The organism is Oleidesulfovibrio alaskensis DSM 16109 (assembly GCF_000482745.1).
Taxonomy (GTDB): Bacteria; Desulfobacterota; Desulfovibrionia; order Desulfovibrionales; family Desulfovibrionaceae; genus Oleidesulfovibrio; species Oleidesulfovibrio alaskensis.
Window position 1 is genome coordinate 1 of record NZ_AXWQ01000018.1, and the last position, 41,473, is coordinate 41,473.

Here is a 41,473-nt window from a genome sequence, read left to right on the forward strand (position 1 = left end):
CTGCGTTGTTCGGCGCATGGCGTGCAGCCGGTACGCCGGTAAGTGCTCAGCTGACCGGAACATCATGTGCGCAACGGGGGATGCAAGGGGAATCATTCCCCTTGCCCGCCGGAGGCATGAAAAAGTCATCAGAACAGGGACTGCCGGAAGTAAACAAAAAGGGGCCTTGCGGCCCCTTTCGGTGTGTGTTGTGCAGTCTGGTTACTTTTTGCCGTCCATAAACGGCTTAAGCAGGTCAAAGGGAATGGGGATGACAGTAGATGTGCTGCCGGAAGCCATTTCCCGCATGGTCTGCAGGTAGCGCAACTGCAGCGCTGCGGGCGATTCCGCAAGAATTATGGCGGCTTCTTTCAGCTTCGTTGCGGCCTGCTGTTCACCTTCGGCGTTAATGACTTTGGCGCGGCGTTCGCGTTCAGCTTCGGCCTGTTTTGCCATGGCGCGCTGCATTTCTGCGGGCAGGTCTATGTGTTTCAGTTCCACTGCCTGCACCTTTATGCCCCACGGGTCTGTCTGTTCGTCGAGCAGTTGCTGAATTTTTTCATTTATTTCTTCACGCTGCGACAGCAGTTCATCAAGTTCCGCGCTGCCGCACACACTGCGCAGTGTGGTCTGGGCCAGCTGCGACGTGGCAAACAGATAATCTTCCACTTCAATGATGGCCTTTACCGGATCAACCACGCGAAAATAGACAACGGCGTTCACTTCGACGGAAACGTTGTCCATGGTGATGACATCCTGATTGGGTACATCGAGCGTAAGAACACGTTTGCTGACGCGCACCATACTGTCGATGATGGGTATGAGAATGAAAAGGCCCGGACCTTTGGCGCCGATGACCCTGCCCAGACGGAATACAACGGCCCGTTCGTATTCGTTGAGAATTTTGATTGAAACAATGAAAAACGCTATGACCGCTACGATAATAGGCAGATAGGCAAGCATGATGAAGTCTCCTGTCGGGCGGGTACCGGCTGTCCGGTACTTGCGGTTTTGGTTGCTATTCCTGCACAGCATCCTCCGGTGCCGGATGCGTCGACACATGGAGTGTCAGCCCCTTTGCACCGGTAACTGTGACTGTCTCGCCTTTGGCGATGGGTTGTTCTTCTCTGGTTACGGCATTCCACAGGGTGCCGTGCAGTTTTACGGTTCCTTTGCGGCCCTGCCAGCGCATGACCATGGCCTGTTGTCCTGCCAGCTGATCTGAAGCCATTGCGGATTTGCTGCGCTGCGCCTTGACCGCAAGCCATACCAGACCGCCCATGAAGGCGCTTATGCCCAGTACGGTGGGGCCGATGGTCATCATGGGCAGGCGCAGCCCTTCACTTTCGGGAAAGAGTATGAGCGAGCCGATGAACAGCGCGGCCACACCGGCCAGTGAAAGCAGGCCGAAACTGACCACTTTGATTTCCAGCAGAAAGAGGACAAGCCCCAGAAGAATAAGAAGCAGGCCCGCCGCCGCCGTGGGGAGTATGGTCATGGCATACAGCCCCAACAGCAGTGAGAGTGCTCCGAGCACTCCGGGCAGTATGGCTCCTGCATGGGTAAATTCGACAAAAAGCAGAGCCACACCGGCAAGCAGCAGCAGATACGCCACCTGCGGGTCGAGCAACCAGCCCAGAAAGCGGTAACGCAAACCGGGCTCGTAAGGGATAATGCGTATGTCGTCGGCGGTGAACCGCAATGTCCCCATGCCTGCCGGTACGCCCCTGCTGCCTGCCTGTACAAGAAAGTCTTCGGGGGTGGTGGCCATAAACTCCACAACGTTGTTCATTATTGCCTGTGAGGCAGGCAGGCTTTTGCCTTCCCGAACTGCCGAAACATACCAGTCCACATTGCGGTTGCGCCGTTCTGCCAGACCGGACACAAGGCTGGACAGGTCGTTTTTTACCTTTGTAGCCATATCCCCTTTGGTGTCGGCTCCGTCCGGTGTGACAGGGATGGCCGCTCCCATGGTTGTCTGCGGGGCCATGCCGCTGATGCTGGAAGCCGCCACAATAAACACCCCCGCACTGGCTGCATGTGCTCCGGAAGGACCGACCCATACTCCCACGGGTACATCCGCATTCAGAATGTCCTGCACCATTTCGCGCATGGAAGATACAAGGCCTCCGGGCGTGTCCAGCGTCACCAGTACCATGTCGCTGCCGCTTTCGGCCTGTTTGATGGCTCCGCGTAAAAGGTCAGCCGTGGCAGGACCGATGCCCGCCTTTATCGTTACATGCACCACAGAAACAGTGTGTTTCTGCACGGCATTTTCAGCTCCGGAAGCTGGCATGGCAGGGTGAAAGGCTGCGAAAAAGCATAACGTGGCGCAAATGGCCGTTATTTTGCGATACAGAGCATGAGACGTGTTCATCGTGTTCCTCCGTGGACAGGCGGGCATGAAAAAAGAGGATCCGGAGCCAGTGTACAGTAAAGCATATTCTGTGAACAGTTTTTTCGGAGATGCGGGGCGCGCAGGAGGTGGAACAATAATCAGGGCGGCAATTGCAACGGCGGGCTGACCTGACCGGAAATGATGTTGTGTTCTGAAATGAAGACAGTGCGTAATACGAACAGGTTGAAAGAAAAAGCCGGCCCCGTACATGACGGCGGGCCGGCTTCGGGATTCAGCGGGAAACTTTCTGCAGGGCGACCTTGAGACAGGAAATCACGGCTTCCACCGGTGCAGGCGACTCAAGCAGGTAGTCGATGTCGGGCATGGCATACAGCCTGAAGCCGTTATAGTGTACAAACTGATACGGACGCAGACCGCAATGGGGGGCAAATGACCGCAGAGCCCTGCTGCCGAAGGCGAACACCCTTCGCGGGCGTATTCTGTTTATGCCGGCCAGAAAAATTTCGGGATTGGCCTGCAGGGGGGCGGCATGTTCGTCGGGCGCGGGTGCGGCGGGCAGAGCCACGGGCCAGAAGGCACTGGTCCCGCGCGGCAGCCTTAGGCTTCCTATGATTTTACGCAGCAACGCGCCGCGTTCTGCATTGGCATTACCGCACAGGTCGTCGCCCAGCGACCAGTAAGTCCATACCACAGGTGCGGGACCGGGAATTTTGCTCCATGCGGCCTGCCATTGTGGCGGCCACTGTTCGGGGGGCATGCTGCTGGCCTGCGGGGGCGGCGGAGTGTCTTCCTGCATGGTGCAGGCTGCAGGAGCCTCGTGCGTTACAGGGCGCACAGGAGCAGAAGCCCGCCCGGACGGGCCGAAGGCTGAATGATTGTCTGAGGAAGCCTGCACCGGTGTTTTTTCTGCGCGCGGGGCTTGCCGCCGGATACTGCGTGCAGGCGTTTCCGGCGTTGTCTCCTCTGCGGCGGATAAGCCCGAAGAGTGCACCGGACGGCCCGCAGCAGGCGCCTGCGCAAGGGCAGAAGCCTGCGGGGCGGCTGTCTGCTGTTCCCGCCTGCCCTGCTCTATCCATGCGGTTACCGCATCATCCATAAAAAGATGCTGTACACCGGCCTGATACCACGGGCGCAGGTCTTCGCGGATGGCTACATTTGCAACAGCCAATCCAGAATCCTCCATGCCACTTCGGTTTTGGGCTGTACGGGCCATTCTTCGGTCCGGCCTGTTTTGTCAGCCACAAAAACTTTGTTGGTGGCCGATTGAAAACCGCTTTCCGGTGTGCCGACAATATTGCCGACTATCATGTCAGCGTTTTTGCGCCGCAGCTTGCCGACGGCGTTTTCATGCAGGTTGCCCGTTTCTGCGGCAAACCCGACAATGCGCTGGTTTTCGCGCTTGGCGGTGCCCAGCGTTTTCAGAATGTCGGTGTTGGGAGTGAACCGGATGGACAGCGTTTCCGTGCCGGATTTTTTGAATTTTTCAGCACCGAAAGGCTCCGGACTGAAGTCGGCGACTGCGGCGGTGAATATACCGGTGTCCATGCGGGGCCACAGGTCGGCTGCTGCCTGATACATCTGCGCCGCACCGGTTACATCGTGCCGTGTGATGTCTGCGGGCAGCCACGGTGTTGCCGGTCCGCAGACGGCATGCACCTGTGCGCCCCGCAGCCATGCGGCCACGGCAAAACAGGCTCCCATGACCCCCGAAGAGGGATTGGACCAGAAACGTACGCCGTCCCACTGTTCGCGGGTGGGGCCCAGAGTGACCATGACCTGCTGTCCGGTCATGTCCTGCGGTGTCATGGCCTGCAGCGTATACAGAAAAATGGTATCAAGGTCTGCCAGCCTGCCCTGCCCCACATCCATGCACGCCATGCGCCCGCAGCCGGGTTCCACGGCCACGTGGCCGCGCTGTTTCAGTCTGGCCCAGTTTTCCTGCGTTGCCGGATTGTTCCACATGCGCGGGTTCATGGCGGGGGCAATGACCAGCGGTCCTTCAAAGGCCAGTGCCTGGCACGAAAGCATGTCGTCTGCCAGACCGCAGGCCAGACGCGCCAGCGTGGCCGCCGTGGCGGGAGCGATGAGAAATGCGTGGCAGGCATCCCCGGGGGTGAGATGTCCGAAAACATCGTCACCCACGGGGTACATGCCGGTATATACGGGAGAAGCCCCCAGCGCTTCGAAGCTGAGCGGCGTGATGAACTGGCACGCGCTGTCCGTCAGGGTCACACCGGTATCCGCGCCGGTATCTTTAAACCGGCGCAGCAGATCAAGCGCCTTGTAGGCGGCTACGGAACCGCACACGCCCATGTGCAGGCGTCTGCCGAGATAGCCTGTAAAAGCCAGATGCGCATTGACGGATGCAGGGCTCACTAGTTGACCAGTCCTTCTTCTTTGATGGTGATGTCGCCGGGTACGGCCATGGAAGGCGTGTCCAGAATGGGTTTTTCGAGACCCACATTGTCACGGCGGGGGGCAACCCATACTTCCAGCTCGGTGTTGGTGGCACCATCGGTGATGTTGATGACGGCGAATTTGTCAGGCTTGGTAAAAAGCAGCAGCGTGCGGGGGCTGATGAACTGAAAACGCAGGCTCCAGCCGTCGCGCTGCATGTTCGAGATGGTGTTTGCAGTCAGCGACCGCGAATCGACCCATCCGGAAAAGCCGAGAAAACCTGTGCGCTCGGCGCCGGTGCCCAGCACAAAAGAATCTTTGAGCTTCATGTCACGGGGCACAACAATGTCGTTGAAGTCGTAGTACAGAAACTGCGAAGCTTCTTCTGTGCCGCCGGAAGTCTTGGAGCTGCCGGTGGTGCAGCCGGAAAGCGCCACCACACAGGCAAGAAGAAGTGCGGGAATGAGGGATTTCTTCATGGGGTCTCCTTGGGAGCAGATAATTCTGAGTTCTGCGGCAACATGGTTCTTATGATGCTGCGCCGCGCAGCGGCGGCGATGTCACTCGGTATGTGACATAGCGCATGTTGTCCTGTCACGCAACGAATCAGGCCCGCGGAGTGCAGCCTTTGCGCGTTGCGGCGGGCACCGGCGCCGTGCCGTGCTGTGGCAGCGGGCAGCGCCGGTGCCGAAAAAGACTTGCCTGCCGTGGCAAGTTCTGGTCTTTTGCGGCAATCCGCACCGGTGCGCCCGAAAGAACCGGAAAACGAATTAAGGACCATTGTTTTATGCATTCCAAGCATCCCACAGATACGGCCCGCCGCTGCGAGGCAGGCACTGACAGCAGCGATACCGCCGCAGACGACTACTCTCTTGCCGGATACCGTTTTGAACTGCCCGAAGAACAGATAGCGCAGCATCCGCCGGAACACCGCGGGGCTTCGCGGCTTTTTGTCATGGACAGGAAGTCCGGTGTTAACACACAGGCTTCTTTTAAGGATATAGGCAGCTTTTTGCCCGAGGGCGCCCTGCTGGTGGCCAACAACTCGCGTGTGCTGCCCGCGCGCATGCTGGGCAGACGCCCCACCGGCGGCAAGGTGGAATTTCTGCTGCTTACTCCGCTGCCGCTGGTACAGCCGCAGACCGGTACAGACGGCCGCAGCTGTGCAGAGGCAGAAGGTCTTCTGAGAGCTTCCAAACGGGTGCGGCCTGGTGATGTAATGCATTTTGACGGGCTGGACGTTGAGGTGCTGCACACTGCCGACTTCGGCCGCTGTGCGGTGCGCATGCACTGGAAAGGCGACCTTGCCGGACTGTTCCTGCGGCAGGGGCATCTGCCGCTGCCGCCGTACATCCGCAGGCCCGACGGAGAAGATGACCACAGCAGATACCAGACCGTGTACAGCAGGCAGGACAGACTGGGCTCGGTGGCGGCACCCACCGCGGGGCTGCATTTCACGCCGGAGCTTACGGCGTCGTTGCAGGAACAGGGATTCGGCTGGGCCGAGGTCACGCTGTATGTCGGCTACGGCACGTTCAGCCCCGTCCGCGCAGAGGATATCCGTACCCATACCATGCACCGCGAGTACATGGAAATAACGGAGCAGGCCGCACAGGCCATAAACGATGCAAAACGGCAGGGCCGGCCGGTGGTCACGGTGGGCACCACGTCCACAAGGGTGCTGGAAGGGGCATGGGCCGCATGCGGAGAAATTCGTCCTTTTACCGGCTGGACGGACATTTTTATCTATCCGGGGTACCGCTTTAACGTGGCCGACCACATCATCACCAATTTTCATCTGCCGGAATCGTCATTGCTTATGATGATATCGGCTTTTGCCGGGCGCGAAAAAACCCTGCAGGCCTACTGTCAGGCCGTGGCTGCAGGGTACCGCTTTTTCTCATACGGCGACGCCATGCTTATTCTGTAAGTTTTATGGCACAAACCGCCGTTGCACAATTTTGCAAATTGCCGGGACTTGCGGTATACCCACGGCACTTAGAATTACCAAAAAAACTCATGACACAGTGAGCTTTTCTTTTCTGAAAAAAGCTTGCGGAAAAAACAGAGGGTAGTGCGAATGGCACGGGTTACTTTTCTGGATGAACGGTGCAAGGGGTGCCTGCTGTGCACCACTGTCTGCCCCAAGGAAATCATCCGTCAGTCTTCCCGCTTTAACCGTAAAGGGTACAAAGTGGCCGAAGTGACTGAAGAGGACATGGAACAGTGTACGGGGTGCGCTTCGTGCGCGCTTATCTGCCCCGACTTAGCGATACGGGTATACCGGCCCGAAAAGCCCGCCAAAGGCGAAAAGGCAAAGGAGTAGGCGCATGTCGGCAAAGCCCTCAAGAATTTTCATCAAAGGGAACGAGGCCATAGCTCGCGGAGCGCTGGCTGCCGGGTGCACCTGTTACTTCGGGTATCCCATAACGCCGCAGAACGATATTCCCGAGTTCATGTCCACGGCCATCATCGAGGCCGGAGGCGAGTTTGTGCAGGCAGAGTCGGAAGTGGCCGCAGCCAACATGCTGCTGGGTGCCGCTGCGGCCGGCCATCGTGCGCTGACCACTTCGTCCAGCCCCGGTGTTTCGCTGATGCAGGAAGCCATTTCCTACATGGCGGGCAGCGAACTGCCCGGTGTCATCGTGAACATGAACCGCGGCGGCCCCGGTCTGGGTGACATCGGTTCGTCGCAGGGCGACTATTTCCAGTCCACCCGCGGCGGCGGACACGGCGACTACCGCACGCTGGTGCTTGCTCCGGGTACCTGTCAGGAAGGCTACGACATGATGATCGAAGCCTTTGATCTGTCATTCAAGTACCGCAACCCCGTGCTGATGCTGGGCGATGCCATTGTGGGCCAGATGAAGGAACCCGTCACGCCGTGGTCTCCTGAAAAAATTGAAAACTACGGTGCCGCGGACTGGTGCCTGAGCGGTGCCGCCGGACGCGGTCCGCGTCTGCTCAAGTCGCTGTTTCTTGATGACGGGGCACTGGCAGGACAGAACAGGCATCTGCAGCAGAAGTACGAGGCCATGAAGGTCGAAGCAAGAGCCGAAGTATACGAATGCGATGATGCCGAGCTCGTGGTGGTTGCCTATGGTTCCATCGGCCGCATAGTGAAAAGTTCGGTGCGCCGCCTGCGTGCAGAAGGCCGCAAAGTGGGCCTTGTGCGTCCGCTGACGCTCTACCCCTTCCCCGATGCTCCTTTGCGGGCACTGGCGGAAAAAGGCAAGCGGTTCCTTACCATTGAACAGAACTGCGGTCAGATGGTCGAAGACGTGCGTCTTTCGGTCCGGGGTCTGGCCGATTCGGATTTCCACGGTCATATGCCCGGCAACCTGCCCGGTTCAGACGACTTTGTGGAAGCCATAGTCGCAAGGCTGGGGAGGTAAGCCATGCAGAGCGCAAACAACAACGAAAAGCTGGTGTTCGATGTGCCCGAGGTGATGGCCGACCGTCCCACGCACTACTGCCCCGGTTGCCACCATGGTGTGGCGCACCGGCTTGTGGCCGAAGTGCTGACAGAAATGGGACTGGTGCAGGACACGCTGTGCATCGGGTCCATCGGCTGCTCCGTTTTTATATACAATTATCTCGACGTGGACGCGGTGGAAGCGCCGCACGGCCGTGCTCCGGCCGTTGCCACGGGCGCCAAACGCGCGCGCAAGGACAAGTTTGTCTTTACCTATCAGGGCGACGGCGACCTTGCTTCCATCGGACTGGCCGAAATAGTACACGCTGCAAACCGCGGCGAGCGTATTTCCGTGGTGTTTGTGAACAACACCGTATACGGCATGACCGGCGGTCAGATGGCCCCCACCACGCTGGTGGGACAGAAGACCACAACCTGCCCGGGCGGGCGTTGTGCCGAGCACGAAGGTCTGCCCATCAAGATGACGGAAATCATCGCCGGTCTGGGCGGAACCGCCTATGCGGCCCGTGTTTCGCTCGATTCCGTAAAGCATATCCGCGAAGCCAAGCGCGCACTGCGCAAGGCGTTTGAAATGCAGACCAACAACATTGGTTTCGGTTTTGTTGAAATGCTGTCGGCATGCCCCACCAACTGGCATATGGATGCGGTTTCCGCCAACAGGCGCATAGCGGAGGAGATGATCCCCTACTTCCCGCTGGGAGTATACAAAGACGTCACCGCCGAAGCGGATGGAAAGGAGTAAGCCAATGAGTCTGTATCAGGACGTCATCATTGCGGGCTTCGGCGGTCAGGGCGTGATGCTGATAGGCAACCTGCTGGCATACGCCGGTATGGAAAGCGGTCTGAACGTGACCTATATTCCCGTGTATGGTCCGGAAATGCGGGGCGGTACGGCAAACTGCACCGTGGTGGTATCTGACGAGGAAATCGGCTCGCCCATTATCCAGCGTCCCGCCAGCCTCATCATCATGAACCAGCCGTCCATGGACAAGTTCCAGCCCACGATGCAGGACGGCGGCGTGCTGCTTATCAACTCTTCGCTGGTGGATGTTTCGCAGGCCCAAAGCCGAGTGAAGTCCTACGGCGTGCCCGCAAATGAAATAGCGGATAAGCTGGGCAACACGCGTATGGCCAACATGGTGGCTTTGGGCGGCTATGTGCAGGCCACGGGAGTGCTTGATCTGGAAGTGGTTAAAAAGAGCCTTTCCAGCGTTATTTCAAGTCATTATGCACATCTTATCCCTAAAAACGCCGAGGCGCTGCAGGCCGGTGCCGATCATGTGGCTGCAATGATGTAGCCCGCTGCGGAAATTGACGTTTCACGTGAAACGCTGATGACTGTACAGCCGCCCGCATGGATTCATGCGGGCGGCTTTTTTTATGTACCGGGTGAATGTGCAGCGGCTGCGGGGCTGAACGACGCATAATGCGAAGCTGCCTGCGGCGGAAGTGCAATTTGCGGTATGGCACCAGCCCTGCGGCTGTTGCCGTGCTGCGGGGTGCCCGAGCGCAGGCCGGCACTTGCGGCAGGTGCCTACAGCAGGCTGCCCTGTTCCGGCCGGGGCGGCTGCCATACGCGGACAGAGCGTTCCATGCCGCAGGCCGCCGTGCAGCGGTCCACTATTCTGTTCAGCTGTGCGGCGGCAGGAGACATGCAGACATATCTGTCGCCGTAGCGGCGCCTGTACTGCCGCGCCATGCCGGGAAAAAGATGTTCCAGCCGGAGCAGGTAGTGTTCGCGGCAGGCATCGCGCAGCGTCATGCCCGGCCAGAAGAGCACATATGCCGCACCGGCGTCAGCCGCGCAGCGTACAAGGCGGGTGATGTCGCGGGGCGAGTCGGTGATGAAAGGCAGTACCGGCATGAGGGTGATGCCGGCGTATACACCGGCAGCGCGCAGCGCGGCCAGAGCCTTGAACCTCATGGACGGCGGCGGGGCGTGCGGCTCTATGGCGGCGGCCAGCCCGTCGTCCGGCGTGGTCACGGTTATGCTGACAGCCCCGAAGGTACGTTGTGCCTGCGCAAGCAGGTCTGCATCGCGGGTTACAAGGGTACCTTTAGTTATCACATGCACCCCGAATCCGTGCCGGATGAGCAGCTTCAGCGCAGAACGGGTGAGCTGCTCTTCTTTTTCCTGCGGCAGATACGGGTCGTGCATGGAGCCTGTGACCACGGTTCCCCGGGCACGTTTGGAAACTACTTCATGCCAGAGGATTTCCAGTGCATGACGTTTTGCTCGTATGTGCTCCAGCCTGCCGATGCCGTAGCAGTTGCTGCGGGTGTCGCAGTAGATGCAGCCGTGGGGACAGCCGCGGTACAGGTTCATGGTGTAATGTCCGCCGAAAAGCGCGTCCGGCGCGTTTTTCACGCGGGCAAGGATGGTGCGGGCCGCTATGTATTCCATACCGTCTGTATGCACCTGCGGCCGCAAAGGAGCAATGCGCGGCGGGGCAACGCATGACCGGACAATATGCGCGTGCGGTGTGAAGGGTGCTGTCAGCAGCACAGACACAGGGCGCTGCTGCGCAGCCTGCGGAACAGTTTGTCCGCCACGGAACCCATCATGAGATGTTCAAGAATGCCGGACCCCATGCCGCGCCTGCCGGAAACCACCAGCCCGAAGTCGCCTTCGAGCGAAAGCCGCAGGATTGCTTCTACCACATTGCCGTGGGTGACCACGTTGGTGGAGATGCGGTGCGCCGCAATGCCCTGCCCTTCCATGATCTGCCTGCACTGTTTGAACAGCATGCCGCTGTCTGTCAGGCCGCACGGCGTTGCACGGCAGACGCGCAGCAGCGTGAATTTGTGGGGGCTGTCACTGCCCAGCAGGCTGGCGATATGATGTACCGCGTTGAACGCCGAGGCGGAGCCGTCCACACAGATGAGCACTTCCTTTGAATCACGCGCCTGCGGCGGACAGAGCCACAGCGGCACCACGCACGACTGTTTGACCATTTCACTGGTGATGTCCGGAGTGCCTTCCAGCATGTTTTCCAGCCATGTGCGGCCGCGGTTGCCCAGCACAATGGCCGCATGGCCTCCTGTAGTGCCCTGATGCAGGATGTCCCAGTCCATGGAGACGGAATCAGGCACGGCGCACAGCCGGATGCGCTGTTCGTGTACTCCGGCCTGCAGCAGCATGGTTCTGGCCTGCTCCAGACTTTCATTGCCCAGGGCCAGATGGCGGTGGAACTCTTTTTCGTCCATGCCTGCCTCGCCCATGACAAGCCCGTAAGGGCCGATGCTTTTATAGCGTCTGGGCGGGGCCACATACAGCAGTGTAATGCCGATGGACGGCGAATCGTGCAGAAAGCGGGCAGCAAACTCCGCCGCATGCAGCTGGGCAGGCGTTTCGCTGACGGTCACCAGCACGTCTCGTCTGGGGACCGGTGGTATGGGCGGTATGGTGCGTCCGCCGGATGGCTGTGATACACGCATGATTCACACTCCGTAACAGGTACTGGCGTCATGTGCCGGTATCACGCTCCCCGAAGCAGGGGGCGTAACATGCCGGTATTTACGCGATATGTGACTATACGGATACTCAACGGAAAAGCAAACCCTGTCGCAGGCTGATTCATGGCAGGCAGCCCTGCGCCGTGTCAGCGTATCTCCGGAGGGTGCGGGCATATGTTATGCGCGGGACGGGTGACGGGGCGCAGCCGATAGGATACAGTGGAGCGTTATCGTATAAATGTTCCGGCATGGGCCGCTGGACGGGCCGTATGTGTCCGGCTGTGTCGTGCTGTCAGGCCGGTTTTCACAGGAGGTTTTCAGCATGCTTGATTTTGATTTCCACAACCCTACCCGCATTGTTTTCGGCAAAGACAGACTGGCGGAGCTTGATACGCTGGTTCCTGCCGGTGCCACTGTGCTTGTTCTGTACGGCGGGGGCAGTGTCCGCCGGTTCGGCACGCTGGACAAGGTGCGGGCTGCCCTTGAAAACGGCAGAACCGTTCACGAGTTCGGCGGCATTGAACCCAACCCGCGGTACGAAACACTGCTGAAGGCGGTGGAAAAGGTCCGCAGTGAAGGTGTGGATTTTCTGCTGGCTGTGGGGGGCGGTTCCGTAATGGACGGGACAAAGTTTGTGTCGCTGGCATCGGTGCATGACGGTGATCCTGAGTCGCTGCTGTACCACGGCTTTGCCGGTGTGCCCGCCGCAAAAGCTCTGCCGCTGGGATGCGTGGTAACGCTGCCCGCCACCGGTTCTGAAATGAACATGGGAGGAGTTATCAGCAAGGGTGACGGAAAGTTCCCCGTACTCTGCCCGCTTACCTTCCCGAAGTTTTCGATTCTTGATCCCACGCTTACCTACTCGCTGCCTGCCAGACAGGTGGCAAACGGAGTGGTGGACACCTTTGTCCATGTTATGGAGCAGTATCTCACCTTTCCCGTGGAAGGACGCTTTCAGGACAGAACCTCGGAAGGCATCCTGCTGACCCTTATTGAAATCGGACGTTACACCATTGATCACCCCGAAGATTATGATGCCCGTGCGAACCTTGTATGGTGCGCAACCATGGGGTTGAACGGCCTTATCGGTTCCGGCGTGCCGCAGGACTGGGCAACCCATATGATCGGGCACGAGATTACGTCTCTTTACGGGCTTGATCACGGCCAGACGCTGGCCATCATTCTGCCTGCCCTGATGGATGTGCGCCGCGATGCCAAACGCGAAAAGCTGCTGCAGTATGCCGAGCGCATCTGGAACATCACCGGAGGCACAGACGATGAGCGCATTGATGCCGCCATTGCCCGGACAAGAGCCTTCTTTGAGTCTCTGGGCGTTAAAACCAGACTTTCCGACCATAAGCTCGGCGTTGAGCATTTCGACGCTGTAATCAAGGGTCTGGAAGCAAAAGGCCTGACAGCTATGTCCGAGCGCGGCGACCAGACGCTGGAAGTAAGCCGGAACGTTCTGAAGGCTGCCCTGTAGCGTCCATCGGACAGGATGATTACGCATAGTAAACAGCCCGCCGGCCATGTGGCCGGCGGGCTGTTTTTTTGTCCTTATGGGGCTTTTTTCACAGCTATTGTTGTGTGCACAGTTGCTCGGTTGCACCTGTCGAATAGGAATAAAAAGGGTTGTCGGATGCTGCCCCTTTATTTGGCATTGAAAATAATTTTTGTTATCAACTCCAGAATAGAATCAAAGCTATTGCCAATGTGAGGGTGCGTTGAAAGTTGAGGAAATGGCCGCTCAGAGTGCATGTTGCGGGGCAAAAGATGGTTTGGGCGAAGATGGAACCAGCGTGTTTTATGTCGATAACTAAACAGCTTATGGTAAAGGTACAGAACATGTGCTGTTGCTGTTTCTGATACAAAAATCAATCTTTCACGGGAACTTCATATAATTATGTCAAATGTCCTGTTGGCTTTATTGTCATTTGTTGTTCCGGGGGCAGGTCAGATAGTTAAGGGAAAAGTGTCTAAGGCCCTGATTCTGGCATCAGGCAGCTCAGCCGGTTATTTTGTTTTGAACGCTGCCGTGGCACTAAGCAATGACCGGTACTTGGCGCTGGTCGTTTTTGTAGTGCTGCTGGATACTGCCATCCGCTTATACTCCGCTGTTGACGCAGCGCGTCTGAATAAAGCTGCAGATGCGAAAGGTAGTGCAGGGAAATGGTCAAGGCTGGCGCTTGTTGCGGGGCTTGCAGCGGCAACTCTCGGACCGGGCAGAGAATTTCCTGCGGGTAGATTACATGCATTTTCCATAGCCTCCGGCAGTACGATGTTGTCGCCAGAGCTTGAGGCAGGAACAGCGCTATTGGGCGTCCCGTATCAATACTGGGAGCAAGAGCCTGTCAAAGGTGATTTTGTGATAATTGAGCAAAAAACAACAGGCCCTTTTAGCAAGAGTCCTTTTATATTACAGGTTCATGGCGTTGCGGGCGAAAAATGCCCTGCGTCTGTCTGCACGCGCTCAGGAACGTTTGCTGACGCAGGCGATGGTTACCTGATACCCAAGGGGCACTATGTTGTCGGTGCCCGTAATCCGCAAAACTTTCAGACTCTCGTTTCTGAAAAGGAAATAACGGCAAAAGCCGGATACGTGTACTGGCCCCTGAACAAGATGCGCAAGCTGTGATCTGATGGCAGCTGGCTGCGCCGTATACAGGCTGCAGTATGCGGGCAACCTTCGCAGATATAAACTCCGGCAAGGCTGCCGGCATGCACAGGCATGATTGTCTTGATAGGTTTGTAAGGTTTCCGACTGATAAAAAAAAGGCTCCTTTTCAGGAGCCTTTCATGTTTGTTTTTCTTACCGGATCGTACCCGCGTTATACAATCCAGTCGTCGTCTTCTTCGATGGGGGTGAATCCGCGGCGCATGGTGTTTTCCGTCACTACGCGCGGGTCCATGAACTGCAGCAGGTAGTCGGGGCCGCCGGTCTTTGAGCCGACACCGGAAAGCTTGAAGCCGCCGAATGCCTGCCGTTCCACCAGCGCGCCGGTGCTGCCCTTGTTCAGGTACAGGTTGCCCACGCGGAATTCTTTGCGGGCTTTTTCGAGATGTTCCGGACTGCGCGAGAACACGCCGCCGGTCAGGGCAAACCGGGTGCCGTTGGCGATTTCCAGCGCTTCTTCAAAGGTGGAGGCCCGCATGACGCCGAGCACGGGACCGAATATTTCTTCCTGCGCTATGCGGCTGTCGGGAGTAATGTCGGCAACCACGGTAAGCGGCACATAGCAGCCACGCGCGGGAATATCGTCGCGCGAAACCAGTATGGTGCCTTCTTCTCTGGCTATTTCAATGTATCTGCCGACGTTTTTCTGCAGCGAGGCATCGGCCAGCGGGCCCATGTAGTTTGCCGGATCTTCTGCCGGTCCTATCTTCAGGTCGTTGCAGGCTTCGACCAGCCGCTTCACAAAGCGGTCGTATATGGGGTCCAGCACGATGACCCGCGAGCAGGCGGAGCACTTCTGCCCCTGAAAGCCGAATGCCGAATAAATGACCTGCAGCACGGCCTCGTCAAGGTCGGCATCGTCATCAATGATAATGGCGTTTTTACCGCCCATTTCGGCGATGACGCGTTTGCAGTGGTGTTGTCCGGGCTGTACAACGGCCGCTTTTTCCTGAATGCGCAGGCCTACTTCCATGGATCCGGTAAAGCAGATCATGTTGATTGCGGGGTGTTCGACAAGATAATCGCCCATGACCGAGCTGCGTCCGGGGCAGTAGTTGAATACGCCGTCGGGCAGTCCTGCTTCGCGGAAGACCTCTGTCAGGTTGTAGCCGATGCGCGCGGCAATGCCGGATGGTTTGTAAATGACCGGATTGCCCGTCACTATGGCCGCAGAAGCCATGCCGATGGAGATGGCAAAGGGAAAGTTCCACGGCGAGATGACGGCGGCAATGCCTTTGGGCTGGTAGAACAGGTGGTTGTGTTCGCCGGGGGCGCGGCCCATGCGGCGGGGCCTGCCCAGCCGGAGCATTTCGCGGGCATAGTATTCCATAAAGTCTATGCCTTCGCCCACATCGTGGTATGCCTGATCCCACTGTTTGCCCACTTCAAGAATCTGCCATGCGGACAGCCTGTAGGCGCTTCTGCGTGCGGCGTCCGCGGCCTTGAACAGGTAGTTGGCGCGGTCTTCGGGTGACACATCGCGCCAGATGTGAAACGCCCTGCCCGCCGCCTCGATGGCCGCATCGATTTCCGCTATGCCCGCCTGACATACATCGGCGAGTTTTTCATCGGGGTCGGCCGGATTGGTCGTTGGCATGGTGTCCTGCGTGAACACTTCTTTACCGCCGATGAACAGAGGCACGGTGCCGCCTGCGGCGGCGCGTACCTCGGCTATGGCCCGCGGAAAGGCGGCCCGCTGTTCGGGTATGGTGAAGTCTATCATGGGATCATTGCGGAACGGCGGAATGCCTCCCGTGCCGGAAGGCTCCACCGGTGCCGGACGGGCTGCCAGCTCGCGCTGCAGGGTCAGCTCCGGATTTTCAAGCAGCCGCTCCATGTCGGTGCCGTCGGCAAAGCTCTGTCGCAGAAATGATTCGTTGGCTGTGTTTTCCAGCAGGCGGCGCACCAGATATGCCATGCCCGGAATAAGCTCGCCGTAGGGGCAGTACAGCCGCACCCTGCCCGCCACATTCAGCAGGCCTTTGCGGACCGGTTCGGCCATGCCGTACAACACCTGAAATTCGTATCGTGTTTCGGGCACGCCCAGCTGGCGGGCTGTTTCCATGGTGGCGGCAATGGTGCGGATATTGTGCGAACCGCAGGCGAAGTAGCAGATGTCGCTGTTTTCAAGAATGGTGCGGGCCATGCGTTCAAAACACATGTCGGACTGTGGTTTGTGCACCCATACGGGAATGTCCCAGCCGTTCTGTTTGGCTATGACGGTTTCGGCGTCCCAGTAAGCGCCCTTAACCAGCCGGATGGCAATGGGCAGCTTTTCGGTGCGGGCCCAGTGCAGCAGGTCGGCAAGATCTTTTTCCGATTCACGCAGATAGGCCTGCAGCACGATGGAAAGATGCGGATAATGACGGAATTCCGGCTCGCTGCGCAGTCTGCGGTACAGTTCAAGCGTCATTTCCTTGTATTTCAGCGCTTCCATGTCAATGCACAGAAAGCCGTTCATTTCTACAACCTTGCGGTACACGGGCACAAGGCGCTTCATGATGCCCTGCACCGAGCCTTCTATATCCACTGGTTTGGCCTGTGAATACAGTGCGGAAGGCTTGATGGATACGTTGACTCTGGGGGTGCAGCCCCAGTCTGTGTCCGTGTCCGGTCCGGGACCTTTCAGGGGCGACCATTTGTCCTGTTCTCTGGCCAGCGCGTCAAGCACCTCCAGATAGCCGTCGCGATAGGCGTCGGCCTCTTCCTCGTTCACAGTCGCTTCGCCCAGCAGGTCCACGGTAAAGGCAAAACCGTCTTTGCGCAGTTTGGCTATGGATTTGACGGCTTCTTTGGCGTTCTGGCCGATGATGAACTGCCGGCCCATGTTTTCAATGTTGGAGCGGATGGTTTTTTCCATCAGCATGGCGGTCAGTTTGCCGCCTATGCCGGCTTTTCCGGCTCCCCATTTGAGCACTGCGGGCACGTCGCCGCCTTCGGCGAAGTATTCGCGGATATGCCGCGAAAGAGATTCCGAGGTGTTCAGATACGGGAAAACGTCGACAAACCGGAAAAGCTGGACTTTGAAGTCTTCATTTTTCATGGCCCAGTCCATGACTTTGCCGGTCCACCATCCCTTGTTGAAGATGGACGGAGCTTCGCCGCTGATGCTGGTGAAAAATTCTTTTCCGCGCGAGACAATTTTTTCGTCTGGCATGGTTTCCATGCGGTCCTCCTCGGAAGCGGTAAGGTGTGAGTGATTCGAGTGAACGGCTCTCCCGTCATGCCGCGTTGCAACGCGGCATTTTTATTGATTTTGTGAAGTTGTACGTGTTCGCACTATTCAAGGCAAGTATGTTTGTACAAAAATGGTCAGTCGTTGCAGTTGGTGCGTGCCGTGCAACAGTTTGAAAACGTTCTGCCTTTCCTGCGCTCAGAGCCGGTGCAAAAAAAAGCCGGAAAGGAAATCCTTTCCGGCCTGATGGCGGTGTTGTGCCGTGCCGCTGTGATAACATGCCGCAATGCCGCAGAATGAACGGCGTTCCGGGCTGCTTTCCGGTAGTTTTCCGAAAACTTATCTGATGTCCAGCGAGCCTCTGAAGTCATCCCAGCTGGTGATGCCCAGCGTATCCACCAGCTGCTGCAGTTCATCCACCAGCCGGAAGGCGCAGTCGGGGCGCATGAAGTTGGCGGTGCCTATCTGTACGGCGTGTGCGCCCACCAGCATGAATTCCAGTATGTCTTCTGCCGTGGTGGCTCCGCCGATGCCGATGACCGGAATGCTGACAGAGCGGGCGGCCTGCCATACGCAGCGCAGGGCCACGGGTTTGATGGCAGGGCCGGAAAGTCCGCCGATGACATTGGCCAGCAGAGGCTTGCGGCTGCGGATGTCCACGGCCATGCCGCTCAGCGTGTTGATGCACGAAAGCATGTCCGCCCCGCTGTCTTCCACTGCACGGGCAATTTCGGCAATGTCGGTGACATTGGGCGACAGTTTGACGATGACGGGCTTGGTGCCGGAACGGCGTTTTACGGCGCCGGTCACCCGGGCGGCCTGTCTTGCATCCTGTCCGAAGAGTATGCCCCCTTCACTTACGTTGGGGCACGAGATGTTCACTTCAATGGCGGCAATGCCTTCTTCGGCGGCAAGTATGCCGGCCAGTTCGGCAAATTCGTCAGGGTCGCAGGCATACAGGTTGGCGATGACGGGTGTTTCCTGCCAGGGCAGCTGCGGCAGCTTCTGCGTGATGAAGTTTTCGACGCCGGAGTTCTGCAGCCCCACGGCGTTCAGCATGCCGCATGCGGTTTCGGCGATGCGCGGCATGGGGTTGCCGGCACGGGCTTTAAGCGACAGACCTTTGACCACTATGCCGCCCAGACGGGCAAGGTCGCCGTAGGGGGCAAATTCGACACCGTAGCCGAATGTGCCGGAGGCCGTCATGACGGGGTTTTTCAGCTCAAGGCCGTGCAGGCCGCTGGGTATGGTGACATGCAAATCCACGACAGCGCTCCTATGCTTTATCCAGGTCTACCTGATCGGCCCAGAAAACCGGACCGTTGTTGCAGACCTGCGCTTTGCCCGCCTGCGTGTGGTGCAGGTGGTGTTTTTCCGTCGTGCTGGTGACGCATCCCAGACATCCGCCCACGCCGCAGGCCATGCGGGTTTCCAGCGAAAGCTGGCAGCGCGCGCCGTATTGCAGGGCAAAACGCTGTACCGTGCGCAGAAACGGAGTGGGGCCGCAGGCCAGTACCAGCCCGTCCTGTTCCGCGTATTCGGCGATGCGTTTTTCCAGACGCTCGATGAATCGCAGCAGGTCGTCGGGGCATTCTTCCTGATGGTTGTCGGCCATGATTTTTTCGTTGATGCTTTCAAACGGATAGCATCCGAGAGGCATCCGGTGGCCGAATTCCATCCACAGGTTCCACGGTTTGGGGTGCGTGTGGGCATAACCGATAAAGGGAGCGATACCAATGCCGCCGGCCAGCATGAGCGTGGGCGTTTCAGGCTCCACCGCAAAGCTGTTGCCCAGAGGCCCCCAGACCACAACGGTGTCGCCCGCTTTCAGGTCTGCCAGTCTGCGGGTGCCGCGGCCCACTGCCTGAAAGAACAGAACCAGATCGCGGCTGCTGACGCGGCAGATGGAAAAGGGACGGGCCCACAGCATGTCCAGCGCCCATCCCTGAGGGCGTATCATGACAAACTGGCCGGGTTTCCAGCTTTTCCAGCGGGGTTTTTCAAGGCGCAGAGCGTAAAACTGCGCATCTCCCGAAACCTGTCCGAAGGGGACAGTATCCAGCACCTTGAGTTCGGTGCATTGCTGTTCGCTCATTTCAAATTCCTCGTATTTCTTAGCCGCGCGCACTTTGGCGCAGGCATGGCTCCCTATTGTCTAGGGCAGGAGGTTGAGCGGGTCAACACTATCTTGCCAAAGAGCGGCGATGGCGCGTTCTTCTGCGCGGCGGGCCGCGCAGAGTGGGCGGCAAAGGCAGGTAAGCGGAGATTTACATGCGGCGCGGCTGCAAACTCATAGTGTTTTCATCGGCGCATGACAAGAGGAACCCGCCGGTGTTCCGATTTGCAGCGCTGCCGGATTTTTTTTGCGGGCGGCACCCCGTGGCGGAATCATTGCTGTTGCATCTGGGCCCGACTATGGTTAGATGCAGGGTTGCAGGCGGAACTGTGCCGGGGTGCTGGTCTGTCTGCCGCGTGCCGTGTATCTGACGGAACTCCTTTCAGACATGGCCGTCCGGCTGCCTTGCCGCGCAGAGTGCGCTGGTGCGGCCGTATTCCTTCCGCCCCGCAACGGAATCTGATCATGAAAAAATTACCCGAAATACTTGCCCCTGCAGGCGATACGCAGTCTTTTCTTGCGGCACTGGCCGCCGGCGCCGACGCCGTGTACGTGGGCATGAAGCATTTTTCCGCCCGTATGCAGGCCGACAACTTTTCCGTCAAGGAACTGGCCCGCATGGTTGAACTGGCAAGGCGCGAAGACCGCAAAGTTTACATAGCGCTCAACTCCATGCTTAAACCGACCGACCCTGCCGCGGCGGGACGGCTCATACGGCGGCTTGCGCGCGGTGTGCAGCCCCATGCGCTTATCATGCAGGACCTCGGCGCCGTGGAGATGGCCAGACAGGCGGGATTTGAAGGTGAAATTCACCTTTCGACACTGGCCAACATAACGCACCCTGCAGCGTTGCACGCTGCCCGCCGCATGGGGGCGGACCGTGTCATTCTGCCGCGCGAGCTGGATATAGACGAGGTGCGCCAGTGTAACGACGCCTGTCCCGAAGGGCTTGATCTGGAGCTTTTTGTGCACGGGGCCCTGTGCTACTGCGTTTCGGGCCGCTGCTACTGGTCCAGTTACATGGGGGGCAAGTCGGGGCTTCGGGGACGCTGTGTGCAGCCCTGCCGCCGTGTGTACAAGCAGAAGAGCCGCGAGGGGCGGTATTTCTCGTGCCTCGACCTCTCGCTGGACGTGCTGGCCCGCAACCTGCTGGACATGGAAAATCTGTCGTCGTGGAAGATAGAAGGGCGCAAGAAAGGCCCCCACTATGTTTTTTACACTGTCACGGCATACCGCATGCTGCGCGACAATCCGGGCGATCCTTCGGTACGCAAGCAGGCAGAAGACCTGCTGAAGCAGGCGCTCAGCCGTCCCACTACCCATGCCCGTTTTCTGCCGCAGCGCCAGCATCCGGTGACGGCCCCCAACGATTCGACCAGTTCCGGCATGCTTGTGGGCAAACTGGCGCGCGATAAAAAGGGTGCGCTGGAGTTCAAGCCCCGTATGGAGCTGCAGCCGCAGGACTTTCTGCGTGTCGGGTTCGAGGATGATCCGTGGCACCGCACTGTGCGCGTGACCCGCAGAGTGCCCAAGGGCGGGGCATTTACTCTGCCCCATGCCAAGGGGCGGCCGCCCGCGGCGGGAACTCCCGTATTTCTGATCGACCGGCGCGAGAAAGACCTTGTGGACCTGCTGCGCCGCTGGGAAGGCCGTCTGGCCGACGTGCGCGGCGGCAGCGAGACCTCCGTGGATTTCGAACCGGTGCTGCCGGCACGTCTGGACAAGCCGGGCAAAGGGTTTACCGTGCTGCTGCACGGCAGTATTCCCAAAGGCAGGCGCGGCGGACGCGAAGGCGGCGTGGTGGACGGACTGTGGCTGTCTCCCCGCACAGCCGAAGTGTCGCGGACGCTGGTCTCACGGTATTCGTGGTGGCTGCCGCCCGTGATCTGGCCCAACGAGGAAGACCAGTGGAAACGCCTTATCACGCAGGTGCTGCGCAACGGCGCCCGTCATTTTGTACTGGGAGCCCCGTGGCAGATGGAGCTTTTTCCGGAAAATGCCAAAATAGCGCCTGTGGCCGGTCCTTTCTGCAACGTGGCCAACCCCGCCGCTCTGGCCGTGCTGGAGCGCATGGGGTTCCGCGGGGCCATAGTCAGCCCCGAGCTGTCGGGCGAAGAAGTGCTTTCTCTGCCGTCCATGAGTCCCCTGCCCCTCGGGGTGGTGCTTTCGGGCTACTGGCCCATGGGGGTCACGCGTAATCCGCTGCAGCCGCTCAAACAGGGCGAACCCTTCCTCAGTCCCAAGCGTGAACCTTTCTGGGCGCGCCGCTACGGGCAGAATACGTGGATTTTCCCGGGGTGGCCGCTGGATATCACCGCTCATCAGGATGAACTGAAGGCAGCGGGGTATACGATCTTTGTTCATATGAAAGAGCAGCCGCCGCGCGAAGTGCCTGAGCCGTCGCGCAGCAGTTCCTTCAACTGGGATCTGACGCTGCTTTGATGCGTACAGCAAAGACCGGACGGGTATCCGTCCGGTCTTTTTGTATGCAGAGTCCGCAGCGTGTCTTTGCAGCCGGTACGGGCCGGCAGCGGGACAGGTATAAACCTGCATTCAGCGCCACAGTCTGGTGAAGCATTCTTCCACGGCATTTCTGCTGCGCAGTCCGGAAAGCCAGTGTACGGGTATCCAGTCCTGCCCGTGGCGCGCCCCCAGCAGCATGCCCAGAGCAAGACCTCTGGCACAGGAATCCCCGCCGCCCATGACATTTTCCACCAGCGCTTCGGCCGGTGCGTTTTCATACCGGACGGCCAGATGCACCACGCTCATGAACGCGCCCTTCATGCCGCATGCCTGCCCGAAGCGTGATACCGCTTCGCATCCTTCCAGAGCGGCGTGCATGTCGGCAAATGCCAGCCAGTCCTGTGCGGGCAGCTGCGCATAATCAGCCCCGGCAGCCGTGGCGAGCGCCTGCGGAACGTTCTGCCCCTGCAGCAGGGCGTGTGCGGCGCGCGCCATAAATTCCGCACCGTCGGCAACCAGCACGGAGCCGTGAGTCATCAGGCATTGTGCGCGGGCGGCAGCCGCCAGTCTGTCCTCATGGTCTCCCAGTACGGCAAGCAGAGGTGCGACCCGTGACGCGCCGGAAAAATCGGAAGTCACGGCGCCGGTTTTGTCCGGAGGCAGTCCTTCTGTAAACCGTGTCAGCGCATCGCGCGATGCCCTGTCCATATACCCGTTGTAATGCACCATCATCTGCTGCCATCTGGCGGCAAAACGTGCCAGCGAAAAATCGCCGGTTTCCGCCACAGCTTCAAGCAGCAGCAGGGTCTGGTCGCCGTAGTGCGACAGGTCGCCCGCTTCTTTGCCCGCATGGTGGGTGTTCAGGCGCGGGGCAAGCAGTCTGTCCACTCTGCCCAGTTCGCGCGTAATGCGTTCCCGGTCATATTCCCAGTGTGCGCCCAGCGCCAGCGAATCAGCCACAAATGAGGCCAGAATGGCCGAACGGATTTTGCTCATACAGCCCTCCTTGGTCAGAGCCGGTCTGTATTTTTACCTACGGTAAGCCAACAGACAGGCTTTGGCTATGTGCAGAAGGCGTAACTGCGGCAATAAAAAAGGCGGCACCCCGCAGGGTGCCGCCGGAAAGACGCAAAAAACCGTCAGAAAGCTACTGCACAGTACAGGTTTCCTTGGCTGAACGCACGAGGGTGTCTTTCATTTCAGCCACATAGTCTTTTACTTTGTCAGACTTTTTCCATTCCTCGAACATGCTTTTCCATGTGCTGAATTCCATGAAGGATTTGTCCAGCTGCTCTTCGTGCGACTGCACCCAGATGTTAAAGAGCTGCATTTCCAGCTGGAAGACGGAGCTGTCAAAAACTCGCGCCGCCAGATCATTGCGCATGGTGCGGCCTTCCAGACTGGTGGCCACAAAGGTGCAGACGGCGTTGCGCGACGATTCAAAGGTGATTTCTTTATTGTTCAGAAGCTCCAGCATGCCGGCCAGATGAGCATAATCCTTGGTGATATGCTCTTCCGCCTGTTCCGGAACACGGATAAGCAGAGCGGAATCTTCTTCTTCGTTGATAAAATAAAAGCGAAGCCAGTTTTCAAACATCATGACTTCGACAATCTGGTTAAGGGCCTTGCCGAATTCCGTGGACATGAGAACTCCTCGATTCCTGATCTGGCGCGGATTGCGCGTGTGCAGACTATGGACACTCAGCAGGGCGGCGTCAAGTCCAAAATTTCACAAAGTCCGCAGAGCCTGCAGTGCAGTGTTCCGCCGGCGGATACGGCGCCGCCGTCACCCGGCACGGAAAGCCGCAAACACGGAAGAATGCGATATAACGTACCCCGCGGACTTGGACAACTGCCCGGCTTTTGCTATGAATAGTGCTTGCATGTGAGTCGGCTTTGCGGTAATGGGCTTCTCCCTTGCGGCCTTTGCAGGGGATTCCCGCCGCGGTCGCCCGCAATCACATGGCAGGCCTGCCGGTCTGCTGCATACGCGCAAGGCTCTGCCTCGCACCGGAAAATATCATGTTACCCAAGATAGCTCTCATCGGTCGCCCCAACGTGGGCAAATCCACCCTTTTCAACAGGCTGATCCGCAGCAACAGAGCCATAACCCATGACCGTCCCGGAGTAACCCGTGACCGCATGGAAGGCTATGTGAAAGTGGGAGACCGGAAGTTCATCATTATTGACACCGGCGGCATAACGCTGGACGAACACGCTGCCGTGGCGGAAGGGCCGGACGAACTGCGCGGGTTCGAGGCGGAGATTCTGCGCCAGACGGAAGAGGCCATTGCCGATTCCGTGGCCTTGTGCCTGGTTGTGGACGGACGCGAGGGGCTGACTCCCTTTGACGAAAGTCTGGCCGCGTATGTGCGCAAATCGGGCAAGCCCGTGCTGCTGGCCGTCAACAAGGTGGACGGCGAAGAAATGGCCGACCTGTACATGGCCGAATTCCATACGCTGGGCTTTCCGGTCATCCCGCTTTCCGGCGCTCACGGATTCAATGTGCGGGAATTCAGCGGCGAGTTGTTTGATCTGCTGCCTCCCGAAGACGAAGACGCCCCGCAGGAAGAAGAGGAACGCCCCCTCAAACTGGCCATGCTGGGCCGCCCCAATGCGGGCAAGTCTTCGCTGGTCAACGCCCTGAGCGGCAGCCGCCGCATGATTGTTTCCGATGTGGCGGGCACCACCCGCGACAGCGTGGATATTGCCGTGGAACTGGGCGGCAGGCGCTATGTTTTTGTGGATACGGCCGGAGTGCGCCGTCGGGCAAAGATTCAGGACCCTGTGGAACGGTACAGCGTCAACTCTTCGCTCAAGTCGACAACCAAGGCCGATGTGACGCTGGTGGTGCTGGATGCGGTGGAAGGTCTGACACAGCAGGACAAGCGTCTCATTGATCTGCTGGACGAGCGCAAGACGCCGTTCATGCTGGTGATCAACAAAATTGACCTTGTGCCCCGGGATGGCCTGACCGCGTTGAAGCGTCTGTACGATGATGCCCTGACATTCTGCAAGCATGTGCCCATCATGTACATTTCTGCGCGCAGCGGCCGCGGAGTGGACAAGCTGCTGCCCATGGCCCGTAAAATTAACAAGGAATGTTATGTGCGCGTGGGTACGGGGCTGCTGAACCGGACACTTACGGAAGCCGTCACCCGTCACCAGCCGCCGGTGGTCAAACGGGTGCGTCCCAAATTCTTTTATCTGACACAGGCGGAAACCAACCCGCCGACGTTTGTGTTTTTTGTCAACGACCATGAGCGTATTCAGGAGTCGTATGCGCGGTATCTGGAAAAATTCATGCGGAAACGGTTTGAAATCGAGCATGCCCCCATGCGGGTGCGTTTCCGGTCGAGCCACACCAAAAACCGTGACAGAAAAAAATAGGCACTCTGCCCTGCCCGTATACTGAACGGCGCCGGATTCCACAGGAATCCGGCGCCGTTTTTGTCTGTCCGGTACATGATGCCGCCGTGCTGGCGGCATGGCCATCAGCGGCCTGCCTGATCGGCTTTTTTTTCCGTTCCGGCGGCGTTCATGGCGTCGGGTGCTTCCATGGCCAGCTGCTGGCGTGACTGCGGTCCGCCGAAGTTCATTATGAGCATGCCGGCAAAGGCATCATCGCGGCCCTGCCGCAGCCGGTATACTTCAACCCTGTACAGCGATTCTCCGGTGTCCAGCGAAAAGCCCGGCATAAAGTCTTCCCGCCGTACGGACAGCCCTGCCTCGTCGTCCACGCCGTCTCTGGTCATGCCGATAATGTTTACCCGGTACCCTGCCAGCGGGCGCACGGCGAACACCTTGTTCACCGAAACGATGTCGCCGGGACTTGCGGCAACGGTGCGGCCGTCTATGTCCAGCGTCACGCTGTGCAGTGTATCGTCGAAATCAAAATACTGCGGTCTTATGGCGGTGAGTCTGCGGTTGCCGTAGTACACGTCAAAGGACCCGCTCTGCGGCAGCAGCGTGACCAGCGGGCGCAGGGGCGAAAAGGTTACCGGACGGTCTTTGCGCATGGGCACATAGTTGACCGCGCGGCGTATGTCGTCCAGCGGCAGTGTGATGCGGCCGTCATACAGGCGCATGGCTACGTCGCGTTCTATGGCGGCGTATACCCCGCCTTTGGTCAGCGGAAAGTGCCGCCGGAACTGTATGCCCATCTGGCGCATGAACGATTCGAGAATCTGCAGATGGTAATAGGCGCGGATATGTGTGGGAAACTGTTTGCTGGCTTCAATTCCGAACGCCGGTTTGCCGTGCAGGATGGCGAAATAGGTCAGGGTCTTTTCCATTTCGCGGTCGCCCATGCTGGTATGGGTGTTTTTCAGGTAATACCGGTGGGCGGTGTCCAGCAGTTCGCTGTTGACGTGGTCAACGGCGTTTCTGGCCAGCAGCTCCAGATTGCTGAACCGTTGTGCCTTTATGTCCGACTGGTCAATGATGACGGACTGGCCCCACCGGTTGGGATTGCGTTGCGCGTCTTCCCACTGCGGCCGGTAGAAACCGCTGCCGTCATGCAGATTGAGCACGGCGTCCACTCTGGGGTCCAGAATGATGGATTTGATGCGCGCCACGGTGTCAAATTCGGGATCGCGTCGGGGCAGGCGGGCGAATTTGCGGTTCATGTCGCCATGTATGCCGCGTGACCGCTTGATGATGCTGGGAAAATTGAGGTCGGGCACCACCCAGACACTGCCGCGGGTTATGGTGTAATGCGAAGCCACAAGCGAGGCGGCATTGAAACCGCCGGGTTCGTCTCCCTGTATGCCGCCGACAATAAGCAGCGTGGGGCCGGATGCCGAAGCCGTGGCGTTTGCCGCCGCCGGAGTGTCTGTGCCCAGGCAGTGCAGGGTGAAGTCAAGCGCCGGAGCGGTGCGGCTGACACATTGGGCGGCAGCCGCAGATCCCGTGACGGACAGCAGCAGGCAGATGATGACGGCGGCAATACACTTCATGAAGGTACCTTTACATGCCACGGCTCGAAACGCACGCCCAGCAGGTTGTCCTGCGGATAGCGCAGCGTGATGTAGCCGCGTTTTTCAAGCTGTTTGAAGACTTCCGTTTCTGTGAAGCGCGCGGTGAAATTGGCTTCTCCGAAGCCTTTTTTGCCCACATCGAAGTCGCTTACGGCGTGAAACGAATAGCCCGGAGGCGCCAGCGAGCGCGAAGCCAGCGACAGGTTTCCCTGTGCGGCCACAGCCTTGTTGAGAAAGAGCAGAAACTGCTTCACCACGCCGCGTACGCCGGAGGTGAGCACCACCTCGTCGCCGAGAATGGAGCGTATGGTGTGCCATGTGCGTTCGGGGCGCCCCCGGAACAGCCAGTTGCCCGTGTAGGGCACTTTTGTCACCTCGCGCTGGGGGATGCGGGCGGTAAGTCTGTCCACGGGTTTGGTGCCGTAAAAGCCGTAGCGGGTGGCATCTTCGTGAAACAGTTCATCCAGCAGGTCTTTTTCCTCACTGGTAAAAGGCCCGATGGCAGGGTAGCTTTGCGCATAGCGCAGCGCGGAATCAAAACCGAGAATGCAGAAGTTGCCGTGTCCCACAACCTGTTCGGTGCGGGCAAGGCGTTCTGCGGCGCTTTGCAGTACGGCCAGCCTGTGTGCCGGCAGCACAATGTCCGCCGGATCGGGCGCGTCAAACCGCAGCATGCGCGAAACGTAGTCGCGTACGGGCGATTCGATGAGTCCCTGCTGCGGAAAAAAACTGGTAAGCACGGCAGCCCCGGCAGGGCCGCCCTGCAGGGCCAGTGCGGCGCATGTGCCGGAAACAAGGGCGAGAAAGGATCGTCTGTTCATATGGTTCCGTGGCAGTATGTGTGACGGACACCGCGCCGGACGGCATGAACCTGCGGCGTCACCCTGCCATGCATTGTAGATGAAAAAGCGCCGCAACACAAAGCATCGCGTGCGCTCCCGCTTGACCAGACGGGCTGTGTTCTTTTAGCGTGCGTTGTTGGCTTGAGTGCAATCATTCTCGTCGCTCCGCATGGGAGTCTGACGCAACCCGCGTCTGCGCAAGGGCGCGTAAAGGGGTTTACTAATGGTCCAGAAATCGGAAACGATCTGGTTTGACGGCAAGCAGGTTGCATGGGACGATGCCAATGTGCACGTTTTGACCCACACCCTGCATTACGGTCTGGGCGTGTTCGAGGGAATCCGCGCCTATAAGTGTGTTGACGGCACTTCCGCCGTGTTCCGCCTGCGCGAACATGTCGAACGCCTGTTTGCTTCGGCCCGCATTCTGCGCATGGAAATTCCCTATACCGTCGACCAGCTTGTGGATGCCGTGGTGGAAACGCTGCAGCGCAACAAACTGGACGAAGGCTATATCCGCCCCTTGAGCTTTGTGGGCGCGGGTGCCATGGGTGTGAACCCCGGCAGCAACCCCATACAGACCATCATTGCCACGTGGCCCTGGGGCGCGTATCTGGGTGAAGAGGCGCTGGAAGCGGGCATCCGCGTAAAAACCAGTTCCTTCCAGCGCCATCATGTAAACGCCATGATGACCAAGGCAAAGGCCGTGGGCAACTATGTAAACTCCATTCTGGCCAAAACAGAAGCTCTTGCAGACGGTTACGACGAAGGGCTGATGCTGGATACCGCGGGATTTGTTTCTGAAGCCACCGGCGAAAACATTTTCATCGTGCGCGGCGGCGTTATTAAAACAACGCCCCTTACGTCCATACTGGACGGTATCACCCGCAACAGCCTGATGACGCTGGCCGGTGATCTGGGCTACACCGTGGTGGAACAGCAGTTCACCCGCGATGAGCTGTATGTGGCCGATGAAGCCTTTTTCTGCGGCACTGCGGCGGAGGTCACTCCCATACGTGAAGTGGACCGCCGCGTTATCGGCGCCGGCAAGGCCGGACCGGTCACCAAGCATCTGCAGACCGAGTACTTCAAGCTTGTAAAGGGTGAAAATCCCAAGTACGCACACTGGCTGCATCAGTATTCACTGTAGCGGCATACGCCTTTCCGGCCGGCCCTGCCTCGGCAGGGCCGGTTTTTCACCCTTTTAGCCCCCCCACTTATGAGTCACGCATCGCTAACCGCAAAATACAGGCCGCAGACCTTTGCCGACGTTGCCGGACAGGAAACCGTCAAAGCCATTCTGTCACGGGCCGCGGCCGAAAACAGGGTCGCGCCTGCCTACTTGTTCAGCGGTACGCGCGGGGTGGGAAAAACCACCATCGCGCGTATTTTTGCCAAGGCGCTTAATTGCACCCGCGGTCCGGCCGCGGAACCCTGCAACGAGTGTGAACAGTGCCGCAAGATAACGCAGGGCATGGCTGTGGACGTGGTGGAGATTGACGGCGCCTCCAACCGCGGCATTGATGACGCCAAACGCCTCAAGGAAGCCATCGGTTATGCCCCCATGGAAGGCCGGTACAAGGTTTTCATCATCGACGAGGCGCACATGCTCACCCGCGAGGCGTTTAACGCGCTGCTGAAAACGCTGGAAGAGCCGCCGGCCAATGTCACCTTTGTCATGGCCACCACCGAGCCGCATAAATTTCCCGTAACCATTGTCAGCCGCTGTCAGCATTTTATTTTCAAACGGCTTACCGAAAACGGACTGGCAGCGCATCTGGTGCGCATTCTTGAGCGCGAAGGCACAGGATACGAGTCTGAAGCGGTCAAGCTTATTGCCCGCCGTGCCGCCGGCAGCGTACGCGACTCCATGTCTTTGCTGGGACAGGTGCTGGCACTGGGCAGCGATTCTCTGACCGTGGCGGATGCCCGGGGTATTCTGGGGCTTGCCGGACAGGAGTTGTTTTTCCGCGTGGCCGACGCCATCAGGCGTCAGGACTGTGTCGGTGTTTCCACCGTGTTGCGCGATGTTCTTGATCAGGGACTTGATCTGGGCTTTTTTTTGCGCGAGCTGACAGGCATGTGGCGCAACCTGTTCATGTTGCGTCAGGCCGGTGAAAGCGCATTGCCCCTGCTGGACCTGCCCGAAGAAGAAGCCCGTCAGTGGCTTGAATGGGCACCGCAGTTTGCCCTGTCGCACATCCATGCCTGCTGGCAGATGACTCTGGAAGGACAGCGGCGCGTGCTGAACAGCCTTGAACCGGCCATGGCGCTGGAACTGCTGCTGCTCAATCTTGCATTCATGCCGCGCCTGCTGGGTATGCAGCAGGCTTCGCAGACGGCGCCTGCTCCGGTGCCCGTGGCCGGTGACGGACCTGCTCCTTCCGGCGGTTCGTCCGGTACTCCGCCGGCGGGCGGACATGCTGCTCCGCCCCGCTCTGCCCCGTCTGTCCCGTCTGTCCCGGACCCTGCCGGTACTTCCGGTCGTGTTGCGGATGCGGCGGAACCGCAACAGCAGGCGCAGGCAGACAGTACAGCGCCCCCCCCCGCCGAGGATGCTCCGCCGGGGCAGCCCGAGCCGTCCGGCCCCGCCACGTGGGAGGGTTTCGCGCAGTTCTGCCTGCAGCAGAACGGTCAGGACGGCAAAAGCCTGCGACTCCTGCGGCAGATAAAAGGTGAACTGCGTGACGGGGTGCTGCATATCACCCCCGCGTACCAGATGCAGCGCGACCGTCTGACACAGCCGGAAATGGCAGCCGCTCTGGAGACTCTGGCCCGCAGCTACTGGGGTGCGGGTGTTACAGTGGCGGTGGGTGAACCCACCGAACAGCGCAAGGCCATCTCGGACCTGCGCAAGGAACTGGATGACCACCCTGCCGTACAGCTTCTGAAAGAAGAGTTGGGAGCGCGTGTGCTGGCGGTGCGGTATATGGAAAAAAATAACAACGACTGATAACGGCGCTGGCCGTATACAGACATTCCCGGAGGATCATATGAGAGGCATGCAGGATATGCTGCGTCAGGCGCAGATTATGCAAAAGAAGATGACCGAGCTTCAGGAACAGCTTGGCGAGCGCACCGTGGATGCCAGTGCAGGCGGGGGCATGGTTTCAGTAACCGTGTCCGGCAAGCAGGAACTGCGCGCCATTAAAATAGACCCCGCTGTGGTGGACCCGCAGGATGTGGACATGCTGCAGGATCTTGTGCTGGCAGCCATCAATGAAGGGATGCGCCTTTCCAAGGAAATGGTTGAAAAAGAAATGGGTGCTCTGACCGGCGGCCTGAAAATTCCGGGGCTGATGTAACGCCGTGACAGCGCAACGATTGCCTGAACCGCTCAAAGCGCTGGTGGACAGGCTGGCCCGTTTGCCCGGTCTGGGACCAAAATCCGCCCTGCGCATGGCCATGACCCTGCTGAAATGGCCCGAAAGTGAAACCCGCGGTCTGGGTGCCGCCATAGCGCAGCTGCGCGACAACCTGCACCTGTGCAGACGTTGCGGTTCGCTGACGGATGTGGACCCATGCGCCATATGTACCGACGCCACGCGCGGGCGCGATACGCTGTGTCTGGTTTCGGAGTGGGACAGCCTGCTGGCGATGGAAGACGGCGGATTTTACAAAGGGCAGTATATGATTCTGGGCGGGCTGCTGGCTCCGCTGGATAATGTGAATCCTGAATCGCTGGAGCTGGAAAGACTGCGCCGCAGACTGGCCGAAGGCGAAGTGCGGGAAATCATTCTGGGGCTGGGAACCACGCTGGAGGCGGAAAATACGGCTTCGTACATCCGCAGCATGGTGAACCGCGATTTTCCGCAGGTTCGCGTGACCCGTCTTGCACAGGGCATACCGCTGGGCAGCGAAGTGAAGTTCATAGACAAGGAAACATTGCGCCAGTCGTTGCAGTTCCGGCAGGATCTGTAACCGCAGGCCGCAGAACGCCATTTGTAACGAATGCGTAAAACAGCTTCCGGTCGTGCCGCAGGCTGCCCGACATATCCGGTCATACCCCGCTCCGGCGCATCATGCGCCGGACAGGAACCACCGGAGTCTGGCCCTGCCGTAAAACCGGAGCTGTTTTTGTTTTGTACTCCGTCCGCCGGAGGCGTCTTCATGTATGCTTGTGTAATGTCTCCGACGGGCAAGGGGAATGATTCCCCTTGCATCCCCCGTTGCGCCCGTCGGGGACCGGTCAGCTGTGCCTTTTCGGGCGTTCAGGGCGGCATCACCGGCACGGAGCAAGGCATTACAACGCGCCGCACGCGGGGAAAACGGCTTCCGCGGGTTCGCGCATTGAGGGTGCAGGGAGATCATCTCCCTGCCCGCCGGAGGCGTCTTCATGTATGCTTGTGTAATGTCTCCGACGGGCAAAGGGAATGATTCCCCTTGCATCCCCCGTTGCGCCCGTCGGGGACCGGTCAGCTGTGCCTTTTTGGGCGTTCAGGGCGGCATCACCGGCACGGAGCAAGGCAGCACAACGCGCCGCACGCGGGGAAAGCGGTTTCCGCGGGTTCGCGCATTGAGGGTGCAGGGAGATCATCTCCCTGCCCGCCGGAGGCTTTTCTTTCGCGGGCGCTCATCTGTCAGAACGTAAAGCTGCTGCGGCAGCGGGAATTCCACCATGAACATGTATTGTATCATCATACTGGCGGCGGTGACGGGCAGTTGGCTGTTGCAGACCACAGCGGCGGTGCTGGGGCTGGGGAGGACAGGAGCTCCGCTGCCTGCGGGTACAGGGCTGGATATGGAACCGGCGCGGCGCGAACGTATGCAGCGGTATGTGGCTTCCGGAATGCGTCTGAACATCGCCGAGGACACGGCTGGTACGGCGGTGTTTCTGGTGTTCTGGCTTTGCGGGGGCTTTGGGGTCGCGGATGCGCTGTCGAGGTCTGCCGGTGCGTTGCTTGGCGGCTTTGCAGGGGGTGGTCCGGCGGTAACCGGAATCATGACCGGTCTGTTTTTCTTCGGCCTGCTGGGAGTGCTTTCGTCGCTGGCAGGTCTGCCTTTTTCTTTGTGGCGGACTTTTGTGCACGAAGAACGCTTCGGCTTCAACAGAACAACTCCGCTGACGTTTGTTGCGGACAGGCTGAAAGCCGGATTGCTGGTTGCCGTTATGGGCGGCCCGCTGGCGGCCGGTGTGTTGTGGTTGCTGGCCCTGTACGGTCCGGAAGCGTGGCTGCCCGTATGGCTGCTGGTCAGTGTGTTTTCGTTGCTGGTGTCTTTTCTGGCTCCGTGGTATCTGCTGCCGCTGTTTAATACCTTTACTCCGCTGCCGCAGGGCGCATTGCGCAGTGCCATAGACAGATATGTGACAGGACAGGGGTATACGCTGTCGGGACTTTTTGTTGTGGACGGGTCGCGGCGCAGCGCCAAGGTCAATGCTTATTTTACGGGTCTGGGCAGGCAGCGCCGCATAGCGCTGTTTGATACGCTGCTGGAAAAACTGGATGACGATGAAGTTGTGGCGGTTGTGGCGCACGAGGTGGGGCACTGCACACTGGGCCACATACCGGTGATGCTGGGGCTGAGCGTGGCACGCACCGGACTGATGCTCTGGCTGCTTTCTTTTTTTCTGACGGAGCCGCAGCTTTTTGCGGCGTTCGGTGTGGAGCAGGTGTCATACCATGCCGGTCTGGTCTTTTTTTCGCTGCTGTTCACTCCGGTGTCTTTGTTTACCGGTGTGGGCTTCCATGCTTTGCTGCGGCGCAATGAATACGCCGCGGATGCCTTTGCAGCGCGCACCACAGGACGTCCGGATGTGTTGTCTTCCGCGCTGCGTAAACTGGCATCCGAAAATATGACTAATCTGAACCCGCATCCGTTGCAGGTTGCTCTGCACTACACACACCCGCCGCTGGTGCAGCGGCTGCAAGCTCTCGGCGCGTTGCCGGTACGGCGCGGCTGACGCCGTAGACTGCTGCCGGCTGCGGTGCCCGCGACCGGCCGGTACGGTCAGCTGCGTGCCGAAACATCGTCGGGGCGTGAGCTGTGCGGCACTCCTGTTCCGGCAGCCAGAGTGTTCTGTATGCAGTGCTGCAGCTCCTTGGGGTCAATGGGTTTTGCGATGAAGCTGCTGGCTCCGCGGCGGAGCAGTCTGGCAATCTGGCGCAGTCCCACCACGCCGGAAGTGATGATGACAGGCAGTCCCTGCAGCCTGTCGTTGCTGCGCAGCATACCCACCAGTTCCATACCGTCCAGCCCGGGCATGCGCACGTCGGTGATCATCAGGTCTATGTCCGGATCATTCTGCAGGCGTTCCCAGGCTGTTCTGCCGTCTGCCACATCAAGCACTTTGTGGCCGTAAGAAGTCACTATATCACGTAATATCCCACGCGTTATGGGGTCGTCTTCTACTATGAGTATGGTCGGCATATAATTTCTCCGAAAAAGCAAAGGGCGGTTTCATGCCTGACTAGTACCCTGAACGAGGGCAAGGATTGATGATATTTTAGTCCTCAGGCGTGGCACTGCTGAACGCCTGTTATGCGTTCACCGGATGATAATGGCAAGTGCTGCCGCCGGTTTCGGCGGGTCAGGCTTGTGGAAAACGGACTTTCTGCCTTCCTGCACCATAAAGCTGTTATTCTATGGTTATGGTGCATTAGGATATTAGATTTTTGTCTGTATGCTTTTTACAGACGACAGGAAGCGTGCCGCGGCGTTGTGTTGCGGCACGCTGCGCGGACAGCGGGTTTATTGCGGGTCTGATGTCCTGTAGATAAAGGGAATCAGGTCGTCGGGCACGGGGGCTGTGGCCGATTGTTCAAAAAAATGCAGCAGTGTTTCAACCTGTCTGATGAAGTTGCCCAGACGCAGTCCCTTGCATGTTTCGGGAAATGACCTGAGATGCCCCAGACCCTTTGTGCACAGCCGCTGCGCGGCGTTGCGGTTGCCGCGGCGGTCGTGCCACAGGCCGGCGGCTATCTGCAGAACTCCCTGATACAGTTCGCGTTCGGGGCTGGTTTCCGCCAGCCACAGCATGTCCAGTATTTCATGGCTTTCGTACCAGTCGCCGGCGTTGAACATTTCCACAGCTTCAAAAAGCTCGCGCATGGCGATGCCTTTGCACATGGGCCGCGTTTCGGTGAGATCTGTCATATGTTTCATTGTATCCCGAAAAAGGCGCGGGCGTTGTTTCCGCACCGGGTCCAGAGTTCTGCGGGGTCGATTCCCAGACATCGGGCCACACAGGCCCCGGTGAATGCTGCCAGCGCGGGTTCGTTGCGTCTGCCGCGCCACGGTACGGGTGTCAGGTACGGGCAGTCTGTCTCCAGCATCAGTCTGTCTGCCGGTATGACAGAAAGCGCTTCACGCAGGGCGTTGTTGGCCGGATAGGTGACGGGGCCGGGAACGGAGACATGCCAGCCGTTGCGCACAATGCGTTCAGCCAGTGCCGTGTCCGCGCCGAAGCAGTGCCACAGCAAAGGACGTCCCGCAAACCCTTCCGCTTCAAGCAGCCGCACGGTGTCTTCGTCGGCATCGCGCGAATGAATGACCACGGGTTTGTCTATCTGAACGGCCATGCGCAACTGCATGACAAAGGTTTTCTGCTGCAGTTCCCTCGGGTGGTCGTCCCAGTAGTAGTCCAGCCCTATTTCGCCCACGGCTTTCAGCCGCGGGTCAGTGGCAAAGGCCTGCTTCATGGCAGTGACGGCATTTTCGTCGCAGGCGTCGGCATCGCAGGGGTGCAGCCCCAGAATGAAAAAAACCTGCGGATAAGCGTCGAAAAGATGGCGGTTTTGCGCCCATGCCTGAGGGCCCAGAAAAACCTGTCCGATGTGGGAGACGCCTGCTTCACGCGCACGGGTCAGTATTTCGTCAAGGTCGGGCCGCAGGGCGTCCAGATCCAGATGGGCATGGGAGTCCACACCGACCGGCGGAAGTCCGAGCGTATGCGCGGCAGGGGGCGGAGTTTTATGTTTGCTTTTTGACATGGGCGGATATCCGGCGGACAGACTAAGAGAATATGTTTCCGAGGGCGGCCTGCGACCACAGGTCGAGCACAGCCTCACGTTGTTTTTCCAGTGAATAGTGCGAAACGGTTACCTGCGCATTTTTACGTACGGAGTCAAGAGGCGCGCAGGGCTCTGTGCGCGATGTTTCCACCAGTGATACCGCGTGTTCCAGCGCCAGCGCCGCGGCGGGCACATCTGCGTCTGCGGCAAAAAAACCGTTACCGTCCCACGGCGTTTCATGTGGCGGACGCATGGGCCACCACGGGGTGTAGCCCTGCGGCATGGCCTGCCGCATGTAGTCCCAGCCGCCCATGCCTGAAAAGCCTGTTACCACGCAGCCGCAGGCCATGGCCTCCAGCGGTGGCAGCGGACAGCCTTCGGGAAAACCAGTGGCAAGAAAAATATCGGCCTGACGCAGCTCTTCCGCCACCTGCCGGTGCGTCAGCCCGTGCAGTTCGCGCCACTCAACCTGTGCACCGCCGTGCTGTGCCCGCCGTGCTTCAAAAAATTCCCGTATGCGTACGGCCAGAGCTTTGTTTTTGCGGGGCATCCATGCAATGCGCACCGGACCGTCCGGTCTGGCGGCAGGAGCGTGGAACAGCGCAGTGTCTATGCCCGGGCGCAGTACCGGTCCCTGTCTGCCGGTGGCTTCACGCGTGAACCATGCCACCGGCTGTGAAACATTGAGAAAAGAGACCGGAAGCCTGTTCCAGTGCACCCCCTGCGGCAGAGCGGAAAGCAGATAGGCCCAGTTCTGCACATACACGACGGAACGCGCACCGGCCTGAAGTCCGGGGGTCAGGGCGTTTACCCATCCTTCGGGTACCAGCCAGATGTCCTGCGGCGTCAGACGCAGGCTGTCCCACCGTACAACGGGAATATCCGCATGGTCGTCTCCGGCGGGCATGGTGTCTTCACGGGGGACAAGACATACCCCGTAACCGCCCTGATGCAGATGCCGGGCCAGCTGAAGCAGCACGGCGGTGCCTCCGGTGGCTTTTTTCAGCGGGGGAATGAAAATGCAGGTGCGCATCATGTGCTCCTGTGCGTGGCGGTGCAGTCGGAATACTGTTTTGCTGCGGGGCGGACTGATGGCCGCCCCGCGGAAGGTTATGATCTGTCTTTGTCTGCGGCGGCAAAGGCCCGGGCAATGCTGGCCGTATACGGGGGGCGCAGCACGCCCTGCTCAGTCACGATGCCTGCGATAAGGTGCGCGGGTGTGACATCAAAGGCGTAGTTGTATACGGGTACGCCTTCGGGCGTTATGCGGGTTTCCCCCACATGTGTCACCTCTTCCGCCGGGCGTTCTTCGATGGGTATCTGCTTTCCGGAGGGCGTGGCACGGTCGATGGTGGAAAGAGGGGCGGCCACATAGAAAGGGATGCCGTGTTCGCGGGCCAGCAGGGCCACGGAATAGGTGCCTATCTTGTTGGCGGCATCGCCGTTGGCCGCAATGCGGTCGGCTCCCACAACCACTTTCTGCACCATGCCGCGCTGCATCAGCAGGCCGCATGCGTTGTCGCACGCCACGGTTACGGGAATACCGTCCTTGTGCAGTTCGTATGCCGTCAGACGTGCACCCTGCAGAAACGGCCGTGTTTCGTTGGCGATAACGGTTATACCGGTCCTGCCGGCATCCACTGCCCCGCGTACCACACCCAGCGCCGTGCCGTAACCTGCTGTGGCCAGCGCACCGGCGTTGCAGTGGGTCATTATACAGTCATTATCCTGTATCAGCGTGGCTCCGTGTCTGCCTATGGCTCGGTTGATGCTTTTGTCCTCTTCGTGGATGGCTTCTGCCTCGTCCAGCCACCGTGCGATAAGGGTGTTCAGGTCGGGGTCGCCCATGCTTTTCCAGACAGAGCGCATGCGTTCCACGGCCCAGCGCAGGTTGACCGCCGTGGGGCGTGCCTGTGCCAGTTTTTCAAGCAGGGTATCCAGTTCTTTCTGCCATTGCGCGTGCGGGGCGGGATGACCTGCCTCATACGCGGCAAGGCAGCAGCCGTAGGCCGCGGTGACGCCTATGGCCGGTGCGCCGCGCACCACCATGGTCTGCAGAGCGTAAATGGTGTCAGCCACGTCGTTGCAGTAAAAATCTTCTTCCACGGTGGGCAGCACGCGCTGGTCCAGCAGGATGAGCGTTCTGTCCTGCCGCGAGTATCGGATATGGGTCTCCATGGTATGTGATTCTCCGGAGCGGTATATGATGACAGGGAATGCGCCGCATGCGGGACATGGAATCCCGTCGGCATTGTTATGCAATATATGCCACGGTGTAGCCTTATGGAGGGCTTGCTGGCAACCCCGGCTGCAGAGTGCGGGTGGTACACATTGCCCTGCGGTACGCTTCGGTCTATTATGTTCCGGCAACTGATAAAGGAAAACGGCATGATGCATATATATGGAAAAGATGCGCCCCCCCGCGGGCACCAAAGCGCCGCGGCGGAGGCTGCATGGTGAATGCTGCCGCGGTGGGCAGGCTGCTGGCGGTGCCGCTGGGACTATTTGCGGCGGCGGCTCTGGCCGGTCTGTTTATGAATACGCTGCCGCCTTCCGCCGGAGAGGTGGCCCCCTATGCGGCGTGGGCGGCTCTGGCCGGGGGAATGCCTCTGGCGGAGCGCTTCAGAAGAAGCCGCGCCGTTTTTGTTCTGCTGCTGGGGTGCGGCGTGTTTCTGTTGCTGTACAATGTGCTTCCGGCGCTGGGCGACGCCACCCGCGTGCGGCTGTGGTACGGCATTGTGCTTACCCTGCTGCCCTGCAATCTGCTGCTGTTTGCCTTTCTGGAAGACAGAGGGGTTTTTTCGCGCTGGGGCATGGGCATGCTTGCATGGCTGCTGGGGCAGTTCATGACGGCGGCCTTTATTGTGCGCGGCGGCGGTGTGCTGCTGGCGACATCGCTGGGCAGAACCATGCAGCGCGCTGTGGAGGGCTGGGTTTATGCCTCTCCCCTGCCCGGCTGGTTCGACAGCTGGACTCCGCTCACGCAGCCTGCCCTGCTGCTTGTGCTGCTTGCTGCCGTGGTGCTTGTGGTGCGTGTCGTCCGGCTGGAAGACGGCTTCAGTGCAAGTCTGCTGGGCACTCTGCTCAGCCTGACAGCCGCGTTTCACGCTGTGGGCAACGGGCCGGTGGTCAGCCTGTTTGTGGCCGCGGCCGGTGCCGCCCAGCTGACAGCATTATTCCGCGATTCCTACAGCATGGCTTTTGTGGACGAGCTAACCGAGGTACCGTCGCGGCGTGCGCTGATGGCGGATGCGAAAAAGCTGGGCGGAAGCTATTGCGTGGCCATGGCCGATGTGGATCATTTCAAAGCTTTTAATGATACATACGGCCACGATGTGGGCGATGACGTGCTGCGTATGGTGGCTGCGCGGCTGGCCGGAGTGGACGGCGGCAAGGTGTACCGTTATGGCGGCGAAGAGTTCACCATTCTGTTTCCACGTCTGGGCAAAGCCGAAGCCAGACCCCATCTTGAAGCCGTGCGGGAGGCTGTGGCAGCCATACCTTTCCGCATCCGTACCCGTAACAAAAGTGCCAAGGTGGTGCGCGATAAGTCAGTCACCGTGACTGTGAGCATCGGGCTGGCGCAGCGCGAAGACGGCGAAGACGACTTTGAATCGGTGCTGAAAAAAGCGGATAAAGCCTTATACAAGGCCAAAAAGGCAGGCAGAAACAAAGTCGCTCTGCTGTGAACGGCCCTGTCCTGCCTGTCTGTCCTGTCAGGCGTGCGGCGTTGTGCGTGTTTGCCGGTCGCGCCCTGTGGCATTTGTTGCTTGACAACCAGCGCTGCTGCTCATAAAGTCCTTTCTATGATTATCGACATTCCTTTTACTCATTCCGCACCTTGGTGGTGGCGCCTGAACGGGCGTCGTGGTGTGTAGTGGCCGGTAATCAGTAAGAACTATCGGAATTTCAGCACAAAACCGCGGCAGGAAAGCATCTGACCGCGGTTTTTTTGTGGTCTTGCATATCTGCCGGCAACAAGCCTTTTGCTTTCACTCAGGAGTATACCATGACCAGCGTTCCCTCTGCTGACGGATTTTTCGGCGCTTACGGCGGCCAGTATGTGCCGGATTCGCTCAAACCCATTCTGGACGAGCTTGCCGCCACGTTTGAACGGTACAGAAACGACCCCGGGTTTCTGGAGGAATTCAACTACTACCTTACCCGCTACTCGGGCCGCGAGACACCGCTGTATCTTTGTGCCAATCTGACACGGCGCCTCGGCGGGGCCAAAATATATCTCAAGCGCGAGGATCTGAACCATCTGGGTGCCCATAAGGTCAACAACACCATCGGGCAGATTCTGCTGGCCAAGCGCATGGGCAAAAAGAAAATCATCGCCGAAACAGGTGCCGGACAGCATGGCGTGGCCACTGCGGCGACAGCCGCGCTGATGGGCATGGAGTGCACCATATATATGGGGGCGGAAGACGTGGAGCGTCAGAAGCTCAATGTGTTCCGCATGCAGATGATGGGAGCCCGAGTGGTTCCCGCAACAAGCGGCCAGCAGACTCTTAAGGAAGCCGTCGACGAAGCTCTTGCCGCCTGGATACGCGAAGCCGATACAACGTTCTATCTGCTGGGTTCGGCCGTGGGGCCGCATCCCTTCCCGCTTATGGTACGAGAATTCCAGTCCGTCATAGGGCGTGAGCTGCGGGCCCAGATGCTGGAAGCCGAAGGCCGTCTGCCGGATTACTGCATCGCCTGCGTGGGCGGCGGTTCCAATGCCATCGGCATGTTTTCCGGTTTCATCAATGATGACGGCGTGCGTCTTGTGGGGGTGGAACCGGCGGGCCGCGGGCTTGAATACGGTGACCACGCCGCCACGCTGTGCTTAGGTGAACCGGGTGTCATGCATGGCTTTAATTCATATATGCTGAAGGATCAGGCAGGAGAGCCTGCGGCCGTGTACTCCATTTCCGCCGGGCTGGACTATCCCGGAGTGGGACCCGAGCACAGCCACCTTAAAGATCTGGGCCGTGCGGAATATGTAAATGCCAGCGATGCGGAGGCGCTCAGCGCATTTTTCGATCTGTCGCGTACAGAAGGCATCATACCTGCGCTGGAGTCAGCCCACGCACTGGCATACGCCATGCGTCTTGCGCCGACCCTGTCTTCCGACAAGATCATAGCAGTGAACCTGTCGGGCCGCGGCGACAAGGACGTGGCACAGGTGGAACGCATGGTCAGAGAGGGGCTTGTGACGCCATAAGGCTTTTCGGCCCGGCTTTTGTGAAAGTGTAAAGGAAGAGGCGGCCTTTTGCCGCCTCTTTTTATATAATAAAATCAGATTGTTGTCAGAAAAGTAGAAAAAGTTTAAAAAACTTGTTGACTCCGGAGGGGTTCTCCCATAGAACCTCCCTCTCGACGCGAGAGAGCAGCCACGACGCGAGAGAACGTAAGTGATCTCAGGAGGTTGCCTTAAGCGAGTTCTTTTAAAGTCTGTGGGTCGGAGCGGAAACAATTTTTTAAAAAAGTTGTTGACGGACAGAGCGCAAGTCGCTAGGTTCAAATTTCGCACTGGCGAAAAGGCACAGGCCTTAAGCGAGCGTAAAGCTCTTTGACAATTAAATAGCGAGTTGGACAGGAAATAAGTTCAGCTTTATTTTGGCCATAGAATTTTATGGCTTCAGTTTTCTAACTGGAGA

Annotated in this window: 35 protein-coding genes; 16 read left to right on the plus strand and 19 right to left on the minus strand. The window is 59.0% G+C overall.

Features of this window, described 5'->3' with window-relative positions; all coding sequences use genetic code 11:
• Positions 1-201 precede the first annotated feature (201 nt).
• From H586_RS0111110 to H586_RS20160, 5 genes are all read right to left on the minus strand, one after another.
• Entirely contained in the window at positions 202-942 is a 741-nt protein-coding gene (locus H586_RS0111110; protein ID WP_011366229.1) for a slipin family protein, read from the minus strand.
• Positions 943-997: 55 nt separating this feature from the next.
• Positions 998-2,356, minus strand: coding sequence for an NfeD family protein (locus H586_RS0111115; RefSeq protein ID WP_011366230.1), 1,359 nt, complete (start codon positions 2,354-2,356; stop codon positions 998-1,000).
• 253 nt (positions 2,357-2,609) lie between these two features.
• Positions 2,610-3,506 carry a hypothetical protein gene (locus tag H586_RS0111120; protein WP_027182061.1) on the minus strand — a complete coding sequence of 299 codons (897 nt, stop codon included), beginning with the start codon at positions 3,504-3,506 and terminating at the stop codon, positions 2,610-2,612.
• The gene (gene coaBC, locus H586_RS0111125) at positions 3,488-4,714 is read right to left on the minus strand and encodes a bifunctional phosphopantothenoylcysteine decarboxylase/phosphopantothenate--cysteine ligase CoaBC (RefSeq protein ID WP_027182062.1); all 1,227 of its coding nucleotides are present in this window, start codon (positions 4,712-4,714) and stop codon (positions 3,488-3,490) included. Before coaBC ends, H586_RS0111120 begins: the two co-directional genes overlap by 19 nt.
• Positions 4,714-5,214: a hypothetical protein gene (locus H586_RS20160; protein ID WP_011366233.1), complete on the minus strand. Its 501-nt coding sequence runs from the start codon at positions 5,212-5,214 to the stop codon at positions 4,714-4,716. The genes coaBC and H586_RS20160 overlap by 1 nt, the downstream gene beginning before the upstream one ends.
• A 308-nt stretch (positions 5,215-5,522) precedes the next feature.
• On the opposite strand from H586_RS20160, the gene queA reads away from it, so the two are divergent.
• From queA to H586_RS0111155, 5 genes are all read left to right on the plus strand, one after another.
• Entirely contained in the window at positions 5,523-6,665 is a 1,143-nt protein-coding gene (gene queA, locus H586_RS0111135; protein ID WP_027182063.1) for a tRNA preQ1(34) S-adenosylmethionine ribosyltransferase-isomerase QueA, read from the plus strand.
• A gap of 150 nt (positions 6,666-6,815) precedes the next feature.
• Positions 6,816-7,061, plus strand: coding sequence for a 4Fe-4S binding protein (locus tag H586_RS0111140; RefSeq protein ID WP_011366235.1), 246 nt, complete (start codon positions 6,816-6,818; stop codon positions 7,059-7,061).
• Between the two features lie 4 nt (positions 7,062-7,065).
• A complete protein-coding gene (locus H586_RS0111145; protein WP_011366236.1) occupies positions 7,066-8,130 on the plus strand; it encodes a 3-methyl-2-oxobutanoate dehydrogenase subunit VorB in 1,065 nt (354 codons plus the stop codon).
• A gap of 3 nt (positions 8,131-8,133) precedes the next feature.
• A complete protein-coding gene (locus H586_RS0111150; protein WP_011366237.1) occupies positions 8,134-8,913 on the plus strand; it encodes a thiamine pyrophosphate-dependent enzyme in 780 nt (259 codons plus the stop codon).
• 4 nt (positions 8,914-8,917) lie between these two features.
• A complete protein-coding gene (locus tag H586_RS0111155) occupies positions 8,918-9,469 on the plus strand; it encodes a 2-oxoacid:acceptor oxidoreductase family protein (RefSeq protein ID WP_011366238.1) in 552 nt (183 codons plus the stop codon).
• A gap of 236 nt (positions 9,470-9,705) precedes the next feature.
• Here H586_RS0111155 and H586_RS0111165 read toward each other — a convergent pair whose 3' ends face one another.
• Together H586_RS0111165 and H586_RS0111170 are read right to left on the minus strand one after the other, a co-directional pair.
• Positions 9,706-10,575, minus strand: coding sequence for an SPL family radical SAM protein (locus H586_RS0111165; RefSeq protein WP_155891385.1), 870 nt, complete (start codon positions 10,573-10,575; stop codon positions 9,706-9,708).
• A 92-nt stretch (positions 10,576-10,667) separates the two neighbouring features.
• A complete protein-coding gene (locus H586_RS0111170) occupies positions 10,668-11,609 on the minus strand; it encodes a universal stress protein (RefSeq protein WP_027182065.1) in 942 nt (313 codons plus the stop codon).
• Positions 11,610-11,949: 340 nt separating this feature from the next.
• On the opposite strand from H586_RS0111170, the gene H586_RS0111175 reads away from it, so the two are divergent.
• Positions 11,950-13,110, plus strand: coding sequence for an iron-containing alcohol dehydrogenase (locus H586_RS0111175; protein WP_027182066.1), 1,161 nt, complete (start codon positions 11,950-11,952; stop codon positions 13,108-13,110).
• A 420-nt stretch (positions 13,111-13,530) separates the two neighbouring features.
• The gene (locus H586_RS20970; protein ID WP_027182067.1) at positions 13,531-14,262 is read left to right on the plus strand and encodes a hypothetical protein; all 732 of its coding nucleotides are present in this window, start codon (positions 13,531-13,533) and stop codon (positions 14,260-14,262) included.
• 193 nt (positions 14,263-14,455) lie between these two features.
• Here H586_RS20970 and H586_RS0111185 read toward each other — a convergent pair whose 3' ends face one another.
• The 3 genes from H586_RS0111185 to H586_RS0111200 all read right to left on the minus strand — a co-directional run bounded on the left by H586_RS0111185 (position 14,456) and on the right by H586_RS0111200 (position 19,571).
• On the minus strand, positions 14,456-17,467 hold the full coding sequence (locus H586_RS0111185; RefSeq protein WP_027182068.1) for a proline dehydrogenase family protein: 3,012 nt from the start codon (positions 17,465-17,467) through the stop codon (positions 14,456-14,458).
• A 348-nt stretch (positions 17,468-17,815) separates the two neighbouring features.
• Positions 17,816-18,742, minus strand: coding sequence for a dihydroorotate dehydrogenase (locus H586_RS0111195; protein WP_011366244.1), 927 nt, complete (start codon positions 18,740-18,742; stop codon positions 17,816-17,818).
• A gap of 10 nt (positions 18,743-18,752) precedes the next feature.
• A complete protein-coding gene (locus H586_RS0111200; RefSeq protein WP_011366245.1) occupies positions 18,753-19,571 on the minus strand; it encodes an iron-sulfur cluster-binding protein in 819 nt (272 codons plus the stop codon).
• 486 nt (positions 19,572-20,057) lie between these two features.
• Here H586_RS0111200 and H586_RS0111205 point away from each other — a divergent pair, with 486 nt between their 5' ends.
• Positions 20,058-22,034 carry a peptidase U32 family protein gene (locus H586_RS0111205; RefSeq protein ID WP_027182069.1) on the plus strand — a complete coding sequence of 659 codons (1,977 nt, stop codon included), beginning with the start codon at positions 20,058-20,060 and terminating at the stop codon, positions 22,032-22,034.
• Between the two features lie 111 nt (positions 22,035-22,145).
• On the opposite strand, the gene H586_RS0111210 is transcribed toward H586_RS0111205, so the two are convergent.
• On the minus strand, positions 22,146-23,051 hold the full coding sequence (locus H586_RS0111210) for an ADP-ribosylglycohydrolase family protein (RefSeq protein WP_011366247.1): 906 nt from the start codon (positions 23,049-23,051) through the stop codon (positions 22,146-22,148).
• A 151-nt stretch (positions 23,052-23,202) separates the two neighbouring features.
• Positions 23,203-23,700 (minus strand): hypothetical protein, encoded by a 498-nt coding sequence (locus tag H586_RS0111215; protein ID WP_011366248.1) that lies wholly within the window; start codon positions 23,698-23,700, stop codon positions 23,203-23,205.
• A gap of 377 nt (positions 23,701-24,077) precedes the next feature.
• Between H586_RS0111215 and der the strand changes: the two genes are divergently transcribed.
• Positions 24,078-25,445 (plus strand): ribosome biogenesis GTPase Der, encoded by a 1,368-nt coding sequence (gene der, locus H586_RS0111220; protein WP_027182070.1) that lies wholly within the window; start codon positions 24,078-24,080, stop codon positions 25,443-25,445.
• A 104-nt stretch (positions 25,446-25,549) separates the two neighbouring features.
• On the opposite strand, the gene H586_RS0111225 is transcribed toward der, so the two are convergent.
• Positions 25,550-27,013: a M14 family metallopeptidase gene (locus H586_RS0111225; RefSeq protein WP_027182071.1), complete on the minus strand. Its 1,464-nt coding sequence runs from the start codon at positions 27,011-27,013 to the stop codon at positions 25,550-25,552.
• Entirely contained in the window at positions 27,010-27,855 is an 846-nt protein-coding gene (locus H586_RS0111230) for a M15 family metallopeptidase (protein ID WP_011366251.1), read from the minus strand. Before H586_RS0111230 ends, H586_RS0111225 begins: the two co-directional genes overlap by 4 nt.
• 244 nt (positions 27,856-28,099) lie before the next feature.
• On the opposite strand from H586_RS0111230, the gene H586_RS0111235 reads away from it, so the two are divergent.
• From H586_RS0111235 to H586_RS0111255, 5 genes are all read left to right on the plus strand, one after another.
• The gene (locus tag H586_RS0111235) at positions 28,100-29,023 is read left to right on the plus strand and encodes a branched-chain amino acid transaminase (protein WP_011366252.1); all 924 of its coding nucleotides are present in this window, start codon (positions 28,100-28,102) and stop codon (positions 29,021-29,023) included.
• 69 nt (positions 29,024-29,092) lie between these two features.
• Positions 29,093-30,826 carry a DNA polymerase III subunit gamma/tau gene (gene dnaX, locus H586_RS0111240; RefSeq protein WP_027182072.1) on the plus strand — a complete coding sequence of 578 codons (1,734 nt, stop codon included), beginning with the start codon at positions 29,093-29,095 and terminating at the stop codon, positions 30,824-30,826.
• Positions 30,827-30,866: 40 nt separating this feature from the next.
• Complete coding sequence (locus H586_RS0111245; protein ID WP_011366254.1) at positions 30,867-31,178, plus strand: YbaB/EbfC family nucleoid-associated protein; 312 nt, start codon at positions 30,867-30,869, stop codon at positions 31,176-31,178.
• A 4-nt stretch (positions 31,179-31,182) separates the two neighbouring features.
• On the plus strand, positions 31,183-31,794 hold the full coding sequence (recR, locus tag H586_RS0111250; RefSeq protein ID WP_011366255.1) for a recombination mediator RecR: 612 nt from the start codon (positions 31,183-31,185) through the stop codon (positions 31,792-31,794).
• Positions 31,795-32,491: 697 nt separating this feature from the next.
• Positions 32,492-33,775 (plus strand): M48 family metallopeptidase, encoded by a 1,284-nt coding sequence (locus tag H586_RS0111255; RefSeq protein WP_027182073.1) that lies wholly within the window; start codon positions 32,492-32,494, stop codon positions 33,773-33,775.
• A gap of 47 nt (positions 33,776-33,822) precedes the next feature.
• Here the strand turns inward: H586_RS0111255 and H586_RS19030 are convergent, their stop codons facing one another.
• The 5 genes from H586_RS19030 to mtnA all read right to left on the minus strand — a co-directional run bounded on the left by H586_RS19030 (position 33,823) and on the right by mtnA (position 38,003).
• Positions 33,823-34,242 carry a response regulator gene (locus H586_RS19030; protein ID WP_011366257.1) on the minus strand — a complete coding sequence of 140 codons (420 nt, stop codon included), beginning with the start codon at positions 34,240-34,242 and terminating at the stop codon, positions 33,823-33,825.
• 321 nt (positions 34,243-34,563) lie between these two features.
• Positions 34,564-34,968, minus strand: a complete 405-nt coding sequence (locus H586_RS20165) for a DUF309 domain-containing protein (RefSeq protein ID WP_158303349.1) — start codon at positions 34,966-34,968, stop codon at positions 34,564-34,566.
• A gap of 5 nt (positions 34,969-34,973) precedes the next feature.
• On the minus strand, positions 34,974-35,804 hold the full coding sequence (locus H586_RS0111270) for a TatD family hydrolase (protein ID WP_027182074.1): 831 nt from the start codon (positions 35,802-35,804) through the stop codon (positions 34,974-34,976).
• Positions 35,805-35,826: 22 nt separating this feature from the next.
• Complete coding sequence (locus H586_RS0111275) at positions 35,827-36,858, minus strand: glycosyltransferase (protein WP_027182075.1); 1,032 nt, start codon at positions 36,856-36,858, stop codon at positions 35,827-35,829.
• A 77-nt stretch (positions 36,859-36,935) separates the two neighbouring features.
• A complete protein-coding gene (gene mtnA, locus H586_RS0111280) occupies positions 36,936-38,003 on the minus strand; it encodes an S-methyl-5-thioribose-1-phosphate isomerase (RefSeq protein ID WP_011366261.1) in 1,068 nt (355 codons plus the stop codon).
• 275 nt (positions 38,004-38,278) lie between these two features.
• Here mtnA and H586_RS19040 point away from each other — a divergent pair, with 275 nt between their 5' ends.
• Both H586_RS19040 and trpB read left to right on the plus strand, forming a co-directional pair.
• Positions 38,279-39,514, plus strand: a complete 1,236-nt coding sequence (locus tag H586_RS19040) for a GGDEF domain-containing protein (protein WP_051363992.1) — start codon at positions 38,279-38,281, stop codon at positions 39,512-39,514.
• Between the two features lie 320 nt (positions 39,515-39,834).
• Positions 39,835-41,037 (plus strand): tryptophan synthase subunit beta, encoded by a 1,203-nt coding sequence (gene trpB, locus H586_RS0111295; protein ID WP_027182076.1) that lies wholly within the window; start codon positions 39,835-39,837, stop codon positions 41,035-41,037.
• Positions 41,038-41,473: the final 436 nt, after the last annotated feature.

Bases quoted from the DNA above. Each gene is read 5' to 3' on its own strand.
- H586_RS0111230 (WP_011366251.1), bottom strand. From the start codon at position 27,855: ATGAACAGACGATCCTTTCTCGCCCTTGTTTCCGGCACATGCGCCGCA.
- H586_RS0111225 (WP_027182071.1), bottom strand. From the start codon at position 27,013: ATGAAGTGTATTGCCGCCGTCATCATCTGCCTGCTGCTGTCCGTCACG.
- H586_RS0111170 (WP_027182065.1), bottom strand. From the start codon at position 11,609: ATGCGTGTATCACAGCCATCCGGCGGACGCACCATACCGCCCATACCA.
- H586_RS0111215 (WP_011366248.1), bottom strand. From the start codon at position 23,700: ATGTCCACGGAATTCGGCAAGGCCCTTAACCAGATTGTCGAAGTCATG.
- H586_RS0111235 (WP_011366252.1), top strand. From the start codon at position 28,100: ATGGTCCAGAAATCGGAAACGATCTGGTTTGACGGCAAGCAGGTTGCA.
- queA (WP_027182063.1), top strand. From the start codon at position 5,523: ATGCATTCCAAGCATCCCACAGATACGGCCCGCCGCTGCGAGGCAGGC.
- H586_RS0111270 (WP_027182074.1), bottom strand. From the start codon at position 35,804: ATGTCAAAAAGCAAACATAAAACTCCGCCCCCTGCCGCGCATACGCTC.
- H586_RS0111145 (WP_011366236.1), top strand. From the start codon at position 7,066: ATGTCGGCAAAGCCCTCAAGAATTTTCATCAAAGGGAACGAGGCCATA.
- H586_RS0111255 (WP_027182073.1), top strand. From the start codon at position 32,492: ATGAACATGTATTGTATCATCATACTGGCGGCGGTGACGGGCAGTTGG.
- H586_RS0111245 (WP_011366254.1), top strand. From the start codon at position 30,867: ATGAGAGGCATGCAGGATATGCTGCGTCAGGCGCAGATTATGCAAAAG.
- H586_RS0111175 (WP_027182066.1), top strand. From the start codon at position 11,950: ATGCTTGATTTTGATTTCCACAACCCTACCCGCATTGTTTTCGGCAAA.
- H586_RS0111150 (WP_011366237.1), top strand. From the start codon at position 8,134: ATGCAGAGCGCAAACAACAACGAAAAGCTGGTGTTCGATGTGCCCGAG.
- mtnA (WP_011366261.1), bottom strand. From the start codon at position 38,003: ATGGAGACCCATATCCGATACTCGCGGCAGGACAGAACGCTCATCCTG.
- H586_RS0111155 (WP_011366238.1), top strand. From the start codon at position 8,918: ATGAGTCTGTATCAGGACGTCATCATTGCGGGCTTCGGCGGTCAGGGC.
- H586_RS0111210 (WP_011366247.1), bottom strand. From the start codon at position 23,051: ATGAGCAAAATCCGTTCGGCCATTCTGGCCTCATTTGTGGCTGATTCG.
- der (WP_027182070.1), top strand. From the start codon at position 24,078: ATGTTACCCAAGATAGCTCTCATCGGTCGCCCCAACGTGGGCAAATCC.
- H586_RS0111275 (WP_027182075.1), bottom strand. From the start codon at position 36,858: ATGCGCACCTGCATTTTCATTCCCCCGCTGAAAAAAGCCACCGGAGGC.
- H586_RS0111110 (WP_011366229.1), bottom strand. From the start codon at position 942: ATGCTTGCCTATCTGCCTATTATCGTAGCGGTCATAGCGTTTTTCATT.
- H586_RS0111185 (WP_027182068.1), bottom strand. From the start codon at position 17,467: ATGGAAACCATGCCAGACGAAAAAATTGTCTCGCGCGGAAAAGAATTT.
- H586_RS19040 (WP_051363992.1), top strand. From the start codon at position 38,279: ATGGTGAATGCTGCCGCGGTGGGCAGGCTGCTGGCGGTGCCGCTGGGA.
- H586_RS20165 (WP_158303349.1), bottom strand. From the start codon at position 34,968: ATGACAGATCTCACCGAAACGCGGCCCATGTGCAAAGGCATCGCCATG.
- H586_RS0111205 (WP_027182069.1), top strand. From the start codon at position 20,058: ATGAAAAAATTACCCGAAATACTTGCCCCTGCAGGCGATACGCAGTCT.
- H586_RS0111140 (WP_011366235.1), top strand. From the start codon at position 6,816: ATGGCACGGGTTACTTTTCTGGATGAACGGTGCAAGGGGTGCCTGCTG.
- H586_RS19030 (WP_011366257.1), bottom strand. From the start codon at position 34,242: ATGCCGACCATACTCATAGTAGAAGACGACCCCATAACGCGTGGGATA.
- H586_RS20970 (WP_027182067.1), top strand. From the start codon at position 13,531: ATGTCAAATGTCCTGTTGGCTTTATTGTCATTTGTTGTTCCGGGGGCA.
- H586_RS0111115 (WP_011366230.1), bottom strand. From the start codon at position 2,356: ATGAACACGTCTCATGCTCTGTATCGCAAAATAACGGCCATTTGCGCC.
- H586_RS0111200 (WP_011366245.1), bottom strand. From the start codon at position 19,571: ATGAGCGAACAGCAATGCACCGAACTCAAGGTGCTGGATACTGTCCCC.
- H586_RS0111165 (WP_155891385.1), bottom strand. From the start codon at position 10,575: ATGGAATACATAGCGGCCCGCACCATCCTTGCCCGCGTGAAAAACGCG.
- dnaX (WP_027182072.1), top strand. From the start codon at position 29,093: ATGAGTCACGCATCGCTAACCGCAAAATACAGGCCGCAGACCTTTGCC.
- H586_RS20160 (WP_011366233.1), bottom strand. From the start codon at position 5,214: ATGAAGAAATCCCTCATTCCCGCACTTCTTCTTGCCTGTGTGGTGGCG.
- trpB (WP_027182076.1), top strand. From the start codon at position 39,835: ATGACCAGCGTTCCCTCTGCTGACGGATTTTTCGGCGCTTACGGCGGC.